At 40.5% G+C, this 57,671-nt stretch carries 47 protein-coding genes and 1 pseudogene (2 of these 48 cut by a window edge); 6 read left to right on the plus strand and 42 right to left on the minus strand.

The genetic code is table 11. The annotated features are described in order from the left end of the window. From ACLNCV_RS01740 to recJ, 20 genes are all read right to left on the minus strand, one after another. On the minus strand, nt 1–4,743 hold the 5' portion of the coding sequence (locus tag ACLNCV_RS01740; RefSeq protein ID WP_424844825.1) for a YSIRK-type signal peptide-containing protein. It extends 3,387 nt beyond the left edge of the window; 4,743 of the gene's 8,130 nt are visible here — the first part of the coding sequence; its start codon is at nt 4,741–4,743; the stop codon falls past the left edge of the window. 1,052 nt (nt 4,744–5,795) lie between these two features. Then, nucleotides 5,796–6,485 (minus strand): 50S ribosomal protein L1, encoded by a 690-nt coding sequence (gene rplA / locus ACLNCV_RS01745; RefSeq protein WP_001085675.1) that lies wholly within the window; start codon nt 6,483–6,485, stop codon nt 5,796–5,798. 97 nt (nt 6,486–6,582) lie between these two features. Then, nucleotides 6,583–7,008 (minus strand): 50S ribosomal protein L11, encoded by a 426-nt coding sequence (rplK, locus tag ACLNCV_RS01750; RefSeq protein ID WP_001085807.1) that lies wholly within the window; start codon nt 7,006–7,008, stop codon nt 6,583–6,585. A gap of 227 nt (nt 7,009–7,235) precedes the next feature. After that, complete coding sequence (gene ldcB, locus ACLNCV_RS01755; RefSeq protein ID WP_057525514.1) at nt 7,236–7,952, minus strand: LD-carboxypeptidase LdcB/DacB; 717 nt, start codon at nt 7,950–7,952, stop codon at nt 7,236–7,238. 2 nt (nt 7,953–7,954) lie between these two features. After that, nucleotides 7,955–8,425 (minus strand): HIT family protein, encoded by a 471-nt coding sequence (locus ACLNCV_RS01760; protein WP_261100271.1) that lies wholly within the window; start codon nt 8,423–8,425, stop codon nt 7,955–7,957. Nucleotide 8,426: 1 nt separating this feature from the next. After that, nucleotides 8,427–9,464 (minus strand): M42 family metallopeptidase, encoded by a 1,038-nt coding sequence (locus ACLNCV_RS01765; RefSeq protein WP_049544829.1) that lies wholly within the window; start codon nt 9,462–9,464, stop codon nt 8,427–8,429. A gap of 203 nt (nt 9,465–9,667) precedes the next feature. Continuing rightward, nucleotides 9,668–10,993 carry a branched-chain amino acid transport system II carrier protein gene (gene brnQ / locus ACLNCV_RS01770; protein ID WP_424844806.1) on the minus strand — a complete coding sequence of 442 codons (1,326 nt, stop codon included), beginning with the start codon at nt 10,991–10,993 and terminating at the stop codon, nt 9,668–9,670. A gap of 170 nt (nt 10,994–11,163) precedes the next feature. Continuing rightward, entirely contained in the window at nt 11,164–11,451 is a 288-nt protein-coding gene (locus ACLNCV_RS01775) for a rhodanese-like domain-containing protein (protein ID WP_290111639.1), read from the minus strand. A gap of 113 nt (nt 11,452–11,564) precedes the next feature. Further along, entirely contained in the window at nt 11,565–12,143 is a 579-nt protein-coding gene (locus tag ACLNCV_RS01780; RefSeq protein ID WP_424844807.1) for a uracil-DNA glycosylase family protein, read from the minus strand. A gap of 53 nt (nt 12,144–12,196) precedes the next feature. Continuing rightward, a complete protein-coding gene (gene pepV, locus ACLNCV_RS01785; RefSeq protein ID WP_424844808.1) occupies nt 12,197–13,597 on the minus strand; it encodes a dipeptidase PepV in 1,401 nt (466 codons plus the stop codon). A gap of 13 nt (nt 13,598–13,610) precedes the next feature. Beyond that, complete coding sequence (locus ACLNCV_RS01790; protein ID WP_000670165.1) at nt 13,611–14,216, minus strand: nitroreductase family protein; 606 nt, start codon at nt 14,214–14,216, stop codon at nt 13,611–13,613. Between the two features lie 173 nt (nt 14,217–14,389). Then, nucleotides 14,390–15,244, minus strand: a complete 855-nt coding sequence (locus tag ACLNCV_RS01795) for a metallophosphoesterase family protein (RefSeq protein WP_424844809.1) — start codon at nt 15,242–15,244, stop codon at nt 14,390–14,392. Continuing rightward, entirely contained in the window at nt 15,234–17,081 is a 1,848-nt protein-coding gene (uvrC, locus tag ACLNCV_RS01800; RefSeq protein ID WP_261126671.1) for an excinuclease ABC subunit UvrC, read from the minus strand. The genes ACLNCV_RS01795 and uvrC overlap by 11 nt, the downstream gene beginning before the upstream one ends. 38 nt (nt 17,082–17,119) lie before the next feature. Then, nucleotides 17,120–17,821 (minus strand): M57 family metalloprotease, encoded by a 702-nt coding sequence (locus tag ACLNCV_RS01805; RefSeq protein ID WP_424844810.1) that lies wholly within the window; start codon nt 17,819–17,821, stop codon nt 17,120–17,122. 78 nt (nt 17,822–17,899) lie between these two features. Continuing rightward, the gene (locus tag ACLNCV_RS01810) at nt 17,900–19,066 is read right to left on the minus strand and encodes an aminoacyltransferase (protein WP_265476170.1); all 1,167 of its coding nucleotides are present in this window, start codon (nt 19,064–19,066) and stop codon (nt 17,900–17,902) included. A 4-nt stretch (nt 19,067–19,070) separates the two neighbouring features. Beyond that, nucleotides 19,071–20,291, minus strand: a complete 1,221-nt coding sequence (locus tag ACLNCV_RS01815; RefSeq protein ID WP_424844811.1) for an aminoacyltransferase — start codon at nt 20,289–20,291, stop codon at nt 19,071–19,073. 133 nt (nt 20,292–20,424) lie between these two features. Then, the gene (locus tag ACLNCV_RS01820; RefSeq protein WP_049486691.1) at nt 20,425–21,204 is read right to left on the minus strand and encodes an alpha/beta hydrolase; all 780 of its coding nucleotides are present in this window, start codon (nt 21,202–21,204) and stop codon (nt 20,425–20,427) included. 68 nt (nt 21,205–21,272) lie between these two features. Further along, entirely contained in the window at nt 21,273–22,934 is a 1,662-nt protein-coding gene (locus ACLNCV_RS01825; protein ID WP_084886691.1) for a ribonuclease J, read from the minus strand. 224 nt (nt 22,935–23,158) lie between these two features. Beyond that, the gene (locus ACLNCV_RS01830) at nt 23,159–23,443 is read right to left on the minus strand and encodes a DUF2695 domain-containing protein (protein ID WP_084925724.1); all 285 of its coding nucleotides are present in this window, start codon (nt 23,441–23,443) and stop codon (nt 23,159–23,161) included. A gap of 134 nt (nt 23,444–23,577) precedes the next feature. Continuing rightward, the gene (gene recJ / locus ACLNCV_RS01835; RefSeq protein WP_424844812.1) at nt 23,578–25,803 is read right to left on the minus strand and encodes a single-stranded-DNA-specific exonuclease RecJ; all 2,226 of its coding nucleotides are present in this window, start codon (nt 25,801–25,803) and stop codon (nt 23,578–23,580) included. A gap of 176 nt (nt 25,804–25,979) precedes the next feature. Between recJ and ACLNCV_RS01840 the strand changes: the two genes are divergently transcribed. The 4 genes from ACLNCV_RS01840 to ACLNCV_RS01855 are packed head-to-tail and all read left to right on the plus strand — an operon-like array spanning nt 25,980 to nt 28,902. After that, nucleotides 25,980–26,738 carry an amino acid ABC transporter ATP-binding protein gene (locus ACLNCV_RS01840; RefSeq protein ID WP_001229569.1) on the plus strand — a complete coding sequence of 253 codons (759 nt, stop codon included), beginning with the start codon at nt 25,980–25,982 and terminating at the stop codon, nt 26,736–26,738. 10 nt (nt 26,739–26,748) lie between these two features. After that, on the plus strand, nt 26,749–27,543 hold the full coding sequence (locus ACLNCV_RS01845) for a transporter substrate-binding domain-containing protein (RefSeq protein ID WP_214614871.1): 795 nt from the start codon (nt 26,749–26,751) through the stop codon (nt 27,541–27,543). 12 nt (nt 27,544–27,555) lie between these two features. Continuing rightward, the gene (locus ACLNCV_RS01850) at nt 27,556–28,233 is read left to right on the plus strand and encodes an amino acid ABC transporter permease (RefSeq protein ID WP_000131137.1); all 678 of its coding nucleotides are present in this window, start codon (nt 27,556–27,558) and stop codon (nt 28,231–28,233) included. Nucleotides 28,234–28,242: 9 nt separating this feature from the next. Then, the gene (locus ACLNCV_RS01855; protein WP_000443889.1) at nt 28,243–28,902 is read left to right on the plus strand and encodes an amino acid ABC transporter permease; all 660 of its coding nucleotides are present in this window, start codon (nt 28,243–28,245) and stop codon (nt 28,900–28,902) included. 93 nt (nt 28,903–28,995) lie between these two features. Here the strand turns inward: ACLNCV_RS01855 and ACLNCV_RS01860 are convergent, their stop codons facing one another. The 20 genes and pseudogenes from ACLNCV_RS01860 to ACLNCV_RS01955 form a co-directional block, all read right to left on the minus strand. Beyond that, entirely contained in the window at nt 28,996–30,126 is a 1,131-nt protein-coding gene (locus ACLNCV_RS01860; protein WP_000229945.1) for an ABC transporter ATP-binding protein, read from the minus strand. A gap of 113 nt (nt 30,127–30,239) precedes the next feature. Continuing rightward, on the minus strand, nt 30,240–31,109 hold the full coding sequence (locus tag ACLNCV_RS01865; protein ID WP_049544819.1) for a helix-turn-helix domain-containing protein: 870 nt from the start codon (nt 31,107–31,109) through the stop codon (nt 30,240–30,242). 3 nt (nt 31,110–31,112) lie between these two features. After that, on the minus strand, nt 31,113–31,499 hold the full coding sequence (locus ACLNCV_RS01870; protein ID WP_000567927.1) for a Mini-ribonuclease 3: 387 nt from the start codon (nt 31,497–31,499) through the stop codon (nt 31,113–31,115). Then, the gene (gene cysS, locus ACLNCV_RS01875; RefSeq protein ID WP_424844813.1) at nt 31,492–32,835 is read right to left on the minus strand and encodes a cysteine--tRNA ligase; all 1,344 of its coding nucleotides are present in this window, start codon (nt 32,833–32,835) and stop codon (nt 31,492–31,494) included. The genes ACLNCV_RS01870 and cysS overlap by 8 nt, the downstream gene beginning before the upstream one ends. Before the next feature lie 81 nt (nt 32,836–32,916). After that, nucleotides 32,917–33,801, minus strand: a complete 885-nt coding sequence (locus ACLNCV_RS01880; protein WP_424844814.1) for a GNAT family N-acetyltransferase — start codon at nt 33,799–33,801, stop codon at nt 32,917–32,919. 11 nt (nt 33,802–33,812) lie between these two features. Continuing rightward, nucleotides 33,813–34,430, minus strand: coding sequence for a serine O-acetyltransferase (cysE, locus tag ACLNCV_RS01885; RefSeq protein WP_049516296.1), 618 nt, complete (start codon nt 34,428–34,430; stop codon nt 33,813–33,815). 15 nt (nt 34,431–34,445) lie between these two features. Beyond that, nucleotides 34,446–36,659 (minus strand): polyribonucleotide nucleotidyltransferase, encoded by a 2,214-nt coding sequence (gene pnp / locus ACLNCV_RS01890; protein WP_424844815.1) that lies wholly within the window; start codon nt 36,657–36,659, stop codon nt 34,446–34,448. Nucleotides 36,660–37,194: 535 nt separating this feature from the next. Continuing rightward, nucleotides 37,195–38,061, minus strand: coding sequence for a methylenetetrahydrofolate reductase [NAD(P)H] (gene metF / locus ACLNCV_RS01895; protein WP_000089956.1), 867 nt, complete (start codon nt 38,059–38,061; stop codon nt 37,195–37,197). A 103-nt stretch (nt 38,062–38,164) separates the two neighbouring features. After that, entirely contained in the window at nt 38,165–40,414 is a 2,250-nt protein-coding gene (metE, locus tag ACLNCV_RS01900; RefSeq protein WP_261029128.1) for a 5-methyltetrahydropteroyltriglutamate--homocysteine S-methyltransferase, read from the minus strand. A gap of 353 nt (nt 40,415–40,767) precedes the next feature. After that, the gene (locus ACLNCV_RS01905; RefSeq protein WP_142360017.1) at nt 40,768–41,061 is read right to left on the minus strand and encodes a helix-turn-helix domain-containing protein; all 294 of its coding nucleotides are present in this window, start codon (nt 41,059–41,061) and stop codon (nt 40,768–40,770) included. Further along, the gene (locus ACLNCV_RS01910; RefSeq protein ID WP_084925710.1) at nt 41,051–41,416 is read right to left on the minus strand and encodes a type II toxin-antitoxin system RelE/ParE family toxin; all 366 of its coding nucleotides are present in this window, start codon (nt 41,414–41,416) and stop codon (nt 41,051–41,053) included. The genes ACLNCV_RS01905 and ACLNCV_RS01910 overlap by 11 nt, the downstream gene beginning before the upstream one ends. Nucleotides 41,417–41,572: 156 nt before the next feature. Next, nucleotides 41,573–41,938 (minus strand): annotated as a pseudogene (locus tag ACLNCV_RS01915) (TIGR02328 family protein). Beyond that, complete coding sequence (locus tag ACLNCV_RS01920; protein WP_084925708.1) at nt 41,922–42,326, minus strand: YbgA family protein; 405 nt, start codon at nt 42,324–42,326, stop codon at nt 41,922–41,924. The pseudogene ACLNCV_RS01915 and the gene ACLNCV_RS01920 overlap by 17 nt, the downstream one beginning before the upstream one ends. A gap of 103 nt (nt 42,327–42,429) precedes the next feature. Continuing rightward, on the minus strand, nt 42,430–44,031 hold the full coding sequence (locus ACLNCV_RS01925) for a type I restriction-modification system subunit M (RefSeq protein ID WP_261116099.1): 1,602 nt from the start codon (nt 44,029–44,031) through the stop codon (nt 42,430–42,432). Between the two features lie 305 nt (nt 44,032–44,336). Continuing rightward, entirely contained in the window at nt 44,337–46,112 is a 1,776-nt protein-coding gene (locus ACLNCV_RS01930) for a P-loop NTPase fold protein (RefSeq protein WP_020903014.1), read from the minus strand. A gap of 10 nt (nt 46,113–46,122) precedes the next feature. Beyond that, on the minus strand, nt 46,123–47,328 hold the full coding sequence (locus ACLNCV_RS01935; protein WP_020903013.1) for a restriction endonuclease subunit S: 1,206 nt from the start codon (nt 47,326–47,328) through the stop codon (nt 46,123–46,125). A gap of 125 nt (nt 47,329–47,453) precedes the next feature. Next, a complete protein-coding gene (locus ACLNCV_RS01940) occupies nt 47,454–48,263 on the minus strand; it encodes a hypothetical protein (RefSeq protein WP_020903012.1) in 810 nt (269 codons plus the stop codon). Between the two features lie 566 nt (nt 48,264–48,829). Next, nucleotides 48,830–49,591, minus strand: a complete 762-nt coding sequence (locus ACLNCV_RS01945; RefSeq protein ID WP_020903011.1) for a DUF6261 family protein — start codon at nt 49,589–49,591, stop codon at nt 48,830–48,832. 25 nt (nt 49,592–49,616) lie between these two features. Further along, nucleotides 49,617–49,832, minus strand: a complete 216-nt coding sequence (locus ACLNCV_RS01950) for a hypothetical protein (RefSeq protein ID WP_020903010.1) — start codon at nt 49,830–49,832, stop codon at nt 49,617–49,619. 387 nt (nt 49,833–50,219) lie between these two features. After that, complete coding sequence (locus ACLNCV_RS01955) at nt 50,220–53,210, minus strand: type I restriction endonuclease subunit R (RefSeq protein ID WP_261126368.1); 2,991 nt, start codon at nt 53,208–53,210, stop codon at nt 50,220–50,222. A gap of 147 nt (nt 53,211–53,357) precedes the next feature. On the opposite strand from ACLNCV_RS01955, the gene ACLNCV_RS01960 reads away from it, so the two are divergent. After that, nucleotides 53,358–53,975 (plus strand): TVP38/TMEM64 family protein, encoded by a 618-nt coding sequence (locus tag ACLNCV_RS01960; RefSeq protein ID WP_000076189.1) that lies wholly within the window; start codon nt 53,358–53,360, stop codon nt 53,973–53,975. 42 nt (nt 53,976–54,017) lie between these two features. Here the strand turns inward: ACLNCV_RS01960 and scrK are convergent, their stop codons facing one another. Beyond that, nucleotides 54,018–54,905: a fructokinase ScrK gene (gene scrK / locus ACLNCV_RS01965; protein ID WP_084927800.1), complete on the minus strand. Its 888-nt coding sequence runs from the start codon at nt 54,903–54,905 to the stop codon at nt 54,018–54,020. A gap of 149 nt (nt 54,906–55,054) precedes the next feature. Further along, nucleotides 55,055–56,992, minus strand: a complete 1,938-nt coding sequence (locus ACLNCV_RS01970; RefSeq protein ID WP_153199200.1) for a sucrose-specific PTS transporter subunit IIBC — start codon at nt 56,990–56,992, stop codon at nt 55,055–55,057. A gap of 381 nt (nt 56,993–57,373) precedes the next feature. Between ACLNCV_RS01970 and ACLNCV_RS01975 the strand changes: the two genes are divergently transcribed. After that, nucleotides 57,374–57,671, plus strand: partial view of a glycoside hydrolase family 32 protein gene (locus tag ACLNCV_RS01975; protein ID WP_261029125.1) — the 5' end (the start) only. It continues 1,157 nt past the right edge of the window; 298 of the gene's 1,455 nt are visible here — the first part of the coding sequence; its start codon is at nt 57,374–57,376; the stop codon falls past the right edge of the window.

Here is a 57,671-nt window from a genome sequence, read left to right on the forward strand (position 1 = left end):
TACTGTGTATGTTCCTTCTCCTGGTACTACTTTTTCAGTTGTTCCATCTTCAAATGTTGCCGGAACTTTATCATCGATTGGGAATTCATCGTCCCCTGGTGTAAAGACTACTTTACTTTGTTGAGGTTTACCTTGAAGGTTTGTAGTAGTTTTATCTTGTCCTTCTGGTACTACTGGAGTCACAGTTGGAGTATAAGTTGTTTCTACTTTTGTTCCGTTCTTATCTGCTGCAGTTACTTTCGCTGGGTCTGGTGTTCCAGTGAAGTCTTTATTTGGTTGGAATGTAATTACTCCAGTTTCTGGGTCTAAAGTATAAGTACCCACTTCTTTTCCATCTTTAAGAGCTGGCATTGTTGTGACTTCTGCACCTGTTGGGTCTACAAGTTTCACTGTAGATTTATCGATTGGCGCTGTTTCGTCACCTTCTTTGAACATTGTAGTTGCATCTTGAGTTTGTGGTTTACCTTGTTTTCCACTTGTCTCTTTTGGTTCTGCAGTTGGTTCTATCGCTTCCACTTCTGGAGTGTAGTCACCACTAGATGTAACTTCAACTTTATTTCCTTCTGAGTCTGTTGCTGTCACAGCTACTTTAACATCTACTCCTTTTGCTTTACCTTTGAAGCTTGGTTCTGGAGTGAATGTTACTTTACCATCTTTATCGATTTTATATGTTCCTTCTCCAGGTACTACAACTTTACCTTCTTCATCAGCACCTTCTAGTGAGTACTTAGCTGTAGACCAGTCTACATTTGTGCCATCTGGAGTGTTAGTTCCTGTATTTAATTCAGAGAAACGATCTTTTCCTGATTTAGATTCTTGAGGTTGTCCTTGTTTTCCTTTAGTTTCATCATTAGATGGTTTAACACCATATACAGTTGGTGTGTAAGTAGTTGAAGATTCTACTACTACTGGTTGACCATCATCTCCTGTTAACGTTACATTAGCTGAAACTGTTAATGGTTTAGCTGTACCGATAAATCCTGGAGCTGGTGTGAAGTTCACTTTACCTGTGTTTTCATCAATTTGATAAGTACCTTCATCAGTAGTTACAGAACTTGCTTTTTTACCTGATACTGGATCAACTAGTTTGTAGTCAGATACTTCTGCATCATTTGGTAAACCAGTCTTGAATCCTTTTTCCATTGAATCAGTTTGTTCTTGTCCTTCTGCTCCAGAAGATTTTTCAGGTTTAGAAACTACGATGTAGTAAGTTGTTTCTGCAACTGCATCTTCTGTAACTTCTCCTGAATCTGTTTTTCCTACTGTTGGAGTTGTTACAACACCATTTGAGTCAACAGATCTTACTGTTACTTTGTAACTTCCATACTCACCTAGAGTATATGCTGCGATTTCTGGGTTTGCTAAGTTCTTCTCAGCTGCTGTTTTTAATGCTTCACGAGCTGTTTCTACAGCTTTTTCAGCTGCAAGAGCCTCATCACGAGCTGATTTTACTTTTGCTTCTACATCTGGTAATGCAGCTTTTGCCTTATCCAATTCAGCTTTTAATGATGCTTGTTGTTCTTTTGCTGCTTTTAATTTTTTCTCAGCTAAGTCTTGTGCTGTTGGTGAAATTGTACGTAGATGTAAATCATCTAATGCTTTTTGTGCGTCCTCTACAATTCTATCTTGACGGTCTACTAATTCTTGAATTTTCGCTAATTCATTTGCTGTACCTTGAGCATTTGCTACAGCTTCTGCTGCCGCTTTTGTTTTTTCTGCTGCAGTACGTTGTGCTTGAATAAATGCTTTTTCTTCAGCATCAGCTAAGTTAAATTCTTTTTTAGCTCCACTTGGTGAAGTAACCGTTAATTTAGTTTTAATTGTTTCAGATTGAGCATCATCTGACTCATCGTCAATTTTATCTTCAAATGCTACATTTGCTTTTGGTGATTTCAATAAGTCAACAGAATTTCCTTGAGTATCTGCATAACTTGTTGAAGTTCCAGTTGGTTTATCATTTTGAATAGAAGCTGCGTCTGTTCCTGTTGCTTCACGGAAAGCTACATATCCTTTAAATCCTGAATCTGTAGAAATCTTCCATCCAGCATTTGATTTTTCAGCAGTAACTGTAGAACCGTCAGAAGCAGTCCATTTATTTGTTGCTGAATCATAAGTTACAGTAACCGTAACTCCTTTTGTATCAGCTGTTTGTGCTTTTGGTAATGCAGTAACTGTACGAGTTACATCTCCTACTGCTGTTACTTCACCGTTTTTACGAATTTCTGCAACTTTTTCTGTTAAAGTAGCTGCTGAAGATGTTGCATTCCATGTACGAGTAAATTCGTATACAATATAGTCAACACTTCCATCTGCTTTTGCATCTGTATAAACTCGACGTTCTGTTAATGTTGTAGTTCCATCTCCATTGTCTTTTAGGACATAGGCATCTTCATTTGCAAGAGCATATTTACCAGTTGCACTATTAAATGTAGCTGTATATTCTTTATTATTTGCATCTTTCACTTTCACAACTTCACGTTGTAAGTCCGCACGAACTTTATCAGTAGTTGCTTTAGCTGCAATACTATCTACCCCAACATATTGTGTAGAATCTGAAGTAACAGGAATATTAATTTTAGACGCTGCTGTTTCTGAAGCATCTCCTAATTGATCTCCTTCTTTTACAGCTGTATTAGTAGTTCCTGCAGCTACAGTCCATTTACCATCTTTTACAACTAATTTTGTAACTGTTCCATCTGGCATTGTAATTTCTGCTTTATTAGCGCCGTTAGAAACAGATACCGGAACTTTTGTCGCATACGCTTCAACATTAGATACAGTAATTTTTGGTGCTACTGCAATCGTAATATTTTCATGAGCTTCTTGACCATACATATTCCAATCCTGATTTTTCGCATTGGTTGTATTATTATAGTCTTTGGCGTAAACATTTGCTGTATAAATTCCAGCTTCTGACGCTGTTCCTGTAATATTTCCAGTTTTTGGATCATAATTTAATCCTGGTACAACATCATTTATCGAAGTTTTACTTCCCGTAAAATTACCATTTAAGGCTGTGTGGGCTGTGACAGTTTGTGGTCCGTTCTCGGTATTTACTTTAGATCCATCAACTGCAGTAAAAGTTGCTCCATTCGTGCCTCCAGGAGCCGTTTTTGAACCGGCAACAACTTTTTCTCCATTACTTCTGTATACATAACCAGTTCTTTCATCACGACTCATTCCATCGTTATCAACATATTTAATATTATGGTTCACTTCATCTCCAATTGTGACCATTGTAGATTTACCTTTAATTAATGGAGCTGTTGAGTCTTGCCATCCAACCCATCCAGCTGTTAAGTCACGGAAAGTAATATCTTGAGTTTGACCGTCTTTTTCAACAGTGACGATATAACGCATATCATAAACACCATTTTGAAGAGTAGATGCTACGTATCCTTCTACAGTATCTGTTTTTTCATTATATCCTGTACCAGGAACTAAGTTACTTAGTTTGATATCTTTAATTTTATATCCCGCAGCTTCTGCTTCTGGTGATAAAGTGAAACGTTTTTTAGCATCAGTGATATACACGTAGTGATTGCCTTGTTCATATGTGTATCCATAAATTTCTGTCGCTAAATATTCATAAGATCCACCCGCACCCCATATTGTATTCCCATTAGTTTTTCCTGTAGCACGAAGTTTCCCTTTCCATAGAGCAGCTTCACGACCAAGTTTCTGAGCTTCTGTTTTTGATAAAGGAATATCAGTACGACCACTTATCCCTGCTTGTCCACTATTAGCCGCAGGCACTTCTGTATTCTCTGATTGATAACCATGAACATAAATTTTGTAATTGTTGTTACCATCTAATACTTTGTAAGATTTACCAGTAGCTCCATTGAATTCGCCATTTTCTTTTCGTAATTCTGTGGAAGCTGCTGTATATCCTTCGTTAGCTGAAAGAGCTACCGCGAACTTACCATCACGGTTAATCCCTGCATTTTTCAACTCGTTGTAGACTGCAAGGATTGATTCGTTAAGGCGTTCCAATTGTGCATCTACTTGCTCTTTTGTGACACTCTTATCAACCAAAAGAGCCTTAGTTTCAGCAAGTACTGTTTGGTTCTTAGCGACTGCCGCTGTAACTGCTGCCTTGTTTTCTTCTTTGACATCAGCCTTAGCAAGTTCAGTCTCAGCTAATTTGTTTGTTACTTCAGCTTCTGATGATACTTGTGTAAGAGTTGTTGTTGCTACTGAAAGAGCTTTCTCAGCTGGAGTAGCTTTCTTTTCAGCTTCAGCTTTCGTAGCTTCTTTTTCAGCTGCTTGTTTGTTATCGAAACCAGCAGTATTTGACTCAGTAACAACTGTGCTCAAAGCTGATACAGTTTCGTCTTGGGCATCTACATCAGCTTGGTTAGATTCAGCCTTAGCAAGAGCTGCTTTAGCTGTTACCAATACTTCCTTAGCTGAATTTACTACTGTAGCATCCGCATATTTTGCAGTTGAAAGTTTAGATTCTAAAGTCGCGATACTTGCTTCCAGTATTGCCTTGTTTACTTTTTTAGCTTCTTCTACTTTAACTTCAGGTTTTGCTTCTGTAGTATGCTGATCTGATTTTTCAGCTGGAGCTGCTACTACTTCAGTTTCCGTACCTTGTACTTCCGTCGCAGATACTGCGCCGTTACCAAGGAATATCAATCCAGCTGCAATAGCTACTGATGCTGCACCGAAACTATACTTACGAATACCGTAACGAATGTACTTTTCCGTTCGAAAATCTTTCTGCTTGTCCTTCATTTTTGACAAATATCCTCCATAAAATAGTCTGTTTATTAGCGATATTAATAGCCAAGATGATACATAAAAAGACCCCTTTATATTTTCTAAAATACTTAGAGGATTATCTTTTAGATAGTACCAGCAAACACCATCAATATTCAAAGTTATTCTACCATGTTTAAGTTTTTTTAGCAATAAATATGATAACAAATAAATAATTGTTTAAATTATTACTTATATAGTGACTTTATCTTTATAAAACAAATATTTTTATTGATATTTTATCTTATTTCATACAAATAAAGTCCTTATCCTGATATTGTATAAAATGAAATCTTATTTCTATATTTTATGTGTTATTATATTGTTTCATCTGGTAATAATATTTAAATTTACATTATATAAGTATTTATAGCTATATTATATCTATTGTCGATAAAATATAAACTTTATCTTACTTTATATATAATATGGAATTTTAAAATTTAATATATAGATAAAAATAAAAATTCCTCTCTTAAAACTTAAAAGAGGAATTTTTATCATCCACAATTAACATGCATAATTATAATACCATGTTTTCAAATATTTTGCAAGCACTTTTTATTTTGAACCGTCAAATCTCTTATAAATCTTTCGCTTTTTATTTTATTTTTTTAAATCTCATTAAATAATATTTTTATTTGATGAGTTTTTAAACAAACATCCGAATATAACGTACAGTTTTTCACATTCATCTTTCAATTGAATATTTTATGTTTTCGTTATTTTTATAACCTAAATATTATATTTACGGCCGTTTTATAAGCTTTTATTAACATTTTTTAAGAATCTATACACTTATCTATGCATCTACCATTAATACCTCTAGAAAAAATCGTTCGGATTTTATCCCATAACCTCAACAATTTCAATAATAGAATACAAAACTTTCTCTAAATTTTTTTAATTATTTTTTCTACTAAATCATAAAAGAAAAAACGAATGAAGCCACATCGATTCTTTAGAATCAATAACTAAAGACAAAAAAACGAGCACTTTCGCACTCGTTCTCTGATATAAACTACTGATTAAAGTGAGTTTACGTCAACTTTGATACCAACACCTTGAGTAGTTGTGATAGTCAAGTTTGTTACGTAAGTTCCTTTAGCTGTAGCTGGTTTTGCTTTTTGGATTGTTTCGTTGAAAGCTTTGAAGTTTTCAACCAATTTTTCAGCTTCAAATGATACTTTACCGATGATTGCTTGAACGTTACCTGCACGGTCAGCACGGTAAGTGATTTTACCACCTTTAGACTCTTCAACCGCTTTAGCAACATCCATTGTTACAGTACCAGTTTTAGGGTTTGGCATCAAGTTACGTGGTCCAAGGACACGTCCAAGACGTCCAACAAGAGCCATCATGTCAGGTGTAGCGATAACTACGTCGAAGTCCAACCAACCGTCGTTGATTTTAGCAACAAGGTCATCTTCACCAACAAAGTCTGCACCAGCAGCTTTTGCTTCTTCAGCTTTTGCACCACGCGCGAAAACAAGAACGCGTGAAGTTTTACCAGTACCGTTTGGCAATACCATTGCTCCACGGATTTGTTGGTCAGCTTTTTTAACGTCGATGTTCAAGTTGTAAGCAACTTCTACAGTTGCGTCAAATTTTGCAAAGTTAGTTTCTTTTGCAAGTGCTACAGCTTCTTCTACGCTGTATGCTTTTGTGCTGTCGATTTTCTCAAGAGCAGCACGAAGTTGTTTGCTTTTTTTAGCCATTTTCTATTCTCCTTGTAAGTGGTTCAATCGATTTTCATCTCCCACGTCACTTCTCGAAATGATGAAGTCTTGCGGGTTATATTGGGGGTGTTATTGATTAGTCAACAACAGTGAATCCCATAGAACGAGCAGTACCTTCGATCATACGCATTGCAGACTCTACGTTTGCTGCGTTCAAATCTGGCATCTTAGTTTCTGCAATTTCTTGTACTTGTGCACGAGTAACTGTAGCAACTTTAGTTTTGTTAGGTGTACCTGATCCTTTTTCAACACCTGCAGCTTTTTTCAAAAGAACAGCAGCTGGTGGTGTTTTAGTGATGAAAGTAAATGATTTATCTTCGTAAACTGAGATAACAACTGGAATGATCATACCAGCTTGGTCAGCTGTACGAGCGTTGAACTCTTTTGTGAATCCCATGATGTTGATACCAGCTTGACCAAGAGCAGGTCCAACCGGTGGAGCTGGTGTAGCTTTACCAGCAGGGATTTGCAATTTTACAAGTTTTTCGACTTTTTTAGCCATTTTTAAATCCTCCTTTGTGGTTTTGGCGGTAATTAAAGATTTTTACCTCCCACAAGCATGCTTTACACATACTCATCTATTATACACTATTTATCTAGAATTGCAAGAGAAAAGTTTATTTTTTATACTCAATGAAAATCAAAAAGCAAACTAGGAAGCTAGCCGCAGGCTGTACTTGAGTACGGCAAGGCGACGCTGACGTGGTTTGAAGAGATTTTCGAAGAGTATTAATCGACGTAATCTCCGCCTTCAAAGCCGTAGTATTCTTCCAAACTGAGACCACTGGCAGCTATTTCTTTGGCTTCTTTTCCGACATAACGAAGGTGCCATTCTTCAGCCATATAGCCTGTTTCTTTTTCTTTACCTTTGAGATAACGGACAACAAAGCCATAATCAGCCGCATGGTCCAAGAGCCATTGGGCTGCTTTTTCTTCTGTTACCAAATCACCATCAGTTCCAATAACATCAAATGCCAAACCAGTTTGGTGTTCACTATAGCCAGGTCGGGCAGAATAGCGGTCAGCTGCTGCCTTCCCATCTTGGTTGACATAATCTTGATAGAGCTTGGTCTGAGTTTCATAACTTCTAAAACCACTATAATGATCACTAATTGGGAAACCTGCCTCTTGCATAGCTTTAATGAGTTTGACCAACTCAGCCTTGGCTGTTGGATTTTCCCCTGGATTATAGTCTTTCGACAAAGGATAATGTTTATTTGCTACGATGATTTCATCGTATTTCCCTTGGATGCTGTAGTAGTCTCCTTTATTAACCACTTCTGCTTTTTTCTGGGCAGCTCCTTGAGACTTACTTCCGACTGTTCCATCAGCTTTAGCTGTTTGTTCTGTCTTAGCTGCGCCATCTTCATTTTTTGCTTTTTCTTGTGAACAAGCTGCTAGACTCAAGGCTAGCAAGGCTGTCAAGACTAGGTATCTTTTTTTCATTTCTACTCCTTTATTTCTAATAGTTTATCTACTTCTGACGATAAACGTTTGACTAATTGTTTAATCTCATCCGATTTTGCTTGGCAGGTTTCTGCTATCATTTCTTCAAAGGGAACCCACCAGACTGGTCCACGTCCATTGAGACCGTGACCATTCATATCACCTGTTCGTCTAGGAAAAAGATGCCAGTGGAGATGGGCATCACCATTTCCTAGCAGTTCGATATTCATTTTCTCAGCAGTAAAGGTCTTGGCAACTGCCTCTTGCACCAAACTCATTTCCTCTAGAAAACGGAGTCTTGTCTCCTTTTTCAAATGGTGCAATTCGGTGACATGTTCCTTGGCTAGAAAGAGACTATAGCCTGCAAAATACTGGTGGTCACCGATCACAAGATAGCCTGTTTCCAACTCTTTGACAAAATAGGGATTTTCTCCCTTCTTGATGAGCTCAATTCTCTGGCAAATAAGGCACATATTAGTCTACCAACGCGCTCTTAAGATAAGCATCAACCATTCGTTCCGTTGCGACCACCGAGTCAATATGAGTACGCTCATAAGAATGACTAGACTCGATACCAGCACCGAGAAGGGCGTGTTTGACTTCTGCCCCTGCAGACATAGCTGCTGATGCGTCCGAACCATAAAATGGATAGATATCCAGCTTAAATGGAATATCTTGTTCTTTAGCCAAGGCAACCAAGTGTTGACGGAAGTCATAGTGATAAGGACCTGAAGCATCCTTGACACAAATGGATACTGTGTACTCATCTGTCTGCTGGTCATCTCCCATAGCTCCCATATCCACAGCCAGATATTCTACTACCTGAGCAGGGATATTAGAGTTAGCACCGTGCCCCACTTCTTCAAAGACTGAAAAAGCAAAATGAGTTGTTACTGGCAATTCAATCTTCTCTTCCTTATAAACACGAAGCAGGTTAAGCAAAATCGCTGCGCTGACCTTATCGTCCAAATGACGAGACTTGATAAAACCTGTCTCTGTCACGACGGTTCGTGGATCAAAGCTGATGAAATCACCAACTTCAATCCCCAAGGCACGAGTTTCTTTTTCATTGGTTACTTTTGCATCCAAACGCACTTCCATATTGTCTTGCGTGCGTTCTGCAGTTCCTGCATCCTTATAAACATGGCAAGAAGTTTGGTGGATAAGGATGGTTCCTGATACCTTTTGACCTGTGCTAGCCACATGAACGGTACAGTTTTCACCTTCAATCATGTTCCAAGGAAAGCCACCGATACGATCCAGTTTGAGACGGCCGTCTGGTTTAACAGCACGGACAATAGCACCCAGCGTATCTACATGGGCAGTCACATAGCGATGCTCTTCATCATTTTGACCTTTGATGGTCACATTGACACCGCCCTTAGCTGTGCGAACCGGCTGGTAACCAAAACCTTCTAGAGTATTGACTAAATAGTCCGAAATCTCCCGAGTGAAGCCCGTTGGCGACGCAATGGCTGTCAGTTCTTTGATATATTCTACTGTTTGATTCATTTCTTCACCTCTTTTGCTACCTATTATAACACATTTATCATCGGATAAAAAAAGAAAATCACTCTTGTAGACTTGGCTACAAAAGTGATTTTATACTCAATGAAAATCAAAGAGCAAACTAGGAAACTAGCCGCAGGCTGTACTTGAGTACGACAAGGCGACGTTGACGCGGTTTGAATTTGATTTTCGAAGAGTATTAGTGATTATTCCATTTCAAAAATATCACTTTCTTGCTTGTTTGGTAGAACCAATGAGAGCAAGATTCCGACAATGGCTGGTACCAACCATGGGAGAGATGCCTTGGCAAAAGGAAGAGCGTTGACAAGATTCGCAAGAAACTCAACCTTAAATGAGCTTCCTAATACGCTTGCAATGGCAATGGCTGTAACAACAGCAATTGTCAACTGCATACCTGGTTTTGAAAGAGCCACAAATTTGTTGACAATGACAATCATAACGATAGCAATCGTGATTGGGTACAAGATAACCAGTACAGGGATTGAGTACTTGATAATCGCATCAAGACCCAAATTGGCAATGGCAAATCCAATCAAGGTAAAGGCTGTCGCATAAACCTTGTAGCTGATTTGTGGGAAGCGCTCATTAAAGAACTCAGCTGTTGACACAATCAAACCAACTGTTGTTGTGAAGCAGGTTACAGTAACCATAGCTGCAAGGAAGAGTTGAGCTGTTGAGCCAAAAATTTCTTGAGTGGCTTGTGACAAGATGTAAACACCTGGTGTTCCACCCTTCATCGCTTCAGCTGGTACTGGGAAATGATTTCCAAGGAAACCTAAACCGATGTATAGAGCGCTGAAGGCAAGGGCAACAACGATACCAACCACCCAAATAGTTGAAATGTATTCTTTCTTACTTGAGAAGCCAAGTTGTTTCAAGGTTTGAACTGCGATTACACTGAAGGCAACTGAGGCAAGAGCATCCAAGGTATTATAACCTTCTAGGAAACCTGTACCAAAAGCAGAAGCTTGATAAGCAGCTGAAGCAGCTTGAGGACTTGTGCCACCGTATTTGATAGCTCCTAGGACAACCAAGATAACAATCAAAATCGCAAAGACTGGTGTTAAAATACGACCAATACGGTCTAAGATTTTTGATGGATTAAGCGAAATCAAATAGGCTGCCACAAAATAAAGAACCGTAAAGACAATCAAACCAAGACCTTTATTTGCATCCGACAAAAGGGGGCTAATCCCTACTTCGTAAGCTGTTGTAGCAGTACGTGGGATAGCAAAGAATGGACCGATTGACAAGTAAAGAACTGAGAGGTAAAGAGTCGCAAACCAAGGCGCTATCTTTGTTGAAATCTCGTAGATATATCCTTTAGGATTGAGCGTTCCAATAATCAGAGTCAAGACGGCGATACCGACGCCTGAAAAGACAAAACCTGCGATGGCAGGAAGAAAATGTTCTCCAGATAGAGCACCTAGAGAAGGCGGAAAAATCAAGTTCCCCGCACCAAAAAATATTCCAAACAGGAGTAAACCTGTTAGGGCACCTTTTTTAGCCATGAAAATCTCCTTCATATTTATAAAATACTGACCTAGTATATCATGAATAGGAGTATGAAAAAAGTATCACGAAGTAAATATTGAATGTTTTCAAGATTCTCAAAAATGAGAATTGTCTAAAAATAAAATTCTCCTACCCATTCCACACCAAGTAGGAGAAATTCTAATGTTTACAGTTCTTCAAAGGCCATCATGCCACCTTGGACATTGATAACCTCATAACCTTGTTCTGATAAGAATTGGCAAGCACGCGCCGATCTCATTCCAGATTTACAAATAACATAATGTAACTGTTCCTTGTCCAATTGATCATAAGTATCAGCTAATTGACTCAGAGGAAGATTCTGAGCACCTTCTAAATGAAGAGCTTCAAACTCATCCACTTCTCTCACGTCCACTAGAGAAAGTTGGTCGTTTTGGTAAAGCTGGTAAAATGCGTCAAAGGTTATTTCTTTCATTCTTTTTCTCCTAATACTCTTCGAAAATCTCTTCAAACCACGTCAGCGTCGCCTTACCGTACTCAAGTACAGCCTGCGGCTAGCTTCCTAGTTTGCTCTTTGATTTTCATTGACTATAAAATGGTTTTAATTCTTTTTTTCAAATCTGGCACCACTTCTGACTCAAACCAAGGATTTTTGGCCATCCAGATTTGATTTCGCGGTGAGGGGTGAACTAGTGGAAAATAGGTTGGCAAGTAGTTCTGGTAATGTTTTACTCGTTCTGTTACCTTGCCACTGATTTTCTCTTGTAAATAGTAGGCTTGGGCATACTGGCCAATCAAAAGGGTCAACTGAATATCGGGCAATTCTTGCAAGATCTGCGGATGCCATTTTTCTGCAAAGCCAGTTCTCGGTGGCAGGTCACCTGACTTGCCATGCCCTGGAAAGTAGAAATCCATAGGCAAAACAGCAAAATAGCCTGAATTGTAAAAGGTATCTTCATCCACACCGAGCCAGTCCCGCAAACGATCGCCACTTTTGTCCTTCCAGTAAAGGCCTGCTTCTTGGGTTTTAAGACCAGGCGCTTGACCGATGATATTGATGCAAGCAGTCTTTGGCGCTGCAAAGAGAGGCTCAATGCCACGCTTTGTATAGGTAGCATTCTGCGGATCTGCCATAATAGCCTGCTTGATTCTTTCAATTTGAGACATCTACTTTCCCTCCAAAAAGAAGTCTAAGCATACAATCTCAGACTTCTATCGTTTTATTTGATCAATTCGTAAATAGCTTCGGCATAGATTGCTGCTGCTCGGAAAAGATCATCCAAGGCGATAAATTCATTGGCTTGGTGCATGGTATCAATCGAGTCTGGGAACATAGCACCGTAGGCAACTCCGCGTTCGAGCAAACGACCAAAGGTTCCACCACCGATGACTTGCTCGTGACCTTTAAGACCAGTTTGTTTTTCATAAACATTCAACAAGGTTTGCACAAGTGGATCTTCCATTGGCACATAGTGAGGGGTGTGACCGTGCTCAGAAAGGCTAACAGAAGCAACTGGCAATTTTTCAAGGATTGACTTGATTTGCTCTGGACTTGTTCCTTTTGGATAACGGATATTAAGGGCAATGGTATTATCAGCGCTTGTTTCATCGAAGCGGAAGACGCCTGCATTCATAGAAAGAGCACCCATCTTTTCATCCACATGATCAATCTTGAGATTTTCACCCTCATGGTCGTTCAAGAGAATTTTACCAGCGATGTCAAGGTAATCTTTGGCTGGACCAGCAAAGTCGAACTGACTAAGGAAGAGGGCAAGGTAAGTTGCACCATTGACACCTGAAGCAGGCATAGCACCATGAGCTGATTTACCAATTACAGTCACCTTATACTGACCGTTTTCTTCTTGGAATTCTCCTCTGAGTTTGTGTTCTGCAACAAAGGCATCTAGTTTAGCTTGCAAGTCAGCCAAATCACCTGAAACGACTGCTGTTGCTGATTCAGGCACCATGTTTTCACGTAAACCACCTGTAAAGCTGTGAAGACGGGCTACACCTGTATTTTCTCCTGCAAAGTGGAGGTATTCAGTAATATTTCCTTTTTCACCGTTGATGATAGGGAACTCAGCGTCTGGAGAGAAACCAAAGTCTGGCTTGGCAAGTCCTACGTGCTCAAAGTAGTAGTCCATATCTGCCCAGCCTGATTCTTCGTCTGTTCCGACGATGAAGCGGACTTTCTTAGACGTTGGAAGGCCTAGTTCTTTGATGATTTTCAAGCCATAGTAACAAGCTGTTGTAGGACCCTTGTCGTCCGAAGCCCCACGCGCATAAAGGCAACCGTCCTTGATAGTTGGTGTGTAAGGGTCTGTGTCCCAACCGCTACCAGCTGGAACCACATCCATGTGGGCAAAGATTCCGAGAACTTCTTCTCCTTCACCAAACTCAAAATGTCCTGCATAATTGTCGACATTCTTAGTTGGATAGCCATCACGGTCTGCAATTTCAAGGAATTTTTCCAAGGCTTTTACTGGACCAGGTCCAAATGGATGCTCAGCATCAGCCTTGCTGTCATCACGTTCTGAGTTGATTTCCAAAAGGCTAAATAAGTCAGCCAAGAGGGCTTCTTTGCGTTTTTCTACTTCTGCTGTAAAATCAATTGCTGTCATTTTTTTCTTCTTTCTATCTTTTCTCGATGATTTCATCTACTGGCAAGCGGTAGCTTGGTTCCAATTTTTCGTCTGTGTAACCTACTGTAATCAAAAGTTCTGGGCGGAAACGGTCTTCGACGTCCAAAACTTCATTAACTTTTGATTTATCAAATCCAAGAATCAGATTTGATCCAATTCCTTGGTCTGTCAATGCAAGAACCAAGTTCATAGCAACCAAACCTGCATTGAGGGCTAGGTAGTCACTGACCTGTTGTTCATTGTAACGGGCAAATTCAGCTGGCAAATTTTTCATGAAGTATTGAAGTTGCTCTTCAGAAAAGTTATTAGCACCACCAACTCGGGCAATCTTACGAGCACGTTTAGCAAGATCTGTATCTGTAAACAAGGCAATGGTTACAGGCGCTGATGATACCTGTTCAAAGTTCGAACCGTAAGCCAATTTTGCCAATTCAGCATTTTTCTCACGTACCACCACAAATTTCCAAGGCTGGCTATTGTGGGCACTTGGTGCCAAGGTTGCAATTTCGATAGCCGTACGCACATCTTTAGGATCCACCGGCTTATCAGTGAAATGCTTGGTCGCATGACGTTTTTTATTTAATTCAAGAAATTTCATAATCGATTTCCTTTTCTAATTCTACTGCTTCCATTCTACCATAATTTGAAAGAGCTTGCAGAGATTTTTCATAGAAACAAACTGGAACAAGGATAAGCAACCGAATGAAGAAAACCATTTAAATCAGGAATCCCATCATCCAGTTCCAATTAATTTTCAGTTACTTAAAGAAACTAGTCTATCTTATATTCTGACTTTATAGCCTCCAAGAAATTCTTCACATCCTCTACATACCCATGCTTTTCTATTAAGCTGGCTAAGAGTTCCAGATTGTGCCCCTGATAGTTGTCTTCTCTTCGTAGCTCTTCATACATTTCGATAAAGGGAAGTCCCTTGGACTTGGCCAGTTCTAACTCCGCTTCATAATCATAAGCGACTTTACGAAATAGGATATTTACCAATTCCCCATCTTCAACTTCTATCACGGCATACTGGGCACGGTGATTTTTTAACGCCTCCCAATTAAAATAGGGCATGCCAATCGACCCTGGATTGATGATTTGTTGCCCTTGACTTCCATAACGAAGCAACTGCTTGTGAACATGACCATAAACTGCCACGTCCGTTTCCGCATCTAGCAGTTGGTCAAATTTATCTGTATCATTCCCAACCAGTAGGTCCCCACCATAGTTCTTATTTGGCAAATTATGAGAGATAGAAAAGCGCAATCCGTCAATTTCTTTCTTTTCCAGCAAAGGCAAGCTTCGTAGCCAGACAATCGTTGCAGGATCCATTCGCTCCATCAAAAACTGAGTCATTCGCATTGACTGGATTTCTTGTGGATCTTCCAAACCGTATTCACCATCCAAGGCCTCAAGGACACAATCATCCCAATTGCCTCGAACACTGGCTGTGATAGGAAGGTCCTTTAGCAGGGCTACCAAGTCACTTGCACCTGGACCGGGAAGAAAAATATCTCCCAGAAGCCAGTATTCACTGACTCCTTGATTTTTAGCATCTGCAATCACTGCTTCTAAAGCTGTCGTATTTCCATGAATATCTGATAAAATTGCGATTTTATAATTCATTGTGTTCTCCTTCTGTTTGATAATCTACTTGTTCTTCCGCAACTTGAGCTAAGGCTTCTGCTTCCTGCGGGTTCAACTTCCTCTGCACAGCCTCTGCTACTGCTCTTGGTACTCCAACTTCGACAATCTCATCCACACTGGCTTCCTTGATTTTGGTCAGAGACTTGAAATGCTTCATAAGATTTTGCTTGCGTTTAGGTCCCAGCCCTTCAATTCCATCCAATTGTGATGAAAAGGAGTTCTTAGAGCGCAGTTGGCGATGGAAAGTGATAGCAAAGCGGTGCACCTCATCTTGGATGCGTTGGAGAAGGAAAAATTCCTGAGAATTGCGAGACAACTCCACCACCTCAAGCGGATCTCCAAAGAGCAATTCATGGGTTTGGTGCTTGTCATTCTTTTGCAGACCTGCAATGGGGATATCCAAGCCCAGTTCTTCTTGGATGACTTGCTTGGCAATATTGACTTGACCTTGTCCCCCATCAATGACAATCAAATCTGGAGGAGTCAAACCGTCACGCTGTACTCGACCATAGCGCCTGCGAATGACTTCTCTCATACTGGCATAGTCGTCTGGCCCGACTACGGTCTTGATTTTATACTTACGGTAATCTTTCTTACTTGGTTTGCCGTTGACAAAGACCACCATGGCTGAAACAGGACTGGTCCCCATGATGTTGGAGTTATCGAAGGACTCAATGCGAACCGGGGTCGGGATTTGGAGCAAGCGTCCTAGATTTTCAATAGCTCCTTGTGTCTTTTCGACAGATTTCTCTAGCAGGTTGAATTTCTGCTCTAGACTGACTCGAGCATTCTTTATAGCCAAATTGACCAGTTGCTTTTTCTCTCCACGCTGGGGTTTGACAATCTTGGTGTCTACCAAAGCCTTGACAGCTTCTTCGTCAATATCCTGCGGAATCAGCACCTCATTGGGAACTAGATGAGATTTTTCTTGATAGAATTGTCCTACATAGGTTAGAAAGTCCTCATCCGGATCATTGTAATAGGGAAAGAGATTGACATCCCGCTCAATGAGTTTTCCCTGACGGACAAAGAAAACCTGGACACACATCCAGCCCTTGTCCACATAGTAGCCAAAGACATCCCGATTTTGGAGATCCTTGGCCATAACCCGTTGCTTGGTTCGAAGCGTTCCAATGGCCTGAATTAGGTCACGGTATTCCGCCGCACGTTCAAATTCCATAGTCTGAGCTGCCGCTGCCATTTTTCCCTTTAGGTCATCAATGATTTTGTTATCCTGCCCTTTCAGAAAATCAGAAACCTCCTGAGCCATGGACTTGAAATAAGCCTCATCTTTATTACATATGGTGTGGGCCATACACTGGCCGATATGGTAATAAAAGCAAACCTTAGACGGTGGATTGGTACACTTGCGAAAAGGGAAAATCCGATCCAACAACCGCTTGATTTCATTGGCTGCTCCCACATCTGGATAAGGTCCAAAGTAGAGACCTCCGTCCTTTTTGACCTGTCGGGTGATAATCAAGCGAGGATAGCGCTCATTGGTGATTTTGATGAAAGGATAGGACTTATCATCCTTGAGCATGATATTGTACTTGGGCTTGTTTTCCTTGATCAGGTTGATTTCTAGGAGAAGTGCCTCAATATTAGACTCAGTAACGATAAATTCAAAATCTACAATTTCAGACACCAAGGCCTCTGTTTTGGTATCATGACTTCCACGGAAATAAGACCTCACGCGATTACGCAGATTTTTAGCCTTTCCTACATAGATAATGGTACCGTTTTTATCCTTGTGAATGTAGCAACCAGGGCTGGTCGGCAAGAGTTCTAGTTTTGATTTAATCAAGTTATTCATAGTTCCATTATAGCAAAAAAGTAGGGAAAGATTGTTCCCTACTCACTAGTCTCATATATTTTTCGAAGGTTTGCAACATCCACTTCCTGGATACCATAAAAGGAACCCGCAGGTTGCATGACAGACTTTTCATCTGTATGGTCCAAGCCAATCGCATGACCCAACTCATGTTCTGCCATATGGACAATGCGCTCATAGGAATAGCCATAGTTAGGATTGGACAGATAATAGTGATTCAACCGTACCGTGACAGACAAGAATTGCCCCGTCAAGAGATTGGTCTGACTTTCTGCCTCTCCTGCCACAGGAGTACCTCCGTCATTCATCTCCGTAGCCAAGATATCTGCCTTGCTGGCCTCAGTCACGATTTCAAAATTAAAAGCACCCGTTTGATTCCAATTCTGAATCGCTTCTACATAAGCTTCTTGAAAGCGTGAATCCATCTGCGGATCTAGGTAAATACGAGCAGAAGCCTGCGGCCACCTTCCTTCAGAGTGTTGGTGGCTATCTGTCTGGTTCAACTTAGGCAGTTGCCCTGTTTTTTCCCATTGGTCGATACTTTGTTGACCAATTTTTACTGACCGCTCTGCTTGCTTTAGCGCTCCTTGAAAATCACCGTTCAGATACCAGAGAAGACCGAAAGCAAGAGCACATAAGAGCACGACTATCCAAACCAGGCGCCAAAACAAACGCCACACAAAAGAAAAGAAAGCCCCTATCAAACGAAAAATCCAGCGCATGTCCCTCCACCTTTCTAGCAAATGAAGACTATTTTACTAAAACAAGCTGAAAGAAAGCTAAAGACCGATTTTCTTATCTTAGCGTCCTAATATTTTTTTAAGTAACTGAATAGCTTTATATTTTATGGGAGATGGATAATAACGGAAAGTTCCTGCTTTACGTACAATATAACCATTAAAATTTTGTTTAAAACGTAAAACACCATCACTACCATCAAAAATCCCTTGAATACCTAGGAAGTTGTATTGATGGATATTTCGTTGCATTGTCTGCTTCATCGCATGATATTGAAGTAAAAATGGAGCTGAGAACTTCTGATACTCTGCGTACGACCCCCCAAATAAGTAGGTTGCCTCTGTATTTGTGTAGATTATTAAAGCACAAGCTAGAGCAACATTGCTAGACTCACTATCCAAACTAGTTAGAAAATCTTTTTTCTTTTGCAAAGCTTGGTATTGCTGGTGAAATTGTTTCGACTTCTTGTCAAGACTAGCCATCTTCACATTTAAAGCATCTATAGACTGTTGCGGATTGACTTCAGCAATTAGAAAATCCGCCCTATCTCCAAACATATCATACAATTTAATGTAATAATCTAAATTCTTATCCTCAAAACCTTGTCTTTTACCTGTTTCTTCGATAATTTTTTTGAATATTGGAATTTCTTCCCGTTCTGCATTTCGAACAAGAAGATTAAAATCAAAAGCTGATTGAATGTTGCGAATACTATTTTTATTAAAAGATTTCAATAAGGAAACAGCATCATAATCTTGCAAATCTTTGATGTAATGCCAGCTGACTTCTCCATTAGGATACCCTGTCGTCAATCCATCAAATTGATAACCTAAATCAGTTAAACCTTGAATAATACTTTTTTTCTCAGCATCTATTGGATTACCTTGGCTATCAAAAGTTTGATAAGTTTCATAAGGTTTTACAAGCAACTCTAATACACCATTTTGCTTGGCATATTCTTTTAACTCCGCATAAAAAACTGGAAGAGCATCTTGTTGGGTATAAATCGGCCCCGAATTGAGCTCCATATGCAGACCACCCAGCATGGGCAAGCTATAAACCAGAGCTGCAACTTGAATTTCTCCTTCTTGTTTCAAAGCTAGATAAACAATTCGAGCTCCTCTTTTTTCTAACAAGTCCCCCATCTGGACCGATTGCATAAAGGAACGAGAAGAAACCTGATCAGAATAAGCCTGAAACTCTTCTTTCGTGAGTGTAATTAGTGCCATATACTTACTTTCTATGTTTTTTTCTTAATGTTTTACGGAAATCAAGAGCAAGTCTTAACAGAGGATAGAGAGGATGGGTAGGCATTGTAAATTCACCCAAGTATTCTTCGATCGTTGGATTAAAATTAGCTTTAAAACGATAGAGTCCACCATCTAAAGCATTCTCGACGCCTCCTAAATTTTGCCATAAAATGCCACGTTCAAAGGAATATCGAGCTGTCTCATACCAAGTCAAAATAGGAGCTTTATAACGTCTAAAATCTTCATCCATTCCTGCGTATAGATTGACAGAAGTTTGTCCGAATTCTAAAGTCAAGGTAGCTGCTAAAGGAACTCTTGCTTGACCTGCATCCATATATTCCTGCAGGAAAGTCAATTCCTCTAACAAACGTTCTTTTTCCTTCTTCTGCGCTTCTACTTTTGAAGTTCGAGTCGACTCAGTAAAGGTCTCTTCCAAGGCTCTGTTTTTCGCTAACTGTTCTTCTAATTCTTGCGAACGTTTAGAAACATCCAAGGTTGCCAAGGTGATATAGGCCTTGTCCTTAAAATTATCTAACAATTTTTTATAATAGGCTTCATTCCTCAAATGGATATCTTTTCGCTTCTCAGTTTTTTTCATCAAAAACGAGAAAGATTCTAACAATTCATCTCTACCAATCTGAATCTCTACACCCTTATTTCGAGCGGATCGAATAGCTTGTTTTGTTGACTTGCAAAGTTTATCTTCTGTAAAATTTTCCTTGTATACTTTTGCCTGAATACGAGGCTGAATGGTATCTCCCATTCCATCGGTCTTTCCTGACCACCTTACTCCCATTCTTTGCAAATTTTCAATAATAGCCATATTTTCAGGATATTCTATTTTTTCATGCTTGATTGAACTTTGCGATAGGCAAATACTTGGGTCAAAAATCACAAAAATCGCTCTCTTGCTTCGAGCATAGGACTTAATGGATTGAAGAACAAAGTTCAAGAGTTCAGCATCCTTATAATCTAAAACAGGACCTCTTGGGATATAAAACATTCTATAGCCTAGCGGAAGAGTTCTAATCAAAATACTAGCTGTCGCCAGTAATTTTTCTTCCCTGTAAACACCAAACTTCTCATGTTGCCAATCAGACTTAACTTCTTCCCAAGCACTACTTTGTAATACATTGCCTAATTCATGGTCTTTGACAAACTGATCATATTCTAATGCGGGAATGCCAATTTGATAACGATACATCTCTTACTCTCTTTCCAACAATAATAGAATTTAACTACTATTCTACTATTTTTGTTTAGAAAGTCTAGTAAAAACATATTTTAGTTTCTATTCCATAGAAGACATGGTTATTGAAAGAGTAACACAAACTAAGCTAGCTTAATCTCTCTTCTAATTTGAAATCGATTGGTAGGGTTGCTAAGAACCGTTCCAATTGTTTTTCCCAGTAGTACCATTCGTGAGTTCCAGCACTATGGCTATAGGTCACATCAAATCCCAGTTTTTTGAGATTTTTCACTGCGAGATTATTGGCTTCGTACAAGAAATCCTGCTCCCCACACCAAGCCCAAAGCTTGGTCTTTTTATCAGATTTTTTAGCCAGACTTTCAAGAGAATAAGGACTAGTTGTCCAGTCTTTAATCTCTCCAAAAACACCTCTCCAATAAGCTGGTGTTCCCAAATCTTGGCTTTCAGGAGAAAAATCTTGAAAGCTAAGGGCACCTGAAAAACTAGCTGCATGAGAAAAACGATTTGTAGCAAGAGCCAGTTTAAAACAGCCGTAACCTCCCATAGATAGACCAGCGATAAAGGTCTTTTCACGCTTGCTGGTCATATTAGGGAAGAAGCGTTTCAAAACCTGTGGCAATTCTTCTGCTAGAGCTGTGTAATAGTCAAAACCATACTGGGTATCGGTGTACCAACCATTGCTGGTATTAGGCATGACAACGATGAGATTGGTTCCTCGAAGCAAGCGTTCTACATTGGTCCGCTTGAGCCAGCTATTATGGTTGCCAGACATCCCGTGCAAGAGGTACAAGACGGGAATATCTTTACAATCTGGTTCTTCCACTCGATTGGCATCGGGGTAAAGAACATTCACTCCCCACTCCATATCCAAAACTTGTGAGTAATACTCAATTTTCATTACTGCCATGATTTTCTCCTTCTATTTTCCGATAAGAAAAAGCCGAAATTCGACTTTCTCTCTGTTTATTTCAACGATTATTTTGCTTCCATGACTACTGGTAAAATAGCTGGACGACGTTTGGTTTGGTCAAAGAGATACTTGGTAAGATTATCACGAACCTTCCCTTTGAGATCTGCCCAGTCAAAGTCATCTCCTTGAAGATAGTCTTCTACCGTCTGGTTAATCAATTCGGAACTTTCACGGAGAATATCGCGACTCTTCTTGAGATAAACAAATCCACGCGTGTGAACACGAGCCTTGGCTACAATTTTCTTCTCACGACGGTTAACGGTAATTGCGACGATGAAAATACCATCCTCTGACAAGACCTTACGGTCACGAAGAACCACATTTCCAACATCCCCAATGGCATTTCCATCAATCAAGACATCCCCTGCTGAAACCGCTCCAGCTGGGACAAAGTCTCCATTCTCATAAGCCATGCTGGTTCCCTTTTTAGGAATGAAAATGCGTTCTGGCAGCATCCCGACGGCCATAGCAGCCTTAGCATGGGCATCCAACTCACGGTATTCTCCTTGAATCGGGAAGAGATACTTGGGTTGCAAGAGATTGATCATCAGCTGCAAATCACGCGCATTTCCATGCCCTGACACACGCAAGCTTTGAGTGATCAGTTTGACAACCCCTCCAGCTTGGTAAATCATGTTTTCCACACGCGCAACGAAGGCTTCTTTAGCAATAGACGGAGCCGTAGCAATATAGACCAGGTCCCCATCCTTGATTTCTACATAACGATGGCGACCAATCGACATCTTACGAAGTCCATTGATAGGTTCACCCATACGACCTGTCTCAAGAATAATCAACTCATGGTCTTCAAAGCGAGACATATCTTTCGGCTTAATCAAGAGAATTTCGTTGGCTAAAGACAACTTCTTGAGACGAATCGCTGTGCGGACGATATTTTCAATATCAAATCCTGTCAAGACAATACGTCGACCTGTTTTATCCGCAGCATCAAAAATCTGCTGGATACGAGAAAGGTTACTGGAAACAGCTGCAACGATGATACGACCTTCCCAGTCAGCAATGGTTTGGGTAATTTCATCCCTAACTTCACTTTCACTAGCCACCTGAATATTGCTGTCCGCATTGGCCGAATCACTGAGGAGAGCCAGGACGCCGTCACGACCGATTTCTGCCAAACGAGCGAAGTCTGTCGCATAGGATTCACTAGCTGTCTGGTCAAATTTGAAGTCACCTGTATAAACGATGCTACCTTCAGCTGTCTTCAAGACAATTCCCAGGCTCTCTGGAACGGAGTAAGTCGTAGGGAAGAAGGAAACCACTGTCCCACCAAAATCAATCTCCGTATTCTCATCAATGACATGGAAATCATTAAATTCCTTAACGGCATCATTTCCTTTGACAAAGAGTTTGGCCAACTCAATGGTCAACTCAGACCCAAATACAGGAACTTTAGCCTCTGTCAAGAGATAAGGCAGAGCACCAATGGCATCCGCATGCCCGTGGGTCAAGAAAACCCCAGCAATACGGTCGCTATTTTCAAAAAGGTAATCCATCTTTGGAATCACCACATCAACCCCTAATTGTTCATTTTCGGGATATTTTAACCCTACATTCAAAACAAAAATGGACTCTCCAATTTCAGCAATGTACATATTTTTCCCATTTTCACGTACACCACCAAGTGTTGTTAAACTAATATTACTCATTTTTCCTCCAAAATCTTAGTTTATCTTGATTATAGGGTTACTTACCCTTTTATTCTAAAAGCACTATTACTTTTAGCCGAATCTTTTCCTACTATTATACCATTTTTTTGATGATTTTCAAAATGAAGGTTTCCAGTTAAAGAACTATAAATAACTCTTCTCAAATGCACAAACAAGTGAGAACTACAAGCTCCTCAAAAGAATGTTTTCTGACTAGCTTCCTGTCACTCTTCAAATCTTTCCGCGACATTGAATAGCACTTCGCAGTCACAGTAGGCTCCATTTGTTTCTAAAAAGTCTCTAACTGTTTCGACATCCACATTGTGCTCTTCTAGAAATGTTTGTGTTAATAAAAAATCGTCTTGACAAGCTTGATATTCAAGCTCTACATCCAAAAAGTCAAACAAGTCAAAAAAGAGCTCCCTTGACAGGGGCAAACTTTCTTCGAATTTTTGTCTTTCTTGCTTTTTATAGTCCGCTCGTAATCTCTTTTTCTTCAGCTTATCCATTTGACACCTCTAGGATTTCCTTTGACCAGTTTATCTGCCAACTAGTCCTCTTTCCTCATTATAACACAAAACCGACTCCAATTGGAGCTTATTCATGAATATAAAAAGAGTCAGCAAACCAACTCTTTCTATCTCTATTCACTTTTTTCCATTAAGAAATCATAGATTTCCTGAACTGTTCCAAGAGCCATCATTTCTTGGTCTTTGACGGTTTGTTTGAGATTTTGGTAAATTTGACTTTCTCCTATCTCTCGCTTTGGTGCCTCTTTATTGACTGTCATGACACCATCTTTGATTGTCACAAAGCCTAGCTCTTCAAATACTTGAATCATCTTGACCAGCAAGATTTGTTGGATATTGAGATAAGTAGCCAAATCCTTCAGCTTGTAGCGAATATCAAACTCTGGGAACTGGTAGATAGTCTTGTACAATTTGGCAAACTGTTCTCTAGTCCCATACCCTGTCAGATAGTAGGCCTTATCAATATCATTCTTGAAATAGACAGCAGAGAAATTTTGTTCCTGAAAAATGGTCTTCAGCTGAGTAATATCCTCAGGAACGGTTTTTACGATAACAGCTTCACTATCCGCCAGATTTGGCAGTTCTCCAGCAAAATCCAAGACTGGAACTCCTTCTGGCAAGACTGCATTCTTCCCACGGATGTTAAAAAGTTGAACACCCTCCACACGCGCATCCACCATCATCAACTGGAGGGCAGTTTGGCCATTCCATTGGTTGACAGACAATTTGACTGCCAGCTCTAGATTCTTGGTTTGAGAAAACTCTGTCGCCCATCTGCCTTGGCCAAAGGCTACCACTTCAAAACTCGCCTCACCTTTGGAAATTTTCAGCTTGAGATGGGCATTACCTGCCCCCATAGTACGGGCACTTTCGACCTGAAAATCCTTGATATAAAAGATAGGTTTCTGATTGTCCATGCCAAAAGGTGCCAAACGTTCAAAACTTTTGACCGTTTCCAAGCTAAGTGTCTCCAAATCCAGTTCTTCATCTAGATTTAACTTGTTCTTGCCACCAGCATCCGCGCCTTTTTCACGGACATAATCTTCCAAAACCTGAGATAAATCTGAGAGTTTCTCCACTTCCAGCGTCATTCCAGCCGCACCAGCATGGCCGCCAAATGCGATGAAGAGGTCTCGATGAGGATCCAGAGCCTCAAAAATATCGACCGCTTCCACACTACGAGCACTGCCCTTAGCACGACCGTCTTCTATATTGAGAACAATGACTGTCTGTCCCAATTCTTCCAACAAACGACCAGCTACGATTCCTAAAACCCCAGGATTCCAGCCTTCCTTAGCCAAGACTTGGACCTTCTTCTCAGGGTCCACCATGGTCTTAGCTTCTTCATAGATAGACTGGACGATTTCCTTGCGCTCTTCGTTTTTCTGGTGAATCATAAGGGAAATCTCGTGAGCTTCCTCGTCGTCAAACCCAGTCAGCAAATCAATGGCAGGATTAGGATCGTCCAAGCGACCCAAGGCATTCAAACGAGGGGCAATCTGGAAACCAATCGTTTCTTCTGTCACTTCATTGGCAGCAATCCCAGCCATGTCTAGCATTTCTTGTAGACCAATACGCTGAGTGTGTCCCGACATTTCCAGACCATACTGAACCAAGATACGATTCTCATCTGTCAAACTCACCATATCCGCAATGGTACCAATAGCAACCAAATCAAGCAATTCCACTTGTACTTCCTCTAAAAGGGCACAAGCCAGCTTAAAAGCTACTCCACAACCAGCCAAATATTTGAAAGGATAGTCCGCATCCGGATGTTCAGGATGGACAATAGCATAGGCATCTGGTAAGGTTTCAGGCATAGAATGATGGTCGGTCACAATGACATCTACTCCCATAGACTGGGCCAATTCAATAGCCTCGTGACCCGCAACTCCATTGTCCACCGTCACAATCAAGGAAATCCCTTCTTGCTCGATAAAGTATTTATAAACACTAGCATTTGGACCATAGCCATCAGTAAAACGATTGGGCAGATAAACCCGGCACTCAGCGCCAAGCTGTTCCAAACTTTCCTTCACAATCGAAGCTGAAGTCATGCCATCCGCATCGTAATCTCCATAAATGAGGATATTTTCCCCTTCTTCAATAGCCTGACGAATCCGTCCCACTGCCTTATCCATATCATGGAGTAGATAAGGGTCATGCAAGTCCTCCAAGGAAGGTTCTAAAAACTTCTTCAGACTCTCTTGGTCCTGAATCCCTCTCTCAAATAGTAACCGAGCCACCTCAGGACCCAATCCAGCCTTCTTGGCTATCTTTGTAAAATCCGCATCTTCTACTTGCGGGGCAAACTGCCATTCATAAGTAGGTGTTATCAAAAAGACATCCACTCTTTCTAAGAATTCTATCGTTTCATTATAACATGATTTAGGCTTTTTCTCTATCCAGATTGCTTTTTTATAAAATTTTAGTGAATTTTTTCAGATATGATTTGACAAGACAAATTTTTTGGTGTAGAATCATGTTATAAAATCTAACACAAAGGAGATTCCTTATGGCTTTAGTAGAATTTGAACACGTCGAAAAATATTACGGAGACTACCACGCACTCCGCGACATCAATCTCCGTTTTGAAAAAGGACAAGTCGTTGTCCTACTCGGACCATCTGGTTCTGGGAAATCCACTCTGATTCGCACCATCAATGGTTTGGAGGCTGTTGACAAAGGAAGTCTTCTAGTAAATGGCCACCAAGTTGCTGGTGCCAGCCAGAAAGATTTGGTGCCTCTTCGTAAGGAAGTCGGTATGGTTTTCCAGCATTTTAACCTCTATCCGCATAAAACAGTGTTAGAAAACGTAACACTAGCACCCATAAAAGTTTTAGGAATTGATAAAAAAGAAGCTGAAAAGACAGCCCAAAAATATCTGGAATTTGTAAATATGTGGGACAAGAAAGATTCTTATCCAGCCATGCTATCTGGTGGCCAAAAACAACGGATTGCCATCGCTCGTGGTCTTGCCATGCATCCGGAACTCCTCCTCTTTGATGAGCCAACATCTGCCCTAGACCCTGAAACCATCGGCGATGTTCTGGCAGTTATGCAAAAATTGGCCCACGATGGTATGAATATGATTGTCGTTACCCATGAAATGGGCTTTGCCCGTGAAGTTGCGGACCGCATCATCTTTATGGCTGACGGAGAAGTTTTGGTAGATACGACAGATGTTGATGACTTTTTCGACAATCCAAGCGAACCTCGTGCCCAACAATTCCTCAGCAAAATCATCAACCACGAAAGTGACAAAGTCAAATAAGGAGGCGCCTATGAAAAAGAAATTCTTTTTATCCGCATTATTGATTAGCCTTTTCGGCCTTGCTGCTGCAAAACCAGTTCAGGCTGATACCAGTATCGCAGACATTCAAAAGAGAGGCGAGCTGGTTGTCGGTGTGAAACAAGATGTTCCCAATTTCGGTTATAAGAATCCTAAGACTGGGACCTATTCCGGTATCGAAACCGACTTGGCCAAAATGGTAGCTGATGAGCTCAAGGTCAAGGTTCGCTATGTACCTGTTACCGCACAAACTCGTGGCCCCCTTCTAGACAATGAACAGGTCGATATGGATATCGCAACCTTTACTATCACGGATGAACGCAAAAAACTCTACAACTTCACCAGCCCTTACTACACAGATGCCTCTGGCTTTTTGGTCAATAAGTCTGCCAAAATCAAAAGCATTGAGGACTTAAACGGAAAAACCATCGGAGTTGCCCAAGGTTCCATTACCCAACGCCTGATTACCGAACTGGGTAAAAAGAAAGGCCTGACCTTTAAATTCGTCGAACTTGGTTCCTACCCAGAATTGATTACTTCCTTACACGCTCACCGTATTGATGCCTTTTCCGTTGACCGCTCGATTCTGTCTGGCTACATCAGCAAACGCACAGTACTACTAGATGATAGTTTCAAGCCATCTAACTACGGTATCGTTACCAAGAAATCAAATACCGAACTCAACGACTATCTCGATAACTTGGTTACTAAATGGAGCAAGGATGGCAGTTTGCAGAAACTCTATGACCGTTACAAGCTCAAACCATCTAGTCATACCGCAGATTAAGGAGGACACCCCATGACAGATTTATCATCTTGGACAGCCTATTTTCAGGATTTTGGACAATTTTTCAATGGTTTCCTCTTCACCCTTGCCCTAGCGATTGGATCCTTTATCCTAGCCATGGTTTTGGGCATCTTCTTCGGAGCCATGTCAACCAGTAAACGTCCGATATTGAGAATTTTGGCTCGCATCTTTGTCGAATTTTACCAAAATACTCCCCTCTTGGTGCAGTTTGTTATCGTTTTTTATGGCCTACCTCTTATCAGTGACCATATCATCATGATTCCGATTTATTGGACAGCTGTTCTCTGCGTGGGACTCTATCACGGCGCCTATATCGCTGAGGTGATTCGCTCAGGAATTCAGTCTATTCCTAGCGGTCAGATGGAGGCCGCCTTGTCGCAAGGTTTTACCTATATCAGTGCTATGCGTTTGATTATCTTGCCTCAGGCCTTTCGTATCATTCTCCCTCCTTTGACCAACCAAATCGTCAACCTCATCAAAAACACCTCCACCGTCGCTATCATCTCTGGAGTGGACTTGATGTTTGTGACCAAGTCTTGGTCAGCTCTCAATGGAAACTACATTCCAGCCTTTTTAGGCGCTGCCCTTCTCTACTTTTCTCTCTGCTTCCCTGTTGCCCAGTTTGGTCGCAAGATGGAGCAAGCCAACAAAAAAGCCTATTCACTTTAGGAGGTTACTATGGAATCCATTTTAGAAGTTTTGACCCCAGATAACCTAGTCTTTATCTTTAAAGGATTTGGCTTGACCCTCTATATTTCTCTGATTGCCATCGTCCTCTCTACCCTTATCGGAACGGTGCTAGCCGTCATGAGAAATGGGAAAAATCCTGTCTTGCGTATTATTTCCAGCATTTACATTGAATTTGTACGTAACGTTCCCAACCTCCTCTGGATTTTCACCATCTTTTTGGTGTTCAAGATGAAATCCACACCAGCCGGAATCACTGCCTTTACCCTCTTTACCTCAGCAGCCCTAGCTGAGATTATCCGTGGTGGCCTCAATGCTGTAGACAAGGGACAATACGAAGCAGGAATGTCACAAGGATTTACCTCTGCGCAAATCCTCTACCACATCATTCTTCCACAAGCTATCCGTAAAATGCTTCCAGCCATCATTTCTCAGTTTGTAACCGTGATTAAGGATACCAGCCTGCTCTACTCTGTTATCGCCCTACAAGAGCTCTTTGGAGCCAGCCAAATTCTCATGGGCCGTTATTTCGAACCAGAGCAAGTCTTCAGTCTTTATATCCTGATTGCCCTCATCTACTTCAGCTTTAACCTAGCAATCTCTAGCCTGTCCCATATGCTAGCAAAACGTTGGCAACAAGCAGCAGAATAACAAATTAGCTCTCCAAGGACATTGGAGAGTTTTTTCTACGCAATCTCAAAAAACACTGCCAGATTTCTAGCAGTGTTTTGAGTTTTATTCATCTTAGTAAACTGTTTTTTCAGTTTCTACATCGAAGAAGTGTGCTTTGTTCAAGTCAAATCCAAGTTCAACTGTTGCACCTGTTTGCAAGTAGTCACGAGCATCAACTTTAGCAACAAATTCATCTTTACCAACTTGGCAGTAAAGGTGAGATTCTGAACCAAGCAATTCTGATACAGAGATAGTTGCTTTGACAACTGATTCTGGGAATGTTTCAAGGAAAGCAGGTTCTGCATTCACGTCTTCTGGACGGATACCGAAGATCAATTCTTTACCTTCGTAGCCTTTTTCACGAAGAACTTTCAATGCTCCTTCTGGAACTTTCAAACGGAAACCGTCAGAAACAATTTCGCTACCAACCAATTTCACGTTGATGAAGTTCATAGCTGGGCTTCCGATGAATCCTGCTACGAATTTGTTAACTGGGTTTTTGTAAACTTCTTGAGGAGTACCGATTTGTTCTACACGTCCGATAGTACCTGTACCAGCAGGGTTCTTAGTTGCTGACATGATAACGATACGGTCTGCAAGTGTCATCGCTTCTGTTTGGTCGTGAGTTACGTAGATAGTTGTAGCTCCGATACGACGGTGGATTTTAGCGATTTCAGCACGCATCGATACACGAAGTTTGGCATCCAAGTTTGACAAAGGTTCGTCCATCAAGAATACTTTTGCATCACGTACGATCGCACGACCCATGGCAACACGTTGACGTTGACCACCTGAAAGGTCAGCTGGTTTACGATCCAAGAATTCTTTCAAGCCAAGGATTGCTGCTGCTTCTTGTACACGTTTGTCTATGTCTTCCTTGCTGTATTTACGCAATTTCAAACCGAAAGCCATGTTGTCATAAACAGTCATGTGTGGGTAAAGAGCGTAGTTTTGGAATACCATGGCGATATCACGGTCTTTTGGAGCTACGTCGTTGACAACCACGCCATCGATAGATGCAGTACCTTCTGTGATGTCTTCAAGACCTGCGATCATACGAAGAGTTGTTGATTTACCACATCCTGAAGGACCTACGAAAACGATAAATTCTTTGTCTTTGATGTCCAAGTTGAAGTCTTCAACTGAATAGTGTTCGCTGTTTGGATATTTTTTGTAAATATTTTTAAGATTCAATTCTACCATGAGGTGAACTCCTTTTGTCTTTTGATAGTTTTATTATAGATGAAAACGCTTTACATTTCTATGGCAAGATGACCAAAAAAAACAAAAAAGTTCTGTGCAACTTGCACAAAACTTTAGAGAATATCTGGTAAAATCAACTGATAACACAGGGTCAGATCAGTCAATTCCTTCAATTGAAGCCCTGTCAATTCTTCCCACTTATCAATCTTGTATTGGAGAGAATTGCGGTGCAGATAGAGTTGCTGGGCTGTTTTTGTTAGGACAGCACTATTTTCCCAAAGGGAGAGAATGATTTCCTGAATCTGGTCTTGATCCAAGATCATCTGGTGCAAGCATTCCTTGATTGCCTTCAAGTCCACAAGTCTTTCTCCCATACTCCAAAGATAGAGCTGAGAAAAAGTATGAACACCTTGGTGACCCTGACGCCACCAAGTCTTGAACAACTCGCGCTCAGCTTTGATTAAGTCTGATAGGGCTTGATTTCTCGTCTGAGACCAAACCTGGCCCAACATGATAGACAGACGAAGTCCAAAGTCATACTCTACCGCTTCAATCGTATCACTTAAAATAGCTCGTACAGAGGTGTATTTATCTTGCTGAAGCACGAAAACATAATCCTGAGCTCCGACCTGAAGCACTGTCTGACAGTTAGGAAATAGAGTCCGCATCATATCCAGCCAAGAAGCTAGATTTTCCTGATGAAAATAGGAAAGATGACAATAGGCCAACTGAATCTTTTTAAAAGTTTGTGGTGTCTGTCCCTTCCCCTCAATCAAAAAAGAATACCAAGGATTGAGCGAACGAGCCTGCTCCTGCTGGGTCAAAAGTGAAATCAACTGCTTTTCACGCTCGCTGAGCCCAGCTTCCTCCAGCAAAATCCACTGTTGAGAAGCTAAAGGAAGAGTGAGATAACCCTCTTTCTCTACTGGTTGGTCTGAAATCTGAGCTTCAGGAAACCATTCTTGTATTTCTTTTGCCATCATGTCCTAGCCCTCCACTTTTTGGATGCACCACGAAATCAAGCTCTCAAGACGTTCCAGATTTTCAGTCATATGGAGATAACCCATGACTGCTTCAAAACCTGTGGACATACGGTAGGTCACCACATCGGCATTTTTAGCCTTTGTGTGACTATTGGTATTGCGACCACGTTTGTAGATTTCTTCTTCTTTTTCCGTCAGGACTTGCTCCTCTAACATAAGGGAAATCAGGCGAGCCTGAGCTTTGGCTGAGACATACTTGGTCGCTTCTTGATGGAGTTTATTGGGTTTGGTCATGCCTTTGAGGATGAGGTGACGACGAATATACATAGAATACACCGCGTCCCCCTCAAAAGCTAACGCAATCCCGTTAATGAGATTGACATCAATCACGTGTCCACCTCACTCCATCTTTGGTGTCAAGGAGCTTAATCCCTTGAGCAGCCAATTGGTCACGGATCTGGTCCGCTGTCGCAAAGTCACGATTTGCACGCGCTTCTTGGCGTTTTTGAATCAAGTCTTCAATCTCTGCATCCAAAACTTCCTCAACAAAGACAATTCCAAAGACTTCTAACATATCCGCAAGAGCTTGCTTGACACTTGCGTCATAGTTGCCGGAATTGATCCATTTGGCCATTTCAAAGACTACTGTGATTCCATTTGCCGAGTTGAAATCCTCATCCATAGCTGCTACAAACTTGTCTTTAAAAGCTTGTAACTCTTGGGTATCCACGTTTCCTGTAAATGGTTGTTCGTAAGTGTTCTTTAGATACTTGAGATTAGTCTCTGCATCCCGCACTGCCTTTTCCGTAAAGTTGATGGGCTTGCGGTAGTGTTGAGTCGCAAAGAAGAAACGAAGCACTTGCCCATCGAGGGTTTTGAGGGCATCATGGACAGTGATAAAGTTCCCCAAAGATTTGGACATCTTGACATTGTCGATATTGACAAAGCCATTGTGCATCCAGTAGTTGGCAAAAGTCTTGCCTGTTTTAGCTTCAGACTGAGCAATTTCATTGGTGTGGTGAGGAAACTCAAGGTCCGCTCCACCACCGTGGATATCAATAGTATCGCCCAAAATTTCTGTCGACATGACCGAACACTCAATATGCCAGCCCGGACGACCAGGTCCCCAAGGACTGTCCCAAGAAATCTCGCCTGATTTGGCAGATTTCCAGAGGGCAAAGTCTACAGGATTTTCCTTACGAGCTGTTTCTTCATCGGTACGACCTGAAGCACCCAGCTCCAAGTCTTCCAAGGTTTTATTGGCCAACTTGGCATAGTTGTGAGATTTTTCCACACGGAAATAGACATCTCCTTGACTCTCGTAGGCAAAGCCTTTTTCAATCAAGTCTTCCACAAAGCGGATGATGTCAGCCATAAACTCCACCACACGAGGGTGGCGAGTCGCAGGTTTCACGCCCAAGGCCGTCACATCCTCACGAAAGGCAGCGATGTACTTGTCCGCAACCTCCTGAGGCGTGATGCCCTCCTCCTTGGCACGGTTGATAATCTTATCATCTACATCTGTAAAATTGGAAATATAGGCAACCTCATACCCACGGTACTCAAAATAGCGACGAACCGTATCAAAAGCTACTGTTGAGCGGGCATTCCCCACGTGGATATAGTTATACACGGTTGGCCCACAAACATACATCTTGACCTTACCGTCCTCAATCGGGACAAATTCTCGCAAATCACGAGACATGGTGTCATAGATTTTAATCATAAATCATAGTCAGGAAAGCTGAAATCCAAGAACAGTTAGTTTCATCACTAAGAGTTCAATTGAATTTCAGTCCGAATGTCCCTACACTTCGGAATCCCTTGCTCCTTTCTCATTCAGATAAACCACCTGGGTCTGTTTGACAAAGCCAATTTTTTCATACAAGCGCTTGGCACCTACATTGCTGTCCTCTACTGCAATCTGAAATTCCTTGTCATTTTGCTCAATTAGTTGGTTGACAAGGGATTTTGCTAAATAGCTTCCATAGCCTTTCCCACGTTCAAGTTCTGATATTGCTAAACCGTAGAAGTAATTCGTATTAGTCGATAAATCTACCGTGCAAGTCCCAATAACCTGACCGTCTTTTAACAAAATATATAAGCGACTTTCTGGATCCTTCAGAGCTTCAGCGACATATCTATCCACAATCTCTCTAGACTCATGTTCCTCTGAGAATGCCTGAAATTTTAACTGACTAATTTGCTCCTGATACGAACTATCTGCTAACAAAACTTCAAGATTGGAAACATTTGCTAACGGATAAGGTTTTCTATCCTTACCTAACCAAGTTTCTGTATCCTCGTCCTCGACCAATCCCCAGTTGCTGGCAAAATCAGGATGACGTTCTAGAAAAATACGTTCTGTCTGAAAAGTCACAGACTCAATTGGATAAGATGCCGTTTCTTTCTCAAAACTTCTATACAAAGCCCGCGCAATTCCCTGACGGCGATGATTGGGATGAACCAGTATCGTCACTTCCACATCTTGATCATCTGCATAGACAGTTAATAAACCAACAAGTTCGCCTTTTTCATAATAAAGGAAAAAGGCGGGCATGTTTGGGTCAAAATTAAGCATGTTAGAGAGATAGGGATCACGATAGGTACCGTCATAATTTTGGCAACAGTTAATTAGTTTTTTCGCCTCAGATAGCTCCTCTTGGCTTAACTTGTTTCTTGCTTTAATCATATAGCTATCCTCTACAAACCAGACGATCTGTGACTGGCTTCTTTAGCCTGCTCGAGTTTATTGACGTAGTACTCTCGTTTTTCTTCGACTTCGTGAATGACCGGCTCATCCTTTTTACCATGTACACGGACAATCTTGGCCGGAATACCGACAACCGTCACATCACTAGGCACGTCTGCCACGACAACTGCTGCTGCACCGACCTTGGCATTTTCACCGATTTCAACGGGTCCAATGACTTGGGCATGAGCAGATATTAAAGCTCCTTTTCGCACGGTTGGATGGCGTTTGCCACAGTCTTTCCCTGTTCCCCCAAGAGTCACCCCATGATAGAGGAGAACTCCCGTCTCAACGATAGCTGTCTCTCCAATCACCAAGCCAGAACCATGGTCGATAAAGACACCTGAATCGATCTGAGCACCTGGATGAATCTCAATCTGAGTCCAAAAGCGCCAGAACTGACTGTGCATACGAGCCAAGAGTTTGAAGCCATGCTTCCAGAGAAAATGTGAAAGACGGTGGGCCGCCAAGGCCTTGACACCTGGATAAGTCAGCAAAACCTCCAAAGTGGTGCGGGCCGCTGGATCATTTTCTTTTACGATATCAATGGTTTCGCGCCACCATCCCATACATTTCTCCTTTTCTTATTCTGAATCTTTTGGTGTTTCTGTAAATTCTTTCTTAGGTTTGTGGTCCTTGTGATGACGTGGGCGGTGAGGTTTCTCAGACTTTTCGCCTTTTTCATCACGTTCAGGTTTTGGAGGACGAGGAAGAAGGGCTTTCATAGAAGCATCCACACGTCCTTTTTCATCAATTTTGATAATCTTAACATCAACTTCATCACCGATTGCTACTAAGTCTTCGACATTATTGGTACGCGTCCAAGCCATCTCCGAGATATGAACAAGGGCATCTGTCTTATCAAAGAGGTTAACAAAGGCACCAAATTTCTCGATACGAACGACTTTAGCACGGTAAACTTCGTCCACTTTGGCTTCACGAACTAAACCAGCAATGATTTCTTTGGCACGGTTAATAGCATCTTGGTCGCTAGAGTAAATAGACACATTTCCTTCTTCGTCGATATCAATCTTAACGCCTGTTTCGGCGATAATCTTGTCGATGGTTTCTCCACCCTTACCGATGACAATCTTAATCTTGTCCACATCAATCTTGATGGTATCAATTTTCGGAGCAGTTGGAGCCAATTCTGGACGAACTTCTGGAATGGTTGCTTCAATCACATCAAGGATTTCAAAACGCGCTTTCTTGGCTTGAGCAAGTGCTTCAGTCAAGATTTCTGCAGTGATTCCTTGAATCTTGATATCCATTTGAAGGGCTGTAATCCCGTCACGAGTACCTGCAACCTTAAAGTCCATATCTCCAAAGTGGTCTTCCAAACCTTGGATATCTGTCAAGACTGTATAGTTGTTTCCATCTGAGATGAGACCCATGGCAATCCCTGCTACTGGCGCCTTGATTGGCACACCACCAGCCATAAGGGCAAGAGTTCCCGCACAGATAGAAGCTTGAGATGAAGAACCATTTGATTCCAAGACCTCAGCTACCAAGCGGATAGCATATGGGAATTCTTCCAAACTTGGCAAGACTTGAGCAAGTGCACGCTCACCAAGAGCACCGTGACCGATTTCACGACGACCTGGCGCACCGTAACGACCAGTTTCCCCAACAGAGTATTGTGGGAAGTTATAGTGGTGCATAAAGCGTTTCTTGTACTCTGGATCCAAACCATCAATGATTTGAGTTTCACCCATCGGAGCCAAGGTCAAGACTGAAAGAGCCTGAGTTTGTCCACGAGTGAAGAGACCTGAACCGTGCACACGAGGAAGGAAGTCAACAACCGCATCCAAAGGACGGATTTCATCAACCTTACGACCGTCAGGACGTACCTTGTCTTCTGTGATCAAACGACGCACTTCTGCGTGTTCCATTTGTTCCAAGATTTCAGCCACATCACGCATGATACGATCAAATTCTTCGTGGTCTGCATATTTTTCTTCATACACAACAGTAACTTGGTCCTTAACTGCTTGAGTTGCAGCTTCACGAGCCAATTTTTCTTCAACTTGAACCGCTTTTTGGAGGTCGCTGTTGTAGGCTGCGATGATTTCAGCTTGCAATTCAGCGTCCACATGAAGCAATTCTACTTCTGCTTTTTCCTTACCAACTGCTGCAACGATTTCTTCTTGGAAGGCAATCAATTCTTTGACTGCTTCGTGCCCTTTAAGGAGAGCTTCCAACATGATTTCTTCTGACAATTCTTTAGCACCAGACTCTACCATGTTGATGGCGTGTTTGGTACCAGCTACTGTCAATTCAAGGAGCGATTGCTCTGCTTGTTCTTGCGTAGGGTTGATGATGATTTGGCCATCTACATATCCCACTTGTACCCCAGCAATTGGTCCGTCAAATGGAATATCTGAAATAGAAAGCGCCAAGGATGAACCAAACATAGCTGCCATTGGTGCTGAGGCATTTTCATCATAAGAAAGAACTGTGTTGATGACTTGTACTTCATTACGGAAACCTTCCGCAAACATAGGACGGATTGGACGGTCAATCAAACGCGCTGTCAATGTCGCATCCGTTGAAGGACGCCCTTCACGTTTCATAAAGCCACCAGGAAACTTCCCAGCCGCATACATTTTTTCTTCATAGTTGACTTGAAGTGGGAAGAAATCCCCAGTTGCCATCTTCTTAGACATAACGGCAGCAGTCAAGACAGTTGACTCACCATAACGTACAACAACAGAGCCATTTGCTTGCTTAGCAACCTGACCAGTCTCTACAATTAACTCACGACCCGCAAAAGTCGTTTGAAACACTTGTTTTGTCATTTTAATCCCCTTTGGATTGATGAAATTATACGCCTTGCCTACAAAGATCAAGATACCAAGGACGTCAAAAGCAAAGTAAAAATAGGAAACTGACGAAGTCTTCGATGAAGACAAGACAGTTTATCTTTTTTACACAGCTTTTCGGCCGGGTTCAATTACACAAGATAGCATTCGATTGACGCAGTGTACCATGTACACCAGGAAATCTATCTTTTTCACTAGGGATTTAGCCCGGGTTCAATTACTCAAGATACAAATCATCAGAAAGGTTTGAGACTAAAGCATCTAAACCTTTCACGCTAATCGCTATCAGGCAATTAGCTAAATGCTTTACTAACTCTCTCGTCAAATGATATCGATTTGACTCGCTCATATCGCTAAACCTTGCAGTTTAAATGCATTCTATTATTTAATACCCTCATCTTTGTATCAAGTACGTACAGAGTCTATTTTATCATATTTTTCTTAAAAAGTGCGGCCTTTACCATTAAAAAGGAACCATTCCCCTCACCTGAGAAGAATGGTTTGCTTTTTATTATCCTAGAGACTGGTGATTAAACAAGGCATGGGTTGCTTGGTGGATATATTTTGCTGTTTCAGCATTGTTCATAGTGTAGAGATGCACACCGGCAACATCCTGAGTTACCAAGTCCACGATTTGGTCCACTGCATAGGCAAGTCCTGCTGCTCTGAGCGACTCAGGGTCATGCTCATACTTGTCTAAGATGGCTTTAAATTTGCGTGGAAGATGGATATTCTCACAAGTCTTCAAGAGGCGGAGAGCCTGATTTCGATTCAGAATTGGCATAATCCCTGCATGAATGGGAACATCAATCCCAGCCAAGATGCACTTGTCTTGGAAATCATAGAAGCGCTCATTATCAAAGAAAAGCTGAGTTACAAGGCTCGAACAGCCTGCATCCACTTTCTTCTTAAGATTTTGAATATCTGAAATCTGATTTGGTGAATCTGGATGACCTTCTGGATAACAAGCACCAACAATATCAAAGTGAGGGGCTTGTTCCTTGATGAACTCGATCAAGTCAGTTGCGTAGCGGAAATCCTTTTGTGGTTCCACATCTGGAATAATATCCCCACGAAGAGCCAAAATTTTCTGCACTCCAACCTTGTCCAAATCAGCAATGGTTTCAGCAACCTTGTCCTTGGTCAAATAGATGGCTGGCAAGTGAGCAATAGTCGGAATCGCCAAGTCATTTTGGATAAAGTCAGCCAAACGGACCGTCGTTTCCTTGATATTAAATTTATTATTGCTGGCAGTCACACTGATAAAGTGGGGAGCCAACTCCTGCATATCTTGAAGAGCAGAAATAATTTTATCATTACCCACGGCTGGGTTTGGAGGGAACACTTCAAATGAGAGTGACGGTGTTTGGCGTGACATAGTCATTATCCTTTTCTAGTTGATTTTTTTCGTTAGCTGGATTCCTAGAATCCAAGTGAAACAGGCAGATTGACCAAACAGCGCTTCTAGAGAAATCCTTATCTTACAATTTCTCACGCGCAGCTTTAGCTGCTTCAACAAGGCGAATCAAGCTTTCTTTTGTTTCTGGAATACCACGTGTTTTCAAACCACAGTCAGGGTTGATCCAAACTTTCTTGCTCGGCACTTTAGCAAGGATGGCTTCGATTGTATTGTCGATTTCGCCTTCATTTGGCACACGAGGTGAGTGGATATCGTAAACCCCAGGTCCCACTTCTGTTTGGAAGTTTTTCGCTTTGAGTTCGTCCAAGATTTCAAGGTTTGAACGGCTAGCTTCAAAGGAAATAACATCTGCATCCATGTTGTCGATAGCTGGGATGATATCTGTAAATTCTGAGTAACACATGTGAGTGTGGATTTGTGTGTCTGGCGCTACTGTTGAGTGTACCAAGCGGAAGGCAGGAATTGCCCAGTCAAGGTAGTCTTCGTACCAGTCGCTACGACGGAGCGGCAATTTCTCACGAAGAGCAGCCTCATCGATTTGGATGATTTTCACACCAGCAGCTTCAAGGTCAAGCACTTCATCCTTGATAGCAAGAGCGATTTGAAGAGTAGAATCCTTGATAGAGATGTCTTCACGTGGGAATGACCAGTTGAGAATAGTTACTGGTCCAGTCAACATACCTTTAACAGGTTTGTTTGTACGGCTTTGTGCATAGCTAGACCATTTAACAGTGATAGGGTTAAGACGAGTTACATCACCCCAGATGATTGGTGGTTTCACCCCGCGCATACCGTATGATTGTACCCAACCATTTTTAGAGAAGAGGTAACCTGACAAGTTTTGACCGAAGTACTCAACCATGTCATTACGCTCAAATTCACCGTGAACAAGGACATCAAAGTCGATATCTTCTTGCCATTTGATCCATTCGTCAATTGTTTCAGCAAGGAAAGCGTCATACTCTTCTTGAGACAATTCACCTTTACGGTAAGCCAAACGTTTCGCACGAACTTCTTTTGTTTGAGGGAATGAACCGATAGTTGTTGTTGGAAGAGCTGGAAGTTTGAAAGCTTCTTCTTGGATAGCTTCACGTTCTGCAAAGGCTGGCAAACGAGTGTAGTCTGCGTCTGTCAAGCCAGCGATACGCGCACGAAGTTCCGCATTTTCACCAACACGCTCAGTCGCAAAGAGTTCTTTGTTGGCTGCAAGTGCTTCTTCACCTTGACCATTGCGGATAGCATCCAAATCACGGATCTCATCTAATTTTTCAACTGCAAAGGCAAAGTGGTTCAAGATAGCTGGTTCAAATTCTTCATTAGCTGTTGTAAATGGCACATGAAGAAGTGAGCATGAGCTTGTCAAGACAATGTTTTCAGCTGGGATTTGTTCAAGAACAGCCAAGCTCTTTTCGTAGTTATTACGCCAGATGTTTTTACCATTGACAATACCTGCATAAAGAGTCTTATCAGCTGGGAAACCACCTTTAACCAATTCAAGAGTTTTCTTACCTTCAACGAAGTCAAGACCGATAGCATCTACTGGCAAGTTTACAAGGTCAGCGTAAACGTCACGAACGTCTCCGAAGTAAGTTTGAAGCAAGACTTCAAGACCTTTTTTGTCAGACAAGAGTTTGTTGTAGATGTTCAAGAAGAGAGCTTTTTCTTCAGCTGTCAAGTCTTTTACAAGAGCCGCTTCGTCGAGTTGGATGCGAGTCGCACCAAGTTCTGCCAATTTTGCAAAAACTTCTTGATAAGCAGCAACTAAGCTGTCTACGAAGTCTTCTGCTTTCACGCCTTCTTCAAAGTCTGACAATTGAAGGAAAGTGAATGGACCTACAAGAACTGGACGAGTGTTCAATCCAAGTTCTTTTGCTTCTTGGAACTCATCAAAGATTTTGTGACCTGCGAGTTTGACTTGAGTGTCTTTTTCAAACTTAGGAACGATGTAGTGGTAGTTGGTATTGAACCATTTTTTCATTGGAAGGGCGCGAACGTCCCCTTTTTCTCCTTGATAACCACGACCCAAAGCGAAGTAGCGCTCAAGATCAGACAAGTCCAAGTTTTGAACTGAAGCAGGTACCACGTTGAAAAGGAAAGCTGCATCTAGGAAGTTGTCATAGTGAGAAAAGTCATTTGATGGGATTTCAGTGATGCCTTTTTCTTTGACAATGTTCCAGTGTTTAGCACGCAAGTCTTTTGCGGCTGCCAAGAGTTCTTCTTCTGAGATTTCTTTTCTAAAGTATTTTTCAGTTGTAAATTTTAATTCGCGGAATTCGCCCAAACGAGGGAAACCGATGATTGTAGTTGACATGATGTGTCCTCCAAAATTTGTTGTTGAAACTATCTTAACAGAAAAGAAAGCGTCTGTATAATTGTAAAAAATTAGGCTTTGATATAGTTTAAAACTATATATCTATTTTAAACAAAAGAAAAAGACCTGAGACAAATGCCTCAAATCCTTTGTGTAACTTGTTTTTTTACTATATTTCAGTTAGACTGATCAAACACGTTATTAGTAATTCTTATAAGTGACTATGGCTTGTTATTAGAAAAGACTATAGGTTGATTTTTCTTTTGTAATTCTGATATTTCCCTTAAAAAGTGCGGACGGGAGGTAAAATTATCCAGTGGATGATTTTAGCCAACCAAGTAATTTCATCCCTATCAACTTTTCCCCTGTTCAAGTGGGACGACTGCTAGTGTCTTTCCTAAACTGGCTAAAACTTTCAAGACTGTATCCAACTGGGGGCTAGTCTTTCCTGTTTCCATCCTAGCTATGACAGGTTGACTCACTCCACTGAGTTCTTCTAGCTTTTTCTGGCTGACTCCTTGCTCATGTCTGGCTTCAATCAACTCACTCATGATAGCCACTCGCATATCACTTTCAAGTATTTCCTCCTTGGTAAAGAGTTCTGACCGGACATCCTTCCAGTTACTTCCAATAGCACTATTCTTCATCACTTAACCCTCTTTCTTTTAAGTCCTTCAGTTCACGCTTGGCTTTTTCAATTTCTCTTCTAGGAGTTTTCTGAGTCTTTTTGACAAAATGATGTAAAAGAACAAAACTACCATCAAGCCACGCTATAAATAAAATTCGATTTCTCAAAGGTCTTAGTTCCCATATCTCATCTTCCAAGTGTTTCATATAGGGTTCCCCAGCTCTCGTCCCATGCTGACTAAACAACTCGATATAGTCATTTAGTTTATTGAGTTTGATGCGACTATCCTTACTTTTCTGACTAGCCAATTCTCTCATATAATCCAAAACTGGCTCGTTTCCATTTTTGTCCTTATAGAAGTAAATCGTATGCACCAAGCAACCTCTTTCTAATTAAATTATAACTCAAAAGTTATTAAAAGTAAATCTGAACACTCATAAAAAGAAGACCTTAGAAAAACTCTAAAGGTCTCATCTTTATTATTCGAAAAAATTACGAGAAGAGTTATAAATTGAAGGCAATCCTTACTATTATTCCAGCTCAATCCCCTTCTCTCGAAGATTTGCCAGACACTCCTCATAGTAGGAAGCATCATGCTCGCTATATATAGGACTTTTCAGCTTTTCCTCTACTAAGTCTTGATAAGAAGGACAAATCTTACCACGGTAGTTCTTGTCCATCCACTCTGGACTGACCTTATAGCCTCGGTCAGCCATCTCCTCCATGATCAAGTCATGATAGGCATAGAGACGATAGGGCGAGTGAGTAAAGACATAGTCAACCGTCGCATGCTTTCTGCCCCAGCCATTGCCACGGAGGGCACAGCACTCTCAATGCTGTCCCAAGAGTTGAGGACGGGGAAGTTGTGAAATCAAAGCCTCATGCCAAAGTCTCATGGGAATCTCCTTTCAGTAACTTTGAATGTTGCAAGTAGGTATTTGGATAACGATCTAGCAACTCCCTCGTCTTAGCAATTAAGTCTTCTTTGGTGGCATGGCCAGAGTGATAACGCTCCAGTAAAAACATATAATCCTTGCGTTCAGCATCTGTCGCTTTCTTTTTGAAATAGCCCCAAATATGCTGAAAGGCATTGCAAATCTGACCCCTGTGTTCTGGAATCTGGCAGGCACGATCAATCTTCTCCTGAACCTGACTCACCTCCACCTCTTCATTCTTGAGATACTGACGAATCTCATTGTAAATATTGCTAGAATGACTCAAAACGAGGTATTTGTTTCTCGCCCAGAGTTGCTGGCAAAGGGCAAGTTGGTTATTATTTTCCATATTTCTCCTTACTTTCTACTAGTTCCCCGGAAATATGGAAACAAAGTTGTATCTTAAAAACGAGCGAATTATGAGCGGAATATGAGCGAATCAATTACTCTCATCACCCTTCAAACTCTTTCAAAAACTTTTTAAGCTCGTCATCAGCTTCTGGTGTGGTTCCGTGGAGTTGACCGAGCATTTCGAGTAGGGAAGCTGTTTGGTTTTGGATTGCTTCATTTGTCATGTTAATCTTGCTGACGATATCTGTCAGTGGTTCGACTTCTTCTTCCTCAAAGGTATCTACATAGCGAGGGATATTGAGGTTATAGTCATTTTCGACGATTTCTTCATAGCTTGCGAGATGGGCAAACTTGTCAATCTCCTCACGAGACTTGTAGGCCTCTAAAATCTTCTCGATATGAGCATCTGTCATGATATTCTGGTTTTTCCCCTTATCAAACTCCTTAGAGGCATCGATAAAGTAAACATCACGGCTGGTACGGTTCTTTTTGAGAATGATGACTGTGGTCGGAATGCTGGTGTTAAAGAAGATATTGGCTGGAAGACCGATAACTGTATCAATGGCACCTTCTTCTAACAAGGCCTTACGAATGGTCCCTTCCGCATTTCCACGGAAAAGAACACCGTGGGGAAGGACGATAGCCATAACTCCATGATCCTGCTTGAGGTGGTAATATCCATGCAGAAGAAAAGCAAAATCAGCCTTGGACTGGGGCGCCAGTTTCCCAAAAGGAGAGAAACGAGGATCCGCCATAAAGCCAGAACTTGCTGACCACTTAGCAGAGTAAGGAGGGTTCATGAGAACACCATCAAAGTTAGTCGGTTCTTGAGTCGGCCAGTCTTCATCCAGTGTATCGGCATTGTGGAGAAATTGATTCTCAACAGGAACACCGTGTAGAATCATGTTCATCCGAGCCAAGTTATAGGTCGAAGTATTGAGTTCCTGACCAAAGTAGACCACTGTCTGCGGTTTATGAGAGTATTTCTTAGCATTGAGCAAGAGAGAGCCAGACCCCATAGTCGCATCATAGATAGTAAAGCCTAGCTGGTCCTCACGACCCAAAAAGGCAATCTGAGTCATAAGTTTGGCAACAGGTTGAGGTGTATAGAACTCACCAGCCTTCTTACCCGAGTCAGTCGCAAACTGACCGATTAGATACTCATAGGCATCCCCCAGCATATCACCAGCATGACCAGCCACATCTAGCACAGCCAACTCCTTCATGACTGCCGCCACCGTTTGGTTTTGCTTTTGCGGAGTCGCCCCTAACTTTTTGGAATAGAGGTCAATATCTTCAAAGAGGTTTTCATAGAGTTCATCACTCTGCTCAATATCTCTAAAACCCTGAGCCAAATCTTCCAGCTGGAAAGTCCCCTCATTGACACGCGCTACTAGAGCCGTAAAGGTCAACTCAGGCTTGATACTATAGTTGAGTTCGTCCTTCATGACTGCAAGAAGATCCTCGTGGGTGTCTGCATCCTCATAGTAGTTACGATAAATCTCAAGGGCAGCCTCTAGACTCTCACTCCCCTCCTCCATAGTCTCCGCCACGAAAAAGAGCATCTTATCTGACAGGTACTTATAAAAGACCATACCCAAGAGATAGGACTTATAGTCGTTGGCATCCATCTTAGAGCGGAGAACATCCGCTGAGTTCCACAGGGCTTGGTAGAGCGACTGGGAAGTTTGTGTTGTTTCCATAATGTTTCTTTCTAAAGTTTTACAATTATTTTTTTAAACAAGCAATCATTTATAACAAATCACTTCATTTTCAATCGTTCAAATCAAGATCAACTGAATAGAAGATACTGTAAGTTGATAACCAATACTTTTACACAGATTAAATAATCTTAAATTCTAGATTGTGGAAGAAATTCTAAAAGTGCTCCTAAAATCTGTTCCAGTCATAAAATGAGTCAAGTCGACCAGACAAATGATCACCAAAAACTTCTTAATATCTTGAAGCTTCTGACTAACAAATACTATAGTAGCTTCCTTTTAAGATTTTACTCTGGGTCTTTTATTACATATCCCTCGTTATTAAGTTTCATCAACCTATTATAAAAACTTTTAAAAATCTCAACTGATCTTGCTTTATCGAAGTCACCAACTAAATTATTAAAATTTGTAGTGTACGTTCTATTTGCTGTATGAAATTCATTACTAGAATCTTGACTATTAACAATGCATCCAATTTGTAGCAAAAAAGCGAGAAAATTTTCCGTGTCAAGGTTTTCTATTTTCTGCAATAGTTCATTGCTCCATTCAGAAAAACGCTCTTCTATATTATGACTATAGATATAAATCAATAATATTTGTGCTTTTCTATTAAAATACTCAATTTTAGAATATAATTCTTCTCCTATCTGTGAATCTCTAAAGTGAAAATATTGAAAAATTTTATGCTTAATAATAAAATAAAAAATTTCAGATAAATCCTCTTCACTTAATTTATATCTTAAAAAGTCTGCCACATCATCAATCACTTTTGTACTAATTAAAGACGGATTGTAGTCGGGAACCTCTTTTTTTACTTTCTTTTGAATAATGATATCCATCAGCATATTATTCTTTCCAAGTTTAGATAATTCTAATGTTTGTTGGAATAATAATTCTTGCTCATTCTCAGTTAAATTCTCAAAATTTTTTATATAATCAAAGAAATCTTGCTGATTATTTAAGATTTCCGGAGATAGTTGTTTCTTATTATTAATAATCAAAATTAATTCATCAATTTTTCTATTAGATGGTATTTCATTAATGAAATACGCTTCACAGTTAGAGCGATAACAAACAGGATACAAATCATTTTTTTCAAATAAAATGTTTTGCAATTCTTTGATTAGCCACAACTTATTTGAATCTATTTCAATACCTTTCCTACCATTCTTTAGAGACTTATATGCTTCTTGATAGTAAAGATAGAGATAAAGAACAACCAGTTGTTGCTCAATTTGGACATATTCCTTTTTATCACGACCGATTAATTCCAAATTAACATAATCATTGAAACGTTCTCTGTCTCTTAAATTTTTATCGTCCATTATGAAGACTCTCTTGAATCCATCAGAAAGCTTTATTTTAAATCTCTCTTCTAATTGTTCAAAATAATCTCCCCATATTTTCATAGGATGTAAAACATAAGGAATATCAAATCTTCTGTCTATTATTTTTGAAAGATAATTATTATCATTTCTATGTAGAAGTTCTATATCTCCAACAAATATAATTGGAAGTTTCCCATTTAACAAACTAAAAAGTTTGTAACTAGCTTCTTGTTGAATATTAGTCATTCTATCAAAGTCATCAACAACTAGAACTTTTCTTTTGAATGAAAAATATTTTCGAGTCAATAACCAGCTATAAATTCCATCTGATTTTATTTTCAAAAATTGATGAATTGCTACTATTAAAGCAATCACTCCTGCGAATAAAACAACCCAATTAGGTACATAAGCGCTTAGCCCCAAATCAACTACATTAGTCATTAGGATTGATAATGCAATGCATAGAATTACAATTAATCTTAAACCCCAATAAACAAATGGATGTAAATTCGCAAAAACTGTCTCTAAAGTTGAACGACTGTCATTTAATCTCCAAAAATCAATAGTAACTAGTTTAACTTGTTTCGTATCATTGATATCTTTAAGAAAAGTAGATTTACCAGATCCCCAATTCCCATTAAGAAAATACGTTTTATTTTCTTTTAATAAATCAGCAAAATTTTTTGCTGCTGTTGATGTATCGATTTTCTCTAGTTTAATATAATTCTTTTCCATTTTGATTTACCTAAATAAACATATCCTGCAAGAGTTTCTTTTTCAAAGTCTCAAGCTGAGAAATTTTTTCTTGATGAGAATTGATCAGGTTATCTAGGTTTGAGAAATAGGAGCCGATGGCTTGTTGTTCTTTAAACTCTGGAAATACAAATTTCAAGCTAGAAAAATCTTTAAAACTAATGCTTTTCCCATCTCTAATTCCATAAGTGACTGTCTCTAATCGTTTTATAAAGTCCCTTGAAGTTAAAATTGAATTCCAAAAATCAGGTAAGTTATTTACTTTATCAATAAAATCAATAATTGTATATGCAGGCGAGGTTATTCCTTCTAATTTAGATAAAGCAAAACCTCCCTGAAAAGAACGTAAATGAATTACAAACTGACCTGGTTTGACAAGCTTATAATTATTGAGAGTGGCTTCATCATACTTAATATCAATGCCTATTTCATCTCTCAAAACCATACCATCAATTTGAGAAGCTGATAACACAGGCAACAAAGCTCTATTTTTCTCAGACACTGACTTAAAAATTTCATCTGCACGTTTATTTTCCCACTCACCCTCAAATCCATCTAAACGAATCTCAGGGACTGTCTGTCCAGCTTTAGGAAACATCTTGGAGAGCATGGTCGCCTTGAGAGATTGGTAGTTGGCAAGATTTTCCTTATAGTTAGACAGAAGGTCGTCAAGGGTGCGGAAAAGAGAACCAATGGCGGATTGTTCTTCTGTTGAGTCTGGAAGATAAAATCCAAAGGAATCAATTTCTTTGGACGATATATTTGGTTGTGCACCTGCTACTAATACAGCGTTTAGTTGGTTAGTAAATGCTTTCGTCTGCAAAACAGAAGAAAGAAATTCATAGTCTACTTCCCCAGTATTTTGGAAATAACCTACTCGTTGATTTTGATAGTATTCTTCCTCAGAATCTAACATAGCTATTTTTCCAGTAGTTGCTCCTGACATAGCCAATAGAATTGAACGTCCTCTAAGAACAAATTTTTCATCTGGAATTATCTTAGAGTAATATTCAAACTCCCCTCCAACAGTTCCGTCAAATTTGATATTTGATATTCTAACAACTGGAATGCCAGTATTTTGAAATTTTTCACTTTTGAAAGCAAAGCCTCCACGCAGGGGCGCAATACTATGTAATTTTTTTCTATTCCATTTCTCATCAAAATTTTTGAATTTTATTTTAGGTAGTAAAGCTTTCAAACTCTTCTCCTTACCTTATTTCTCATTTTTTATATTATATCATGAATCATAATAACAAATGCTGATAACAAAGAAAAAAGAGAAGAAATTACTTCTTCCCTAATAGCACTATTCCAAACCTAACTTTATCTATCCTTTGTAAGACACTCTATTAACTCTTCGTCTGTCATAGATTTATTATCACTAAACCTAATTGCATTATCATAGTATACATCATAGTATTCAGGCGATGTCAATGTCATATCTAAAATATAGCTTTTATCTTTATCCTTTTGATATTTTGCTACTATCTCTGATTCCCGTAATTCTTTTTTAGATTTTGGTGTACCATTAGTCCTTTGGTACTTTTCCATCAACTGCAAATGTTGAAAAATTACTGAAATATATCTAAAAGGATTTACTAAAAATCTTTTACTTACAACAGATTTCGGAACTAAGATAAGAAGTTCCTCTACACCATTTTCATTAGGAGCAAGAACATACTGGCTTTCAAAGGTAGCCCACTCATGACTCTCGGCATCCCAATAATCAAAACGTTGTACTTCATTACTGATTTTTAAACCGTGTAATCGAGCTAGTTCTAAAGAATATAAAATCAATTCTTTTTTTAATAAACTTACTAACAAATCAGACATCCTATCTTCTGAAAAACTCTTTACAAAAATCGGCATCGCTATAGGTGTCAGTAATTTTTCTTTGATTTTATCTACCGATTTATAGACATACCCAAAAAATTGATCAAGCATCTTCATTGAAACACCTGTCCCTTTGGAGTTACTCTCAGAATATCCAAAGTGGATAGCATTACATTCTTTAGAGTGTGAAAATAGTTGTAATGCATCTGATTTATTACCATTATCGTAAACTTTATAAACTGTTTTTACAAAATCATTAGCAATATCCCTAAACTTATCTGGTAAAAGCAATGGGTCCACAAATAATTTAACATCCTTTGATGTATCTACATCAACAAAATCTAATCCTACTTGGATTGATTCTCTATTTAATAAGTTTGATATTCTTATAATATGTACCTCTTTTTTCTATATTTTGTAGAAAAAAGAAAATTATCAAAATGAGATTTACATTTCTTTTATTTAGTGTTAGAATAAAAGAGAATTTTTGAAATAGTGCTCATATCGCATTTTGAAATTCACCATCTCTAACTAGTCGTCAGCGCCCACTGACGTCTTTTTTCTACAATTCATATTATACCAAACAAAAACAAAAAAGCAATATTGTTTTCTATATATAGTGTTGATTTTTTTGAAAAATAGAATAAAACACAATATATAGTGCAATATTTTTAAAAAGACTATAAAAACTAATCTTTTTCTTATTAACTTTCAACATTTAGGTATTAAATAAACTATTGATTCTATCCAGAATTTAAACAACTTATTTATTAACTATTATTTATTTCTCTACAATTTTGTTAATATATAAATTATCCACGAAACCACAAAAATCCCCTTAGAAATCTGCTTCTAAGGGGTTGTCTTTATCCTGCTACTTGGGCTGGTTCTGCTGGTTTGGTCTTTTTATCTTTCTTGCTACTAGTGATGAGACGGCGCTTGCTATCTCGGATGCTATTGAGTTCCTTGAGGAGTTGGGTCAGGTGTTCCTTTTCAGGGTAGGCTTCTGCACTGGCTGCGGTATAGCGCATAAAGAGGTCGTAGCTTGTTGAAAGTTCGGTACGGAGTTGTCTGGTCTTGCCAACTTCCTTGGCAGACTTAGAAGCACGCGCCTTACTCTCCACTTGGTCATATTCCTCTTGAGCGTTGACCACAGCCGTCAGCATAGGGGTCAGTCCTAGACTGGTCACTGCCTCATGATAAGGTGTTTCACCAAGCGTTTTGAGCAAGCTCTTGATTTCTGCCGTTTCCACATCATTGCTGTGCTTGGTGATGTCCTTGTACTTGGCAAAGACTGGTTTCAGAGTTTCATGAGCTTCTTTGAGCTTGGCATCCTTAATCTTAGCAAATCCTCTATGAAGGGTAAAGAGACCAACCAAGGCACTATCACGATTGCGATCGACTTCTGTCAGATTACTAGACTCTTTCGTTTCCACCGACGCAAGTTGAGCTTGAAAATCATCTAGCTTGGTCTTGAAGGGTTCCAGATGTTTGGCATACATAGCCTCATCCTTGTTTGCCTTAGAAAAAGTCGCCAAACTTTGATGAGTATCCATCATCAGGCTCTCAAACTCACGGTTGGTAAAGTTGCTGTAACTAAGTGGGCGAATAGCGTATGTTTTTGTCATGATAATATCCTTTCTATTTAACGAATCATTTATTGTCTTCTTTATCAAACCAAGACTGGATTAGTTCTGGAAGATAGACCTGTTCTTGATCTGTTTTTACAATGCTTCCTTGTCTATCATGTTGAATCAAAGGTCTATCCTTAAATACAAAGACTTGAAACAATACACAGACCAAAAATAGAAGCCCCCATAAAGGAAGTGTCGATAGAATACTATCCTCATCATCTTTAACTTTCTTCATCAATTTTTCTCCTTTGAGTTGATACATTCATTCTAACAGTTTCTCAAACCATTTTAATCCCCATCCGCTCAACTGTCATTATTTCCATCTAAAATGTACTTTTCAGGACAAATCAGACTTTTCCAAATTAAAAAATCCCTATCTGACTGGACATACATACCGTCCATCAGATAGAGACACTTACTATTTATAGATTTTAACTCTTCTAGCTTTAGAATACATCTAAACTTTAGGAAAGACGACTATTCGAAAGCTAGAAAACCTCAAAACTTTCTCAGATAAGCTATTCGAAACGTAGATTGCTTATAAATTTATGGAATTACAATCATTCGATACTTAGAATACATGTAAACTTTAGGAAGCGGAACTATTCTAAGTCTAGAAGGACTATCTCCCAACCCTCAACGGCTCAATGACTTCCTCTACTAGCTGGGTATAGGCTTCCTTGATTTGTTTTTTATAGAGGAGAGGATTGAGGGCATCTGCCACCTCTAGCTTATAGTCCTGATAGCGCTGGCTCTTGGTCAACTGGCTTTCTCCTAGTTGTTTTTTAGCTCCCTTACGGTAGTGTTCGACATAGTAACGGAGTTCATCCTCTCCGACATACCAACGTTTGCTAAAGACTTGGATATGTTGCTGGATGACAACCTCTATCATCTGATCCAAGATATTTGCGATAGACTGACCACGATAGTTTTCTGGATGCTCTTGTACCTCTCTCCACAGTTCAGTGATGATCTGGGCAAGATTTGGATTGGTCTTCTCAAGACTCTGAATATAGTTATCCACGGCTTCCTTATCTTGAGAGCTTAGGTGCTTTTCTTGACTTTGACCTTGTTCAATCAGGCTTTGGATCAAGGTTAGGATATAGGCATAGTTGATTTCGTCCACTTGGATAGACTCCAGTTCATAGTGGATATCAAGTGGCTCTCCATCGTCATCATCCTCTACTCGACTTTTTAATTCTGCAAGGACATTTCGATAAAGACCCAGATACCTTTCCAACTTCTCTCCATCAAGTCCCGTCTGACTGTAAACTTCTTCCTCATCATACTCTTTATACACTCGGATAGAGGCTAGGTACTTATCAAGAGCTTGATAGGTTTTAGCTAGTTTCCTCAACTCAGGCGTAGAGACTTGCTCAAAATCTAGACCATTCACATAGTCATCAGTAGCAAGATTTTTGAAATCACTGCAACTCCGTAAAAAGTTCCTCTTTTCCTCTTCCCAGCTTGGAGCTAGAACCTCGTTTTCACCACCATTTGAGTAGAGTTTGAGGGCACTATCTACTGCTCCCTTAAAGGCTAGGGGCTTTTGGAAGGTGATGATATGACCATAGGTCTTACTGCTATCAAAAATACGGTTGGTTCGGCTAAAAGCCTGAATCAAGTCCTGCGGTTGCATGGGTTTGCGGTCGATAAAAATAGTTGACAGACAAGGGGCATCAAATCCCGTTAAGAGACGATTGACAACGATGACTAAGTCCAACTGCTCATTGCGATAGAGGTATTTGTCCTGCTTTCGAGCTAGGCGGTTATTGACATCCGTATTAAAGCCACGAAGATCCGACATGGTAAAGTGGGTATCAAACTCTTGGTTATAGTCTTCTAAAACCTGCTTCATGTGGTCTTGATTAGCTCTTGACTCTTCTTCATTTTCAGTGACCGAGTAGGTGATGGTCGCCTTTGGAAAGTCTGGAAGAACCTGCTTGACTCTTTCCGATACCTTAACCCTCGTCTCCCCAGCCTTGACCCGTTTGAGCAGGTCATAGTAGGCTTGGGCTTGAGGGATGGATTTGACGGTCAGGATGGCATTGTAGGTCTTACCTACTCCCTTTTGGAAGCCTAACTGTTGACGGGATTTATTGATAATGGCATCCAAGACTTCCAGCATATGCTCCTCATTCTCATACACGGTATCTGGTATGTCATTTTCGGATTTATCCGTGATGAGGGTATTGCGATAATCCACCTTAAAGCCTAAAACTGCTCCATCATGGATAGCTTCCTTGACTGTATACTCATGGAGACGGTCTCCGTACTGTTGCTGGGTGGTTTGGGCTAGATCGCCCACTTGCTGGCGTTTATTTTCCTTAAAAATAGGTGTGCCTGTAAAACCATACCAGAGAGACTGTGGGAAAAAGGCCTTAATGTCTTTTTGTGTTTGAGGTGTTACGGCACGGTGGCATTCATCCACGACAAAGGCCACTCGGATACCCTTGATTTTGTCCGCATCTCTTTGGTAAAGACCTTGATCAAACTTACGCATCATGGTGATGATTTTCTGGATGGTCGTTACCACCACACGCTTATCATTACTTCCTAGTCGCTTGACCAAATCATGGGTATTATCCGTCTCATCAATATCAATGACATCATTGGTCGCATAAGAGAGAAATGACGAAGTGGTCTGTTGGTCCAAGTCCCTGCGGTCAACAACAAAAATCGTCTTTTGGATGGATGGAATCTGGAGGAGATTCCGAGCCACCTTATAAGAAGTCAGGGTCTTCCCTGAACCTGTCGTATGCCATACATAGCCTGATGCTTGCTGGCGAGAAGCTTCTTGCACTGCTTCGATGGCGTGGATCTGATAGGGGCGCAAGAGGATGAGAGCCTTCTTGCTATCATCAAGGACAGAATACTGCATGACCATCTGATGAGCACGAGGGATGGAAAGGACTTCGTGGGCAAAACTGGTCAAGCTTGTTATGGGTTGGTTGTCCTTATCCACCCACTTGGTTAGAAATTGCTTGTTGAGTTTATTTTCCCTAGCTGCAGCGATATAGCGTGTGTCTACTTTATTGGTCACAACAAACATCTGTAAGCTAGAGTAGAGGCCACGGAACTTTCCTTCTCTATCATACTTCTTGATTTGATGAAAGGCATCTAGAAAAGCAACTCTGGGACTTTTAAGCTCGATTTGAATCATGGGAAGGCCATTGATCAAGAGGGTCACATCTAGCCTGCGGTCTTGATCCTGAGGATTTATCTTATCTCTCTCGACTTGGTTGACAACCTCATAACTAGACTTACCAGCTGCGATATTGTCTCGCCAAATGACAGATAAACGGATAGTCCCCAAACTAGCATCTTCTCTCTGAACCTCAACCTTGGCAATGCCATTTTCGCCGACCAACCACTTGGCCGCATCATAGTAGCTAACAAAGTTCAGTTGATTCTTTATCTGGCGTTTTTCCTGTTCTGTCAGGGGATGATCTGCCAATAGAGCCACATTGTTCTGGGCTAGCTTTTCAAAGAAGTTTTCCCATAATTGCTCTTCTGTTTTAAGGTCATCTCTGTAAGTCCATTGACTTTCCCCGGTCACCAGTTGGTTGATCAGTTGTTTTTCTATCTCCAGTTCTGGTTTTACCTGTATCATACTCTCTCCTTTGCTACATGTCTGCTCCCTTTATTATAGCATGTTTAGCCTCAAAATCCATCACTCTTCCTATAGCAAAAAGACTCATTCCCCCTTTCTCCTCCAAAATATGGTATAGTAGAGTTATACTATCTATGAGGAGTTTACATGTCACAGGATAAACAAATGAAAGCTGTTTCTCCCCTTTTACAGCGAGTTATCAATATCTCATCGATTGTCGGTGGGGTTGGGAGTTTGATTTTCTGTATTTGGGCTTATCAGGCTGGGGTTTTACAGTCTAAGGAAACCCTCTCTGCCTTTATCCAGCAGGCAGGTATCTGGGGGCCACCTCTCTTTATCTTTTTACAGATTTTACAGACTGTCGTCCCTATCATTCCAGGAGCCTTGACCTCGGTGGCTGGGGTCTTTATCTACGGCCACATCATCGGAACCATTTACAACTATATCGGCATTGTCATTGGCTGCGCCATTATCTTTTATCTAGTGCGCCTCTATGGGGCTGCCTTTGTCCAGTCTGTCGTCAGCAAGCGCACCTATGACAAGTATATCGGCTGGTTGGATAAAGGAAATCGTTTTGACCGTTTCTTTATCTTTATGATGATTTGGCCCATTAGTCCAGCTGACTTTCTCTGTATGCTGGCTGCCCTGACCAAGATGAGTTTCAAGCGCTATATGACCATCATCATTCTGACCAAGCCCTTTACCCTCGTGGTTTACACCTACGGTCTGACCTATATTATTGACTTTTTCTGGCAAATGCTTTGACATGTAAAAAATCCGTTTGGTTTTCCAAGCGGATTTTGTGCTTTATTTTGAAACTTCTTTTGCAAGAACAAAGTTCCCAAGAGTAGCAGAACCATTTCCTGCGACTGCTGGAGTTACGATGTATTCACGCACATCTGGTACTGGTAGGTAACCATTGAGAAGAGATGTAAATTTCTCACGGACACGGTCCAGCATATGTTGTTGAGCCATGACCCCTCCACCAAAGACAATCACGTCTGGTCGGAAAGTCACTGTCGCATTGACCGCAGCTTGAGCGATATAGTAGGCTTGAACATCCCAAACAGGGTTGTTGAGTTCAATGTTTTCCCCACGAACACCTGTACGAGCTTCCAAACTTGGACCAGCTGCATAGCCTTCCAGACATCCCTTATGGAAAGGACAAACACCCTTAAACTCTTTTTCAATATCCATTGGGTGTCTAGCAACATAATAATGACCCATTTCAGGGTGACCCACACCACCGATAAACTCACCACGTTGGATAACACCTGCACCGATACCTGTACCGATTGTGTAGTAAACCAAGTTTTCAATACGAGCACCAGCATTGTTACGGGCAACCACTTCACCATAAGCAGAGCTGTTTACGTCTGTTGTGAAGTACATTGGCACGTTTAGGGCGCGACGAAGGGCACCAAGCAAGTCCACATTTGCCCAGTTTGGTTTTGGAGTCGTTGTGATAAAGCCATAAGTTTTTGAGTTTTTATCAATATCAATCGGACCAAATGAACCAACTGCAAGACCAGCAAGATTATCGAATTTCGAGAAGAACTCAATGGTTTTATCGATTGTTTCGATTGGAGTTGTTGTTGGAAATTGTGTTTTTTCTACAACGTTAAAGTTTTCATCACCGACAGCACAGACAAACTTTGTACCGCCCGCTTCCAAGCTTCCATATAATTTTGTCATGATAAACCTCTTGTTTTTATTTTCTTTATTATAGCATATTTCGAAAGTCTAAATTTCTCTATTTTTTAGATTTTCCTCTGTAAATCTTACCATTCAAGCAAAAACGAACAAACATGTCATTTGTTCGTTTTCACATTAGAGAGGATTGATTAGATTTTCACTTCGATCACAGCATCCCCCTTCGCAACTGAACCTGTTGCGACTGGAGCTACTGAAGCGTAGTCAGCTGTATTTGTAACGATAACCATTGTTGTATCATCAAGTCCAGCTGCAGCGATTTTGTTTGAGTCAAATGTTCCAAGAATATCGCCAGCTTTCACCTTATCACCTTGAGCAACTTTTGCTTCAAAACCTTCACCGTTCATAGACACAGTGTCAATACCAACGTGGATCAAAACTTCAGCACCATCAGTTGTTTTCAAACCAAAAGCGTGTCCTGTTGGAAAGGCGATTGAAACTTCAGCATCAGCTGGTGCATAAACCACACCTTGACTTGGTTTCACAGCGATACCTTGTCCCATAGCTCCACTTGAGAAGACTGGGTCATTGACATCAGCAAGAGCGACAACATCACCGACGATAGGAGTTACAAGTGTTTCATTTTGAAGAGTATCAGTCTCTTCCACTACTGGTGCTTCTACTGTAGGTTCAGTAACTGTTTCTGCGGTTGCTGTGGCAGCTTCATCAGCAAAGACACTAGCTGCTTTTGTTTTACCGTAGAAATAAGTGAAAGCAAAGGCGGCAACAAAGGACATGATTTCCGCAACTATATACATAGGGATTGAACCAGCCTTAATAGAAAGGAATCCAATAAATCCAGCCGCTCCCAATGAAACTGCAATAACGTGAGTTAAACCTGCTACGAAGGCACCAATTGCTGAACCAGCAAGGGCGCAGAAGAATGGGAATTTGTATTTCAAGTTTACCCCAAAGAGAGCAGGTTCTGTAATACCAAGGAAGGCAGAAACAGCAGCCGAACTTGACAATCCTTTTGTTTTAGCATTTTTTGTCAAGAAGTAGATTGCAAGAGTAGCCGCACCTTGTGCTACGTTTGCCATTGAAGCAACAACAAAGATGTAGTCTCCAAATCCAGTACCGTTATTATTGTAAGCAGACAACAATTGTGTTTCGATTGCTGGGAATGATTGGTGAAGACCTGTCATAACGATTAGCGAATATGTTCCACCAAATAGCCCCATACCAAAGGCACCTGTTGTGTTGTACAACCATACAATCGCATTTGTAATCGCATCAGACACAACCAACATAACAGGACCGATAACTGTAAAGGTAAGGAATCCTGTAATCATCACTGATAAAAGCGGTGTGAAAGTGAAGTCAACTGCAGATGGCAATTTCTTGTGGAAGAATTTTTCCAAATTTGCTAACAACCAGACTGCAACAAGGACTGGAATAACTTGATAAGCATAGTTTGTTTGTGTAACATGGAAACCTAAGATGTCCCAGAAGGCTTCTTTACCACCTAAATCTGGAGTGGTCATAATCATACCGATTGCCGCACCAAGGAATTGGTTTGCTCCAAAGCGCTTGGCTGCTGAAATACCAACCAAAACAGGGAGGAACATAAATGGAGCAGCAGACATCAATTGAATCATAGCTGAGAAGCCTTTGATTGCAGGATACATATCTTCAATTGATTGAGGTCCAAACAAGTCTGGTGATGTCAAGAAGTTACGTAAAGCCATCAAGAGACCACCTGCAACTAAGGCAGGGATAATAGGAACAAAGATGTCTGACAAAAGTTTAATTAAGTCCATCAATGGATTGAACTTTTTGTCTTTATTAGCAATCTCTTTCAAATCATCTGTCGAAACTTCTTTCAAACCAGTTTTCTTGATGATTTCCGCATACACAAAGTTAACATCTCCAGGACCAATGATAATTTGATATTGTCCGTTAGTGCTAAAAGTTCCCTTGACATCCGCATTATTATCTAGAGCTGCTTGATTCACTTTTGATTCGTCTTTCAATACCAAACGAAGACGAGTTGCACAGTGGGCTGCAGCTACAAGATTATCCTTACCGACAGCCTCAATGACCTCGGCAGCAACTTTACTATAATCCATAGCAAAAATCTCCTTATATAAAATTTTGTTCTTATTTGAAAGCGATTTTATTCGCCCTTACGACTATTATTTTATCATGTTTTAGAAATATGTCAAGCGTTTTGCAGAAAAAATAATCTATCCACTTGATGGGCACGCTTTAGATTGATTGTTTTTGATTGTTTTATCAGGTATTTCTTGAAAAAATAAATTTAAAATCTTAGTTGAAAAGATTTTTATTTCATTATCTTTCATATTTTCCTGAAAATTTAATTGATTTCCTGCATTTATTTTATGATAAACGTTTGACAGTTTTTTCTCTTTTTTAACATAAAAGGCTTGCTTTTTTTTCCGAAAACGGTTACTATTAAAAGTAATAAGATTTTTGGAGGAATAAAATAAATGGAATGGACAACTGAGCGTCGTTACAGACTTTATCAAGATTGGACGCAAGAAGAAATTCAACATATAAAGGAAAATATGGCACAATCTCCATGGCATACTCATTACCATGTTGAGCCAAAAACAGGACTTCTCAACGACCCAAATGGCTTTTCTTACTTTGATGGAAAGTGGATTGTTTTTTATCAGAACTTTCCTTTTGGTGCAGCCCACGGTTTGAAATCTTGGGTGCAATTGGAAAGTGAGGACTTGGTTCACTTTACAGAAACCGGAGTCAAAGTTTTGCCCGATACTCCAT

The organism is Streptococcus sp. CL5.50 (genome assembly GCF_049738015.1).
Lineage (GTDB): Bacteria > Bacillota > Bacilli > Lactobacillales > Streptococcaceae > Streptococcus > Streptococcus mitis_CA.

What these genes read in the sequence shown, in the direction of transcription:
- ACLNCV_RS01840 (WP_001229569.1), top strand. Translation starts at nt 25,980, where the DNA reads ATGGCTTTAGTAGAATTTGAACACGTCGAAAAATATTACGGAGACTAC.
- ACLNCV_RS01960 (WP_000076189.1), top strand. Translation starts at nt 53,358, where the DNA reads ATGTCACAGGATAAACAAATGAAAGCTGTTTCTCCCCTTTTACAGCGA.
- ACLNCV_RS01795 (WP_424844809.1), bottom strand. Translation starts at nt 15,244, where the DNA reads ATGAATTATAAAATCGCAATTTTATCAGATATTCATGGAAATACGACA.
- ACLNCV_RS01790 (WP_000670165.1), bottom strand. Translation starts at nt 14,216, where the DNA reads ATGAAATTTCTTGAATTAAATAAAAAACGTCATGCGACCAAGCATTTC.
- ACLNCV_RS01760 (WP_261100271.1), bottom strand. Translation starts at nt 8,425, where the DNA reads ATGTGCCTTATTTGCCAGAGAATTGAGCTCATCAAGAAGGGAGAAAAT.
- pnp (WP_424844815.1), bottom strand. Translation starts at nt 36,659, where the DNA reads ATGACAAAACAAGTGTTTCAAACGACTTTTGCGGGTCGTGAGTTAATT.
- ACLNCV_RS01930 (WP_020903014.1), bottom strand. Translation starts at nt 46,112, where the DNA reads ATGGAAAAGAATTATATTAAACTAGAGAAAATCGATACATCAACAGCA.
- ACLNCV_RS01845 (WP_214614871.1), top strand. Translation starts at nt 26,749, where the DNA reads ATGAAAAAGAAATTCTTTTTATCCGCATTATTGATTAGCCTTTTCGGC.
- ACLNCV_RS01815 (WP_424844811.1), bottom strand. Translation starts at nt 20,291, where the DNA reads ATGTATCGTTATCAAATTGGCATTCCCGCATTAGAATATGATCAGTTT.
- metE (WP_261029128.1), bottom strand. Translation starts at nt 40,414, where the DNA reads ATGTCAACTACAATCATCGGTTTCCCTCGTTTGGGCGAATTCCGCGAA.
- scrK (WP_084927800.1), bottom strand. Translation starts at nt 54,905, where the DNA reads ATGACAAAATTATATGGAAGCTTGGAAGCGGGCGGTACAAAGTTTGTC.
- ldcB (WP_057525514.1), bottom strand. Translation starts at nt 7,952, where the DNA reads ATGAAAAAAAGATACCTAGTCTTGACAGCCTTGCTAGCCTTGAGTCTA.
- cysE (WP_049516296.1), bottom strand. Translation starts at nt 34,430, where the DNA reads ATGGGATGGTGGCGCGAAACCATTGATATCGTAAAAGAAAATGATCCA.
- ACLNCV_RS01865 (WP_049544819.1), bottom strand. Translation starts at nt 31,109, where the DNA reads ATGATGGCAAAAGAAATACAAGAATGGTTTCCTGAAGCTCAGATTTCA.
- ACLNCV_RS01805 (WP_424844810.1), bottom strand. Translation starts at nt 17,821, where the DNA reads ATGCGCTGGATTTTTCGTTTGATAGGGGCTTTCTTTTCTTTTGTGTGG.
- ACLNCV_RS01925 (WP_261116099.1), bottom strand. Translation starts at nt 44,031, where the DNA reads ATGGAAACAACACAAACTTCCCAGTCGCTCTACCAAGCCCTGTGGAAC.
- ACLNCV_RS01945 (WP_020903011.1), bottom strand. Translation starts at nt 49,591, where the DNA reads ATGACAAAAACATACGCTATTCGCCCACTTAGTTACAGCAACTTTACC.
- ACLNCV_RS01765 (WP_049544829.1), bottom strand. Translation starts at nt 9,464, where the DNA reads ATGAATCAAACAGTAGAATATATCAAAGAACTGACAGCCATTGCGTCG.
- ACLNCV_RS01955 (WP_261126368.1), bottom strand. Translation starts at nt 53,210, where the DNA reads ATGATACAGGTAAAACCAGAACTGGAGATAGAAAAACAACTGATCAAC.
- ACLNCV_RS01920 (WP_084925708.1), bottom strand. Translation starts at nt 42,326, where the DNA reads ATGGAAAATAATAACCAACTTGCCCTTTGCCAGCAACTCTGGGCGAGA.
- metF (WP_000089956.1), bottom strand. Translation starts at nt 38,061, where the DNA reads ATGTCACGCCAAACACCGTCACTCTCATTTGAAGTGTTCCCTCCAAAC.
- uvrC (WP_261126671.1), bottom strand. Translation starts at nt 17,081, where the DNA reads ATGAATAACTTGATTAAATCAAAACTAGAACTCTTGCCGACCAGCCCT.
- ACLNCV_RS01825 (WP_084886691.1), bottom strand. Translation starts at nt 22,934, where the DNA reads ATGAGTAATATTAGTTTAACAACACTTGGTGGTGTACGTGAAAATGGG.
- ACLNCV_RS01830 (WP_084925724.1), bottom strand. Translation starts at nt 23,443, where the DNA reads ATGGATAAGCTGAAGAAAAAGAGATTACGAGCGGACTATAAAAAGCAA.
- ACLNCV_RS01855 (WP_000443889.1), top strand. Translation starts at nt 28,243, where the DNA reads ATGGAATCCATTTTAGAAGTTTTGACCCCAGATAACCTAGTCTTTATC.
- ACLNCV_RS01820 (WP_049486691.1), bottom strand. Translation starts at nt 21,204, where the DNA reads ATGGCAGTAATGAAAATTGAGTATTACTCACAAGTTTTGGATATGGAG.
- cysS (WP_424844813.1), bottom strand. Translation starts at nt 32,835, where the DNA reads ATGATTAAAATCTATGACACCATGTCTCGTGATTTGCGAGAATTTGTC.
- pepV (WP_424844808.1), bottom strand. Translation starts at nt 13,597, where the DNA reads ATGACAGCAATTGATTTTACAGCAGAAGTAGAAAAACGCAAAGAAGCC.
- ACLNCV_RS01860 (WP_000229945.1), bottom strand. Translation starts at nt 30,126, where the DNA reads ATGGTAGAATTGAATCTTAAAAATATTTACAAAAAATATCCAAACAGC.
- ACLNCV_RS01970 (WP_153199200.1), bottom strand. Translation starts at nt 56,992, where the DNA reads ATGGATTATAGTAAAGTTGCTGCCGAGGTCATTGAGGCTGTCGGTAAG.
- ACLNCV_RS01905 (WP_142360017.1), bottom strand. Translation starts at nt 41,061, where the DNA reads ATGAAGAATAGTGCTATTGGAAGTAACTGGAAGGATGTCCGGTCAGAA.
- ACLNCV_RS01775 (WP_290111639.1), bottom strand. Translation starts at nt 11,451, where the DNA reads ATGAAAGAAATAACCTTTGACGCATTTTACCAGCTTTACCAAAACGAC.
- rplK (WP_001085807.1), bottom strand. Translation starts at nt 7,008, where the DNA reads ATGGCTAAAAAAGTCGAAAAACTTGTAAAATTGCAAATCCCTGCTGGT.
- ACLNCV_RS01780 (WP_424844807.1), bottom strand. Translation starts at nt 12,143, where the DNA reads ATGTCTCAAATTGAAAGAATCAAGCAGGCTATTATGGCAGATCCGCAG.
- ACLNCV_RS01880 (WP_424844814.1), bottom strand. Translation starts at nt 33,801, where the DNA reads ATGATTAAAGCAAGAAACAAGTTAAGCCAAGAGGAGCTATCTGAGGCG.
- rplA (WP_001085675.1), bottom strand. Translation starts at nt 6,485, where the DNA reads ATGGCTAAAAAAAGCAAACAACTTCGTGCTGCTCTTGAGAAAATCGAC.
- ACLNCV_RS01850 (WP_000131137.1), top strand. Translation starts at nt 27,556, where the DNA reads ATGACAGATTTATCATCTTGGACAGCCTATTTTCAGGATTTTGGACAA.
- ACLNCV_RS01950 (WP_020903010.1), bottom strand. Translation starts at nt 49,832, where the DNA reads ATGAAGAAAGTTAAAGATGATGAGGATAGTATTCTATCGACACTTCCT.
- brnQ (WP_424844806.1), bottom strand. Translation starts at nt 10,993, where the DNA reads ATGGCTAAAAAAGGTGCCCTAACAGGTTTACTCCTGTTTGGAATATTT.
- ACLNCV_RS01810 (WP_265476170.1), bottom strand. Translation starts at nt 19,066, where the DNA reads ATGGCACTAATTACACTCACGAAAGAAGAGTTTCAGGCTTATTCTGAT.